At 40.9% G+C, this 57465-nt stretch carries 59 protein-coding genes and 1 pseudogene (1 of these 60 cut by a window edge); 32 read left to right on the top strand and 28 right to left on the bottom strand.

The window, feature by feature from the left end:
* From trmL to C4B60_RS03545, 3 genes are all read left to right on the top strand, one after another.
* Positions 1 to 154, top strand: the final stretch of a protein-coding gene (trmL, locus tag C4B60_RS03555; protein ID WP_104056613.1) for a tRNA (uridine(34)/cytosine(34)/5-carboxymethylaminomethyluridine(34)-2'-O)-methyltransferase TrmL. The gene continues 320 nt to the left of window position 1, outside the view; 154 of the gene's 474 nt are visible here — the last part of the coding sequence; its start codon lies off the left edge, out of view; its stop codon occupies positions 152 to 154.
* Between the two features lie 106 nt (positions 155 to 260).
* Complete coding sequence (gene nfsA, locus C4B60_RS03550; RefSeq protein ID WP_104056612.1) at positions 261 to 1010, top strand: oxygen-insensitive NADPH nitroreductase; 750 nt, start codon at positions 261 to 263, stop codon at positions 1008 to 1010.
* 588 nt (positions 1011 to 1598) lie between these two features.
* Positions 1599 to 3476, top strand: a complete 1878-nt coding sequence (locus C4B60_RS03545) for a PrkA family serine protein kinase (protein ID WP_425331149.1) — start codon at positions 1599 to 1601, stop codon at positions 3474 to 3476.
* A gap of 75 nt (positions 3477 to 3551) precedes the next feature.
* Here the strand turns inward: C4B60_RS03545 and C4B60_RS03535 are convergent.
* Positions 3552 to 3744 (bottom strand): annotated as a pseudogene (locus tag C4B60_RS03535) (heavy metal-binding domain-containing protein).
* Positions 3745 to 3852: 108 nt separating this feature from the next.
* Here C4B60_RS03535 and C4B60_RS03530 point away from each other — a divergent pair.
* Positions 3853 to 4161: a hypothetical protein gene (locus tag C4B60_RS03530; protein WP_104056608.1), complete on the top strand. Its 309-nt coding sequence runs from the start codon at positions 3853 to 3855 to the stop codon at positions 4159 to 4161.
* 201 nt (positions 4162 to 4362) lie between these two features.
* Positions 4363 to 5511 carry a sporulation protein YhbH gene (yhbH, locus tag C4B60_RS03525; RefSeq protein ID WP_104056607.1) on the top strand — a complete coding sequence of 383 codons (1149 nt, stop codon included), beginning with the start codon at positions 4363 to 4365 and terminating at the stop codon, positions 5509 to 5511.
* Positions 5512 to 5726: 215 nt separating this feature from the next.
* Here the strand turns inward: yhbH and C4B60_RS03520 are convergent, their stop codons facing one another.
* A complete protein-coding gene (locus C4B60_RS03520; protein ID WP_104056606.1) occupies positions 5727 to 7028 on the bottom strand; it encodes an NCS2 family permease in 1302 nt (433 codons plus the stop codon).
* A gap of 210 nt (positions 7029 to 7238) precedes the next feature.
* Here C4B60_RS03520 and C4B60_RS03515 point away from each other — a divergent pair, with 210 nt between their 5' ends.
* Positions 7239 to 8894: a M20/M25/M40 family metallo-hydrolase gene (locus C4B60_RS03515; RefSeq protein ID WP_104056605.1), complete on the top strand. Its 1656-nt coding sequence runs from the start codon at positions 7239 to 7241 to the stop codon at positions 8892 to 8894.
* A gap of 35 nt (positions 8895 to 8929) precedes the next feature.
* Here the strand turns inward: C4B60_RS03515 and C4B60_RS03510 are convergent, their stop codons facing one another.
* Together C4B60_RS03510 and C4B60_RS03505 are read right to left on the bottom strand one after the other, a co-directional pair.
* Positions 8930 to 9556, bottom strand: a complete 627-nt coding sequence (locus C4B60_RS03510; protein WP_104056604.1) for a nitroreductase family protein — start codon at positions 9554 to 9556, stop codon at positions 8930 to 8932.
* 263 nt (positions 9557 to 9819) lie between these two features.
* Positions 9820 to 10353, bottom strand: coding sequence for a flavodoxin family protein (locus C4B60_RS03505; RefSeq protein WP_104056603.1), 534 nt, complete (start codon positions 10351 to 10353; stop codon positions 9820 to 9822).
* Positions 10354 to 10571: 218 nt separating this feature from the next.
* Between C4B60_RS03505 and wrbA the strand changes: the two genes are divergently transcribed.
* Positions 10572 to 11183: an NAD(P)H:quinone oxidoreductase gene (wrbA, locus tag C4B60_RS03500; RefSeq protein WP_104056602.1), complete on the top strand. Its 612-nt coding sequence runs from the start codon at positions 10572 to 10574 to the stop codon at positions 11181 to 11183.
* Between the two features lie 50 nt (positions 11184 to 11233).
* Here wrbA and C4B60_RS03495 read toward each other — a convergent pair whose 3' ends face one another.
* The 3 genes from C4B60_RS03495 to C4B60_RS03485 all read right to left on the bottom strand — a co-directional run bounded on the left by C4B60_RS03495 (position 11234) and on the right by C4B60_RS03485 (position 13234).
* Entirely contained in the window at positions 11234 to 12130 is an 897-nt protein-coding gene (locus C4B60_RS03495) for an RluA family pseudouridine synthase (protein ID WP_104056601.1), read from the bottom strand.
* Positions 12131 to 12337: 207 nt separating this feature from the next.
* Positions 12338 to 12805: a thioredoxin family protein gene (locus tag C4B60_RS03490; protein ID WP_104056600.1), complete on the bottom strand. Its 468-nt coding sequence runs from the start codon at positions 12803 to 12805 to the stop codon at positions 12338 to 12340.
* Positions 12806 to 13234, bottom strand: coding sequence for a disulfide formation protein C (locus C4B60_RS03485; protein WP_104056599.1), 429 nt, complete (start codon positions 13232 to 13234; stop codon positions 12806 to 12808). It abuts the gene before it with no gap.
* A 332-nt stretch (positions 13235 to 13566) separates the two neighbouring features.
* Between C4B60_RS03485 and C4B60_RS03480 the strand changes: the two genes are divergently transcribed.
* The 4 genes from C4B60_RS03480 to C4B60_RS03465 all read left to right on the top strand — a co-directional run bounded on the left by C4B60_RS03480 (position 13567) and on the right by C4B60_RS03465 (position 18903).
* Complete coding sequence (locus C4B60_RS03480) at positions 13567 to 15108, top strand: carbon-nitrogen hydrolase family protein (RefSeq protein ID WP_104056598.1); 1542 nt, start codon at positions 13567 to 13569, stop codon at positions 15106 to 15108.
* 173 nt (positions 15109 to 15281) lie between these two features.
* Complete coding sequence (locus C4B60_RS03475; RefSeq protein WP_104056597.1) at positions 15282 to 17012, top strand: phospho-sugar mutase; 1731 nt, start codon at positions 15282 to 15284, stop codon at positions 17010 to 17012.
* Positions 17013 to 17131: 119 nt separating this feature from the next.
* Positions 17132 to 18250, top strand: coding sequence for a GAF domain-containing sensor histidine kinase (locus C4B60_RS03470; RefSeq protein WP_425331143.1), 1119 nt, complete (start codon positions 17132 to 17134; stop codon positions 18248 to 18250).
* A gap of 11 nt (positions 18251 to 18261) precedes the next feature.
* Complete coding sequence (locus C4B60_RS03465) at positions 18262 to 18903, top strand: response regulator (protein WP_104056596.1); 642 nt, start codon at positions 18262 to 18264, stop codon at positions 18901 to 18903.
* A gap of 182 nt (positions 18904 to 19085) precedes the next feature.
* Here C4B60_RS03465 and C4B60_RS03460 read toward each other — a convergent pair whose 3' ends face one another.
* Positions 19086 to 19322: a YhdB family protein gene (locus C4B60_RS03460; RefSeq protein WP_104056595.1), complete on the bottom strand. Its 237-nt coding sequence runs from the start codon at positions 19320 to 19322 to the stop codon at positions 19086 to 19088.
* 197 nt (positions 19323 to 19519) lie between these two features.
* On the opposite strand from C4B60_RS03460, the gene C4B60_RS03455 reads away from it, so the two are divergent.
* Entirely contained in the window at positions 19520 to 20926 is a 1407-nt protein-coding gene (locus C4B60_RS03455; RefSeq protein ID WP_104056594.1) for a SpoVR family protein, read from the top strand.
* 179 nt (positions 20927 to 21105) lie between these two features.
* Positions 21106 to 21318 carry a YhfM domain-containing protein gene (locus tag C4B60_RS21355; RefSeq protein ID WP_483413969.1) on the top strand — a complete coding sequence of 71 codons (213 nt, stop codon included), beginning with the start codon at positions 21106 to 21108 and terminating at the stop codon, positions 21316 to 21318.
* Here the strand turns inward: C4B60_RS21355 and C4B60_RS03450 are convergent, their stop codons facing one another.
* Complete coding sequence (locus C4B60_RS03450; protein WP_104056593.1) at positions 21319 to 21927, bottom strand: DedA family protein; 609 nt, start codon at positions 21925 to 21927, stop codon at positions 21319 to 21321. It lies immediately after the preceding gene.
* A gap of 141 nt (positions 21928 to 22068) precedes the next feature.
* On the opposite strand from C4B60_RS03450, the gene C4B60_RS03445 reads away from it, so the two are divergent.
* Complete coding sequence (locus C4B60_RS03445; protein ID WP_104056658.1) at positions 22069 to 22548, top strand: NUDIX hydrolase; 480 nt, start codon at positions 22069 to 22071, stop codon at positions 22546 to 22548.
* Between the two features lie 313 nt (positions 22549 to 22861).
* Here the strand turns inward: C4B60_RS03445 and C4B60_RS03440 are convergent, their stop codons facing one another.
* From C4B60_RS03440 to C4B60_RS03420, 6 genes are all read right to left on the bottom strand, one after another.
* The gene (locus C4B60_RS03440) at positions 22862 to 23731 is read right to left on the bottom strand and encodes a cation diffusion facilitator family transporter (protein WP_104056592.1); all 870 of its coding nucleotides are present in this window, start codon (positions 23729 to 23731) and stop codon (positions 22862 to 22864) included.
* 270 nt (positions 23732 to 24001) lie between these two features.
* A complete protein-coding gene (locus C4B60_RS03435; RefSeq protein ID WP_104056591.1) occupies positions 24002 to 25684 on the bottom strand; it encodes a glycoside hydrolase family 13 protein in 1683 nt (560 codons plus the stop codon).
* 279 nt (positions 25685 to 25963) lie between these two features.
* Complete coding sequence (locus C4B60_RS03430; RefSeq protein WP_104056590.1) at positions 25964 to 27328, bottom strand: hemolysin family protein; 1365 nt, start codon at positions 27326 to 27328, stop codon at positions 25964 to 25966.
* Positions 27329 to 27512: 184 nt separating this feature from the next.
* Positions 27513 to 27656 carry a hypothetical protein gene (locus C4B60_RS21350; protein WP_167578567.1) on the bottom strand — a complete coding sequence of 48 codons (144 nt, stop codon included), beginning with the start codon at positions 27654 to 27656 and terminating at the stop codon, positions 27513 to 27515.
* Positions 27657 to 27732: 76 nt separating this feature from the next.
* Positions 27733 to 28638, bottom strand: coding sequence for an aldo/keto reductase (locus tag C4B60_RS03425; protein ID WP_104056589.1), 906 nt, complete (start codon positions 28636 to 28638; stop codon positions 27733 to 27735).
* Positions 28639 to 28652: 14 nt separating this feature from the next.
* The gene (locus C4B60_RS03420) at positions 28653 to 28949 is read right to left on the bottom strand and encodes a hypothetical protein (protein ID WP_104056588.1); all 297 of its coding nucleotides are present in this window, start codon (positions 28947 to 28949) and stop codon (positions 28653 to 28655) included.
* A gap of 116 nt (positions 28950 to 29065) precedes the next feature.
* Here C4B60_RS03420 and kynU point away from each other — a divergent pair, with 116 nt between their 5' ends.
* Both kynU and kynB read left to right on the top strand, forming a co-directional pair.
* A complete protein-coding gene (gene kynU, locus C4B60_RS03415) occupies positions 29066 to 30343 on the top strand; it encodes a kynureninase (RefSeq protein WP_104056587.1) in 1278 nt (425 codons plus the stop codon).
* An 11-nt stretch (positions 30344 to 30354) separates the two neighbouring features.
* Complete coding sequence (kynB, locus tag C4B60_RS03410; RefSeq protein WP_245153853.1) at positions 30355 to 30981, top strand: arylformamidase; 627 nt, start codon at positions 30355 to 30357, stop codon at positions 30979 to 30981.
* A 30-nt stretch (positions 30982 to 31011) separates the two neighbouring features.
* Here kynB and C4B60_RS03405 read toward each other — a convergent pair whose 3' ends face one another.
* Positions 31012 to 31443, bottom strand: coding sequence for an arsenate-mycothiol transferase ArsC (locus tag C4B60_RS03405; RefSeq protein ID WP_104056586.1), 432 nt, complete (start codon positions 31441 to 31443; stop codon positions 31012 to 31014).
* A 177-nt stretch (positions 31444 to 31620) separates the two neighbouring features.
* Between C4B60_RS03405 and C4B60_RS03400 the strand changes: the two genes are divergently transcribed.
* Entirely contained in the window at positions 31621 to 32865 is a 1245-nt protein-coding gene (locus tag C4B60_RS03400; RefSeq protein WP_209020055.1) for a dicarboxylate/amino acid:cation symporter, read from the top strand.
* Between the two features lie 91 nt (positions 32866 to 32956).
* A complete protein-coding gene (locus C4B60_RS03395) occupies positions 32957 to 33121 on the top strand; it encodes a twin-arginine translocase TatA/TatE family subunit (RefSeq protein ID WP_104056584.1) in 165 nt (54 codons plus the stop codon).
* A gap of 289 nt (positions 33122 to 33410) precedes the next feature.
* On the opposite strand, the gene C4B60_RS03390 is transcribed toward C4B60_RS03395, so the two are convergent.
* Positions 33411 to 33986: a TetR/AcrR family transcriptional regulator gene (locus C4B60_RS03390; protein ID WP_167578566.1), complete on the bottom strand. Its 576-nt coding sequence runs from the start codon at positions 33984 to 33986 to the stop codon at positions 33411 to 33413.
* Between the two features lie 123 nt (positions 33987 to 34109).
* Positions 34110 to 34616, bottom strand: a complete 507-nt coding sequence (locus tag C4B60_RS03385; RefSeq protein WP_167578565.1) for a universal stress protein — start codon at positions 34614 to 34616, stop codon at positions 34110 to 34112.
* Between the two features lie 881 nt (positions 34617 to 35497).
* Between C4B60_RS03385 and C4B60_RS03375 the strand changes: the two genes are divergently transcribed.
* Entirely contained in the window at positions 35498 to 37255 is a 1758-nt protein-coding gene (locus tag C4B60_RS03375; RefSeq protein WP_104056580.1) for an ABC transporter ATP-binding protein, read from the top strand.
* The gene (locus C4B60_RS03370; RefSeq protein ID WP_104056579.1) at positions 37252 to 39264 is read left to right on the top strand and encodes an ABC transporter ATP-binding protein; all 2013 of its coding nucleotides are present in this window, start codon (positions 37252 to 37254) and stop codon (positions 39262 to 39264) included. The genes C4B60_RS03375 and C4B60_RS03370 overlap by 4 nt, the downstream gene beginning before the upstream one ends.
* A 287-nt stretch (positions 39265 to 39551) precedes the next feature.
* Here the strand turns inward: C4B60_RS03370 and C4B60_RS03365 are convergent, their stop codons facing one another.
* Positions 39552 to 40169, bottom strand: a complete 618-nt coding sequence (locus tag C4B60_RS03365; protein WP_104056578.1) for an NAD(P)-dependent oxidoreductase — start codon at positions 40167 to 40169, stop codon at positions 39552 to 39554.
* Positions 40170 to 40323: 154 nt separating this feature from the next.
* On the opposite strand from C4B60_RS03365, the gene fumC reads away from it, so the two are divergent.
* Complete coding sequence (fumC, locus tag C4B60_RS03360) at positions 40324 to 41718, top strand: class II fumarate hydratase (RefSeq protein WP_104056577.1); 1395 nt, start codon at positions 40324 to 40326, stop codon at positions 41716 to 41718.
* A 65-nt stretch (positions 41719 to 41783) separates the two neighbouring features.
* On the opposite strand, the gene C4B60_RS03355 is transcribed toward fumC, so the two are convergent.
* The 4 genes from C4B60_RS03355 to C4B60_RS03340 form a co-directional block, all read right to left on the bottom strand.
* Positions 41784 to 42881: an ABC transporter ATP-binding protein gene (locus tag C4B60_RS03355; protein WP_104056576.1), complete on the bottom strand. Its 1098-nt coding sequence runs from the start codon at positions 42879 to 42881 to the stop codon at positions 41784 to 41786.
* Between the two features lie 134 nt (positions 42882 to 43015).
* A complete protein-coding gene (locus tag C4B60_RS03350) occupies positions 43016 to 43921 on the bottom strand; it encodes a helix-turn-helix domain-containing protein (protein ID WP_167578564.1) in 906 nt (301 codons plus the stop codon).
* Between the two features lie 101 nt (positions 43922 to 44022).
* The gene (locus C4B60_RS03345) at positions 44023 to 44202 is read right to left on the bottom strand and encodes a hypothetical protein (RefSeq protein ID WP_104056574.1); all 180 of its coding nucleotides are present in this window, start codon (positions 44200 to 44202) and stop codon (positions 44023 to 44025) included.
* 73 nt (positions 44203 to 44275) lie between these two features.
* On the bottom strand, positions 44276 to 44491 hold the full coding sequence (locus C4B60_RS03340) for a YheE family protein (RefSeq protein WP_104056573.1): 216 nt from the start codon (positions 44489 to 44491) through the stop codon (positions 44276 to 44278).
* 232 nt (positions 44492 to 44723) lie between these two features.
* Here C4B60_RS03340 and C4B60_RS03335 point away from each other — a divergent pair, with 232 nt between their 5' ends.
* The 4 genes from C4B60_RS03335 to C4B60_RS03320 all read left to right on the top strand — a co-directional run bounded on the left by C4B60_RS03335 (position 44724) and on the right by C4B60_RS03320 (position 48844).
* Positions 44724 to 45860, top strand: coding sequence for a DUF445 domain-containing protein (locus C4B60_RS03335; RefSeq protein WP_104056572.1), 1137 nt, complete (start codon positions 44724 to 44726; stop codon positions 45858 to 45860).
* A gap of 80 nt (positions 45861 to 45940) precedes the next feature.
* Complete coding sequence (locus C4B60_RS03330) at positions 45941 to 46303, top strand: YlbF/YmcA family competence regulator (protein WP_104056571.1); 363 nt, start codon at positions 45941 to 45943, stop codon at positions 46301 to 46303.
* A gap of 124 nt (positions 46304 to 46427) precedes the next feature.
* Positions 46428 to 47945: a coproporphyrinogen III oxidase gene (locus C4B60_RS03325; protein WP_104056570.1), complete on the top strand. Its 1518-nt coding sequence runs from the start codon at positions 46428 to 46430 to the stop codon at positions 47943 to 47945.
* Between the two features lie 104 nt (positions 47946 to 48049).
* Positions 48050 to 48844, top strand: coding sequence for an enoyl-CoA hydratase (locus C4B60_RS03320; protein WP_104056569.1), 795 nt, complete (start codon positions 48050 to 48052; stop codon positions 48842 to 48844).
* A 46-nt stretch (positions 48845 to 48890) separates the two neighbouring features.
* Here the strand turns inward: C4B60_RS03320 and C4B60_RS03315 are convergent, their stop codons facing one another.
* Positions 48891 to 49076, bottom strand: a complete 186-nt coding sequence (locus C4B60_RS03315) for a YhzD family protein (protein WP_104056568.1) — start codon at positions 49074 to 49076, stop codon at positions 48891 to 48893.
* 144 nt (positions 49077 to 49220) lie between these two features.
* On the opposite strand from C4B60_RS03315, the gene C4B60_RS03310 reads away from it, so the two are divergent.
* The 5 genes from C4B60_RS03310 (at position 49221) to C4B60_RS03290 (ending at position 54020) form a co-directional block, all read left to right on the top strand.
* The gene (locus C4B60_RS03310) at positions 49221 to 50120 is read left to right on the top strand and encodes an ABC transporter ATP-binding protein (protein WP_104056567.1); all 900 of its coding nucleotides are present in this window, start codon (positions 49221 to 49223) and stop codon (positions 50118 to 50120) included.
* Complete coding sequence (locus C4B60_RS03305) at positions 50080 to 51381, top strand: ABC transporter permease (protein WP_245153852.1); 1302 nt, start codon at positions 50080 to 50082, stop codon at positions 51379 to 51381. The genes C4B60_RS03310 and C4B60_RS03305 overlap by 41 nt, the downstream gene beginning before the upstream one ends.
* Before the next feature lie 168 nt (positions 51382 to 51549).
* Positions 51550 to 52755, top strand: coding sequence for an MFS transporter (locus tag C4B60_RS03300; RefSeq protein ID WP_104056566.1), 1206 nt, complete (start codon positions 51550 to 51552; stop codon positions 52753 to 52755).
* Between the two features lie 36 nt (positions 52756 to 52791).
* The gene (yhaM, locus tag C4B60_RS03295) at positions 52792 to 53745 is read left to right on the top strand and encodes a 3'-5' exoribonuclease YhaM (protein WP_104056565.1); all 954 of its coding nucleotides are present in this window, start codon (positions 52792 to 52794) and stop codon (positions 53743 to 53745) included.
* 92 nt (positions 53746 to 53837) lie between these two features.
* Positions 53838 to 54020, top strand: a complete 183-nt coding sequence (locus C4B60_RS03290; protein WP_104056564.1) for a sporulation YhaL family protein — start codon at positions 53838 to 53840, stop codon at positions 54018 to 54020.
* Between the two features lie 84 nt (positions 54021 to 54104).
* Here C4B60_RS03290 and C4B60_RS03285 read toward each other — a convergent pair whose 3' ends face one another.
* Positions 54105 to 55031: a peptidylprolyl isomerase gene (locus C4B60_RS03285; protein WP_104056563.1), complete on the bottom strand. Its 927-nt coding sequence runs from the start codon at positions 55029 to 55031 to the stop codon at positions 54105 to 54107.
* Between the two features lie 223 nt (positions 55032 to 55254).
* Between C4B60_RS03285 and C4B60_RS03280 the strand changes: the two genes are divergently transcribed.
* Complete coding sequence (locus C4B60_RS03280) at positions 55255 to 55338, top strand: YjcZ family sporulation protein (protein ID WP_104056562.1); 84 nt, start codon at positions 55255 to 55257, stop codon at positions 55336 to 55338.
* Positions 55339 to 55370: 32 nt separating this feature from the next.
* On the top strand, positions 55371 to 55457 hold the full coding sequence (locus C4B60_RS03275; protein ID WP_104056561.1) for a YjcZ family sporulation protein: 87 nt from the start codon (positions 55371 to 55373) through the stop codon (positions 55455 to 55457).
* A 49-nt stretch (positions 55458 to 55506) separates the two neighbouring features.
* Here C4B60_RS03275 and C4B60_RS03270 read toward each other — a convergent pair whose 3' ends face one another.
* From C4B60_RS03270 to C4B60_RS03260, 3 genes are all read right to left on the bottom strand, one after another.
* Positions 55507 to 55695: a hypothetical protein gene (locus tag C4B60_RS03270; RefSeq protein WP_104056560.1), complete on the bottom strand. Its 189-nt coding sequence runs from the start codon at positions 55693 to 55695 to the stop codon at positions 55507 to 55509.
* 144 nt (positions 55696 to 55839) lie between these two features.
* Entirely contained in the window at positions 55840 to 56400 is a 561-nt protein-coding gene (locus C4B60_RS03265; RefSeq protein WP_104056559.1) for a DUF3267 domain-containing protein, read from the bottom strand.
* 361 nt (positions 56401 to 56761) lie between these two features.
* Positions 56762 to 57358, bottom strand: a complete 597-nt coding sequence (locus C4B60_RS03260; protein ID WP_104056558.1) for an HTH-type transcriptional regulator Hpr — start codon at positions 57356 to 57358, stop codon at positions 56762 to 56764.
* Positions 57359 to 57465: the final 107 nt, after the last annotated feature.

Here is a 57465-nt window from a genome sequence, read left to right as displayed (position 1 = left end):
TTCAGGGCTTCCTTCTGATGTTATTGAGAAAAATAAGGATAAGGCTATTCGTGTTCCGATGAACGATCATGTTCGCTCATTGAACCTTTCTAATACGGCTGCGATTCTGGTTTATGAAGCACTCCGCCAGCAAAGCTATCCCGGCTTAAAATAATTACACCGCGATTATCAGCTGATGATCGCGTTTTTTTTCGTCATGCTTTGATTTTTACCGATAGTTAGATAAACTAAACACTAACGAGTAATAAGGAGGCTTAGACATGAAGAAAACAATTGAGACCTTAATGAATCATAGATCAGTGCGTAAATTTAAGGATGTTGAATTAACGAAAAGTCAGATAAAAACCATAGTTAGTGCAGCCCAGATGGCATCCACTTCGAGCTTCATTCAAGCTTATACGATTATTGGTGTTACGGACAAAGAGAAGAAAAAAAAGCTTGCAGCGCTTGCCGGGGGACAGGAGTACGTTGCTGAGAGCGGTCATTTATTTATTTTTTGTGCAGATCTTTATCGTCACTCGCTTATTGGCGAATGGGAAAATGCAGATGTTACACCATCAATTGAAAGCACGGAAAAATTTATGGTAACATTGATTGACGCAGCGCTTGCCGCACAAAATGCAGCGATTGCAGCAGAATCCATGGGCCTTGGCATATGTTACATAGGCGGTATTCGGAATGAGCTGAATGAAGTAAATAAAATTATTGATGCGCCTGATTATGTCCTTCCGTTATTTGGACTGACAGTAGGAGTGCCTGATCAGCACACAGAGGTGAAACCGAGAATGCCATTTTCGATGGTTTACCACGAGAATACGTACCAAAAAGAGCCTGAGCTCTTAAAGCGAAACCTGGATGAGTATAATCAGCAGCTATCTGCCTATTATGATAAGCGGACTCAAGGGCTGAGAAACGATGGCTGGTCTGATCAGATGGCAAAAATGCTGCAGCGTAAAAGCCGAATGTATATGAAGGAATTTGTAGAGGGGAAAAAATTAAATCGCCATTAACACGAAAAGCTGCCACTTGGGCAGCTTTTTTGCGTTTAAATTAGTCTTTATGTGTTCCTGGCTTTGAGTCGTAGCCAGCTGCGAAAATTGCAGCAAGAAACGCCACACAAATACCTAAGATTAAAGCTGTACCCATTTGTACGACCTCCTTATAACGAGAAGTATGAATACTGTTAAAAGTATACCCTATATTAACGCAGAAGTGAATCATCCTAAGCCTTGTTTATGTGGATAAAAAATGAAACTTGAACTACTCATACTGACCCCAAAAAGGCCAGCCGCTTGAATGGGGAATTTTCTCGCAATTTAAGATAAAAGTTAATTAAAATTGTAATAATTAAATAAGAGACATATTATTTTCATTTTTTCTTAAAATAGTGAAACACAAGGATTTTGCTTTTTGTTTAATTGGCAGCACTTCAGATGAAAGCAGGACAAATTTAGAAGTCGGGACTATAACGAATAAATTTTATTACAGCCATGGTTGAAAGAGCCAATTTAAAAGAAGATTTCATGCGAGCTTGGGTTCCTGCATACCTTTTTACATAAGGCCATAAGGAGGCGACATAATTGGATATTTTAAGAAGGATGGCTGAATATAGAAGTCAGGAAGATACGTTAAAGTGGGAAGGAACCTTTTCAGAATACGTCGAGCTGGTAAAAGAGAGACCATGGATTGCTCAATCAGCTCATTCCCGCGTCTATAATATGATTAAAGAAGCGGGTGTAGAGGACCGGAACGGAAAACGGGATTATCTATTTTTTAAAAATCAGCTTTTTGGATTAGAAGAGCCTCTGGAAAAATTAGTGGAGGAGTACTTCCATCCAGCAGCCCGGAGACTTGATGTAAAAAAACGTATCCTGTTATTGATGGGCCCGGTCAGCGGCGGTAAATCTACGCTTGTAACCATGATGAAACGGGGGATGGAAAACTACTCCAGAACGGATAAGGGGGCTGTTTACGCCATTAAGGGCTGCCCGATGCATGAAGACCCTCTTCATTTAATCCCTCATGCATTGAGGGAGGATTTTTATAAAGAGTATGGAATCCGGATTGAAGGGAACCTGTCCCCGTTAAATCTCATGCGTCTTGAAAAGGAATTTGACGGACAGATTGAAAATGTCCCGGTCGAACGGATCTTTTTTTCTGAAGATAAGCGTGTAGGGATTGGAACCTTCAGTCCGTCAGATCCTAAATCCCAGGATATTGCTGATTTGACCGGAAGTCTTGATTTCTCAACTATCGCAGAATACGGTTCAGAATCAGATCCGCGGGCGTACCGTTTTGATGGAGAATTGAATAAAGCAAACCGTGGAATGATGGAGTTTCAGGAGATGTTGAAATGTGATGAGAAGTTCCTTTGGCATTTGCTTTCCCTGACTCAGGAGGGGAATTTTAAGGCAGGAAGATTTGCCCTTATTTCAGCTGATGAAATGATTGTGGCTCACACAAATGAAACAGAATACCGATCCTTTATTTCAAACCGCAAAAATGAAGCCCTGCATTCCCGTATTATCGTCATGCCGATTCCTTACAATCTTCAGGTAACTCAAGAAGAAAAAATTTATGAGAAGCTTATTTCAGAAAGTGATGTATCAGATGTTCATATCGCGCCTCATACACTTCGCATTGCTGCTATGTTTACCATTCTGACCAGATTGAAGGAACCAAAACGTAAGGATATTGACTTGATTAAGAAAATGCGCCTATATGATGGTGAACAGGTGGAGGGCTTTAATAGCGCTGATTTAGAGGAACTTAAGAGGGAGTACGAGGATGAAGGCATGACTGGAATTGATCCCCGTTACGTCATTAACCGGATTTCTTCAACCATTATTAGAAAAGAGGTTTCCTCCATTAATGCACTGGATGTATTGCGATCGCTTAAAGAAGGTCTTGATCAGCATGCATCCATTACAAAAGATGTAAAAGAGGCGTATCTCGGATTTATTTCTCTTGCCAGACGTGAGTTTGATGATATGGCGAAAAAAGAAGTACAAAAAGCATTTGTGTATTCGTACGAAGAATCAGCAAAAACGCTTATGGATAACTATTTGGATAATGTTGAAGCCTATTGTCATAAATCGAAGCTTCGCGATCCACTGACCGGTGAGGAAATGACACCTGACGAAAAACTGATGCGTTCAATTGAAGAGCAGATTGGCATCTCAGAGAATGCGAAAAAGGCTTTCCGGGAAGAAATACTTATTCGCATCTCAACGTATGCTAGAAAAGGCCAGCGATTTGAATACCAGTCTCATGATCGTTTGCGTGAAGCGATTCAGAAAAAGCTGTTTGCAGACTTAAAGGATGTAGTGAAAATTACGACGTCCTCCAAAACGCCTGATGAGCAGCAGCTTAAAAAGATGAATGAAGTCATTGCGCGGCTCATTGATGAGCATGGCTACAACACAACGAGTGCAAATGAACTTTTAAAATATGTTGGCAGTCTCCTGAACCGCTAACACCACATAGGTCCTATTAAGTACACTTTACAAAGACCGGATAATTCTGGTCTTTTTTCTTTTCTTTAAAAAGTATTACACTGTTCTGACTGCTGTCCCATTAGCAATAACCATCATCATTCCTTCGCGCAATGTTTCAAAATCAAGATCTACTCCTACTACTGCGTTTGCTCCAAGCTTTTGCACCTAAAATCGCTTCGCCAGTAACAATGCCATAGTACTCAATTATTTTTTTTCCTTCTAAAGAATGTGTAGTTGTCATCAGCATTTAAATGAAACCTCCCCGTTTTTCATTCGTATAGTATAGTAGAACTTATTCTGCTCATTCCAATTATAGCTGAAATAAAAGGGATAAAATAGAAAGGAAGGATAATAAATGAAAACTTCCACAACGTTAAAGTGGATTACCGGTGGTCTTGAAGCATTCTTTGCTATTCCGGTACTAGGCGGAATAGTAATTGTCTCCTTCTCGTGGACGCCATTATGGATCATGCTGGGTCTTCATATTGTGACACTTGTTTTTGCTGCCCGTGAATTTGAAGGGCGATCTGGAAGCATTTTAGGAATCGTCACTAGTGTTCTCGGATTTATACCTTTCTTAGGCTTTGCACTGCACGTTGCTACTTCAATTGTGTTATTACTGGATGCCGCAAGAACTACAGCAAGAGAAAAAGAATATTATTAATTTCTTAGAAAGTTTGTCTCAAGCGGGACAGGCTTTTTTCTTTTTCCTGGGTTCTAAAATAGAAAGCTTCCTGTGTCAGAAGAAATGCTCTTCTATTTTTAAAAATGATAGAAATAGAACCGCGTAAAGACTCTTTTATTAGTAAATTTTTTTCTATTTGCGCATACAATGAATTACGAATGGAAGAAGGGAGAGCAGACCATGACAATGGAAGAGCAGACGTCCACAATCCTATCGCAAGAAGATTGGTCCCTTCACCGACAAGGACAGGATGATCAAAAGCGGCATCAGGAAAAGGTTAATGAAGCGATTAAAGATCAATTGCCAGAGCTCATTACTGAAGAAAGTATTGTTATGTCAAATGGCAAGCAGGTTGTGAAGATACCGATTCGTTCACTTGATGAATACAAGATCAAATATAATTACGATAAAAAGAAGCATGTAGGCCAAGGCAACGGGGACAGCCAGGTAGGAGATTTAATTGCCAAGGGGAAACCGGAGCCGGGTCAGGGAGCAGGCGAAGGAGCCGGGGAGCAGGCTGGAGTTGATTATGTTGAAGCAGAGGTATCATTGTTAGAGGTAGAGGAAGCTTTATTTAAAGAGCTGGCGCTGCCGAACCTGAAGCAAAAAGAGGAAACCGAAGAAATTACGAAGGATATTGAATTCAATGATATCCGCAATAAAGGTTTGACCGGGAATATTGATAAGAAAAAGACGATGATGAGTGCTTTTAAACGAAATGCTATGGCCGGGACGCCTCAGTTTAATCCGATCCTGCCTGAAGATTTACGGTTCCGTACATGGAATGAATCAATTGAACGTGAAACAAAAGCGGTGGTACTAGCTATTATGGATACGAGCGGCTCGATGGGGGCATTTGAGAAGTATGTAGCAAGAAGCTTCTTCTTTTGGCTTACACGCTTCCTGCGCTTCAAATACGATCATGTTGAACTTCGGTTTATTGCGCATCATACTGAGGCGAAGGAGGTAGAGGAGGAGACGTTTTTCTCCAAAGGGGAAAGCGGTGGAACAATATGCTCTTCTGCCTACCGGAAAGCGCTTGAATTAATTCAAAATGATTACCCTACACAGCGGTATAATATCTATGCATTCCATTTTTCTGATGGGGATAACTTGACCTCAGATAATCAGCGATGCCTGCCTTTGATTGAAGAATTGGCCCGTGTATGTAATTTATTCGGCTACGGAGAGGTAAATCAGTACCAGCGCCAATCCTCGTTAATGTCCATTTATAAGAAAATCCCTGAAGAAGAATTACGGTATTTTATTTTGAGACGAAAATCAGATGTGTTTTTTGCACTAAAGCATTTTCTCAGAGAAGAAGAGTAAGGTAAGAAAAAACCACCGAAGAAGAAATTCTTCGGTGGTTTTATTTGTGTGCTTATGGTTGTCGGGCCTGAACGAGCGCCTTCCGCTTTTAATGGTATTCAGCTCCACCGGGCAGCTCCTCGGATCATAAGCCACTAAGCCATTCAGGCAAAAAGCGCCTGATTGGCTTAGCGTCTTATGTCTGTCGGAGCTAAACGCCCGCTTCCGCTTTTATGTTAATGCGGTAAAAATACGAGTTGGTAGGCGAATAGGACGGCGAAGATGTAGACGAGTATGTGTACTTCTTTCCATTTTCCTTTAAAGATTTTAAGGATTGGATAGGAGATGAAGCCGAGTGCTATTCCTGTTGCGATGCTTGATGTGAGCGGCATGCTTAATATAATGATGAAGGCCGGGAAGGCTTCGTCGATTTCATCCCAGTTAATTTTTGCAATAGTTCCCATCATCAGGCTTCCTACAATGATAAGCGCTGGTGCTGTGATGGCTGAGACACCGGAAACAGCTCCTACAAGCGGGCCAAAGAAGGCGGCAACGATGAACAAAAAAGCAACTGTAACCGTTGTTAACCCTGTACGGCCTCCTGCTGCTACGCCTGCGGAGGATTCAATGTAGGCGGTTGTTGGACTTGTTCCGACCATTGCGCCTGCTGTAGCAGCCACTGAGTCAGCCAGAAGCGCCTGTCTTGCACGCGGCATAGTTTTGCCCTTCATAAGTCCTGCCTGCTGAGCGACTCCAATCATTGTACCTGTCGTATCAAAGATGGTAACAAGTAAAAAAGAAAAAACGACAGCATATAATCCATATTGAATAACATCGCCTAATGCAGCAATAGGATTGGATACGATAAGTCCTTCAGGAAGATGCGGAAGTGCAACGATCCCATCAAATGTGAGCTGGTTTGTGAAATAAGCGATCGTCCCCGTGATAAGCATTCCAAGGAACAAGGCACCGTTGACACGCAGTACCATTAGTATTAGCGTGATAAACAGACCGGAAAATGCCAATATAACCTGTGGTGAATGAAGATCGCCCAGTGTTACCAGATTATCGGGATGGGCAACAATTATTCCGGTTAAACGCATTCCTATAAATGCAATGAATAACCCAATGCCTGCTGTGATTCCATGCTTCAGATTATCAGGAATCGCCTCAATTAATTTTTTTCTTAATGGAGTTAAGGAAAGCAGCGTAAAAATAATACCTGCAATAAATACAGCTGCAAAGGCCACTTCATACGTGATGTTGTTGGTTCCAACCACGGAAAAAGCAAAGTATGCATTTAAGCCCATACCAGGAGCAATTGCAATTGGATAGTTCGCAAATAAAGCCATCCACAGTGTTCCAATGACAGTAGCAATAATGGTTGCCAAAAATACTTGATCAAAAGGAACGCCAGCACTTGAAAGAATAATCGGGTTTACAACTACGATGTATACCATCGTCATAAAGGTGGTAAAGCCCGCTAAGATTTCTGTTTTTACCGTAGTTTGATTTTCTTTTAAATGAAATCGAAACATACATTTTCAACCCCTCATAAAAAATACGAACAATAAAAAATCACAAAACCTATAATATTCGTTTTTAATGATGGATTCAACCCTTTTGCAAAATAAAAAGTACTTTTTTATGAAAAATACTTTGTTTTAATCGTTGCAATTTTCTAATGATTAGATAAGATGAAAAGATGGGGCTTAAAAATAGACAATCGCTCTGAAAGCAGGTGGATTATGTATAAAGAATTAAAGAATAAATCAACCGCCGATCGGGTGGAACAATTCACACGTGAACTGGTAAAAAGGAAAAGCTATACCGGTACACCGGGTGAAGCTGGGAAAGCAGATTTCATCTTATCTATTATCAAATCATTTCCATATTTCGAACAAAACCCTGATGAGGTTTGGGCCCAAACGATCCCGAATGATCCACAGGGCCGGAAAAATATTTGGGCAAGACTTAAGGGAAGCCAGCCGAAGTCCGTCCTTTTTCACAGTCATATAGATACGGTGGGCACGGATGATTTTGGCGTACTTCAATCAATCGCCCACGACCCGGATGCTCTTCAGGCCTACTTTTCTTCATATGAAGGAGATGAGCGGGCAAGAGAGCAGGCGCTGTCGGGAGACTGGCTGTTTGGGCGGGGATCACTGGATATGCAAAGCGGCGCTGCCATTCATTTAGCGAATCTGCTTTATTTATCAGAACAAAACGAGCCCTTAAACGGCAATATGCTTTTTTTGTTTAACCCCGATGAAGAAAGTGAACACGCGGGGATGCTTGCGGCTCTTCATGAGCTTAAAAGGATGAAGGACGAGGGTTACCAGTTTGCGGCAGCGATTAATAATGATTTTATCGCTCCTATGCATGACACGGATGACGTTAAATATATTTATACAGGGGCAGCTGGGAAGGTATTGCCTTCTTTTTATATCTATGGACGCGAAGCACATGTTGGAGATGTGTTAACAGCGATCGATCCAACCCTGGTCGGTTCTGAGATCAACAGGAAAATAAATCAAAATTTAGACCTGGTTGAAAAGCTTGAAGGGGAATATGTACTGCCTCCTGCATGCTTATACTTTAAAGAAGATAAGCATGATTACAATGTGCAAACAGCAGTAAGTGCAAGGCTGTATTTTAATTACTTTGTTTTTGAACAAACCGCTAAGGATGTTATGGATAAGCTTCGGTCTATTACAAGGGAAACTGTGAACGAGCTAAAAACACTTAGCGAAAAGCGATACAGCGAATTCCGCATCAGTCATGGATTCCCACCAAGCAATTGGAGCTGGGATATGGATGTCTGCACCTATGAAGAGCTGCAAAATGAGCTAAGAGAAAAAGGCCTTCCGGTGGATGAGGTGCTGGATGAAGTGGCACAGAACTGGCTTGGAAAAGACCGGAGAGATGCCTCATTTGCCCTGGTGGAGGCACTTCAGCAGCTGGACCCTGATAAAAAGCCCAGAGTCATTATGTTTTTTGCTCCGCCATTTTTGCCTCATAACTATTTAAATGAGCAGTATGAATTTGGTGCTGAAATTCAGGAGAAGCTTTTTAAGCGTTTGGAAGTAGTTTCGAATGAAAGTGGAGAGGTTTTTGCGACGAAGCGATTTTTTCCTTATTTAGCAGATGGCAGTTATCTTTCACTTCATGAGTCAGAGGAAGAAGTGAATGTGTTAAAGAAAAATATGCCGAGGATGTCACAAATTTATCCACTGCGTATTGATTTAATTCGCAGCATTAATATTCCTTCTATCAATATCGGTGTTTACGGGCGGGACGGACATAAATGGACAGAACGGGTCTATAAGCCTTATACATTCCATGTTCTTCCCGGCTTAATAAGAAATTTCGCCTTGGATTTAATCGCCAAAAAAGATAAATAAAAAAGGAGAGCGCATTTTTGCGCTCTCTGTTTAAATTATACAAAGGATACTAAATTGTTAATATCGAGTCTGCCTGATGGGCGGGCTTCTTTTGCAGCCTTGCCTATCGTAATAAGCATAATCGGGACATATCTGTCCGACACTTCAAACTCTTCTACAAGCTGAGATGCATTAAAGCCGCCGATTGGGCATGAGTCCCATCCTTTTGCTTTAGCAGCAAGCATTAATTGCATTGCAGCAAGTGAAGCATTTGTAAAAGCGGCGTCACGGGCAAAGCGTTCATTCTCATAAGCCGCTTGAATCTGTCCGTTTAGTGCTTGTTTAATTTCCTCTGACATATGACCATTTAATACAGCAGGGTCAAACACAGGGTCTACGTTTTCGTTTGCCTGCAGATCACCAAGCACTGCAATAACAGCAGAAGCTTCTGTAATCTGCTGCTGGTTGTAAGCGATCGGCAGAAGGCGCTCCTGTGATTCTTTATTATGGAAGGCAAGGAAGTTCCAGTGCTGAAGATTCCAAGCAGAAGGCGCCTGCCCTGTAATTTCAAGAATCTCCATTAATTCGTCTCTGGAAATTTCGGCCGCCGGATCATATTGTTTAGTTGCTTTGCGATCTTTCATCACAGTAAGCACACTTTGTTCTAAAGTCGATGATGTCATAAAATTTCCTCCTTTACGTACATGTAAGTTAGTTACTTTTAGTTAGTAGTAAGCAGCTTTTAATATAGTATAGATAAATTAAGGCGTCAAGAAATTGAACTGATTTATAGGAAGGGATTTATTTCTTCTCAATATAAAAAGATGTTGAGACAAATGAGTGTCTCAACATCTTTCATCCGGTTCATTGTGCTTCAGGCGGACGCTTCCGCTTCATCTCGCAGGAGTCCCCATTTTTAAAATTAGTATGTCCCGGGAAAAGCTGCTTAGGAGAGAAAAGAAGAAATTCTTCTAAGCTGCTCTTTTTCATTATTCATATCTCCAGGTCTTTTTGCTTCCCCAATGAAATAATTTTTAAAATCCATCTCAACAAATTCACATATCAACTGAAATTGAAGAACGAGCGGAATGCCTTTTACATTTACCTTATCTCCTCCGCAGGTGATAAGATAAGCAGGTTTATTTTTGATCCGCTGTTTAAAATTAAGATCAGGGTCCCGTAAAGCCTGTGACCACCGGTCAACGAATGTTTTCATGTAACCGCTCATCCCGTACCAGTACACTGGTGTTGCAAATAGCACTTTATCTGCCTGAAGCATTTTTTCAATCAGCGAAGAATGATCGTCCTCTACAGGGGTGAACCCATTTTCTGAATGCCTCTCATCAACAATCTGATGGATTGTATGATTTCTTAAATAAATCCACTCAACATCCCCATCGTAGTTTTTGGCCGCTTCCTTCGCCAGAATTTCTGTATTCCCGTTTTCTCTGGAGCTTCCGCTTATAATCACCAAACTCATTTTAACCGCCTGCTTTCGTATAAAAATAAAAAAAAGCCTACATTGAATTATATACGTGAGAATAACTAAATTCATTCATTTAACACTGACTGAAAATAATTAGTCTGAAAATATGGAAACAGCAGAAGATTGGTTTGTTTAATTTTTAAATGTGGGGGGATTATAGTAAAGAATGTCTTAGTTCACAAGATCTATTTAATTAAAGGAGAGATGAGAAAATGGCAAATGCTAAATTGGCTATTATTTACTACAGCTCTACTGGAACTAATTACACAATGGCAAGATGGGCAGAGGAAGCAGCTAAAGAGGCAGGTGCTGAGGTTAAGGTCTTAAAAGCCCCTGAAACAGCCCCTCACGAAGCAATTTCTTCTAATCCGGCCTGGAAAAAACATTACGAGGAAACAAAGGATGTTCCAAATGTTACACTTCATGACTTAGAGTGGGCGGATGCCTTTATTTTCAGTACACCTACACGCTACGGAAGCATGCCGGCGCAAATGAGGCAGTTTTTAGATACGACAGGTGGTCTTTGGTTTAACGGTAAGTTAGTAAATAAAGTAGTAAGCGGAATGAGCTCCGCACAAAATCCTCATGGCGGACAGGAAGCGACGATCCTGAACCTTTACACAACGATGATGCATTGGGGAGCGATTATTGCATCACCCGGCTATACCGACCCTGTCACTTTTTCCTCAGGAGGAAATCCTTACGGAACAAGTGTTACAGTAGATCAGGACGGCAATATGCTTGAAGATATTGAAGAAGCTGTTAAACACCAGACAAGACGTACGCTTCAAATAACTGAATGGGTAAAACAGGGCTCTCAATAAACAATTAGTAGAACTATTGTCAGTATATAGAAAAAAGCTTGAGCCTTTGCTCAAGCTTTTTTTATGGAAAAGCGCGGAGGCAAAACCGGATCTGGTGCATCAGCAGCAATGAATTCTCCGCTAAGAGGATTTGTAAAAGATAAGCGGGCTGCATGGAGCGCCTGAATCGTCTGGCTGGCTATTTTTTTCCCGCCATATAGAGTATCTCCTGCTAAAGGATGCCCTATATGTGCCAGATGAACCCGGATCTGATGGGTCCGGCCAGTATCTAGATTCAGTTCAAGCCAAGTCTGATTCGTTTCAGGAGAAAAGCTGATTTTCTTGAAATGCGTAACGGCTGACTGACCTCCTTTAGAAACTCTTTTCCGCGTATTATGGTGACGATCATTTCCGATTGGTTCATTAATGGTGCCAGAGGATGGGGTAACATTCCCTTCCGCCAGTGCCCAATAAGTGCGCTTGATCATGCGCTGCTCTAAAAGACGGTCAAGAAGGGGCTTAATGGCCGAGTGCTTTGCAAATAAAATTGCACCTGTTGTATCGCGGTCAAGTCTGTGAATGGGCTGTGTATAGCCGGTTCCGCCTTTTTGCTGAAGGTAATAGACAACCGCGTTAACTAAGGTGCCAGAATCTGCTGGATCATTAGGGTGAGTATCCAGATAAGGAGGCTTATTTATAACAAGCAGATGCTCATCTTCATGTAAAATAGTTAAATTCATTTTTGCCGGAGTGTAGGTCTGCTGATCTTCCTTGTTTCGAATTGTCAGGCGGTCTCCTTGGGCTAAAACCGTTTTCCATTGGGCAAGCTCTCCATTTAAAGCAATTGCTTTTTCCATGCGCCACTCATGAATAAGCTTCTTCCCGAATTTCCATTCCTCTTTCAGCGCCTGCTCAATGGTTTTTCCTGCGATTTTATCAGTGATTTTGATCGAAAATTCATTCGTCATGATTATTTCTCCTTATGCAATGCTGTCCTTGACCCGGTTCGCTGCGCTTCAGGCGGACGCTTTCCGCGGGGCGGGGCTTGAGCTAACTTGCTAACGCAAGTGGATCTCAAGCTCCCGCTTCTTCCCGCAGGAGTCGCCACCTTCCGCTTCGTTCACCTCAGGTTTAAAAATTTAGTTATGTCCCAGACTGACATCATGAAAAAATAGTTAGTTTAAAACATTACGATTAAAGAAATCCTCATAATCGCTTTCACTTGCTGCTCCAACAATCCCATCTACTGCCTGTCCATCTTCGAAATGAACCAGTGTTGGAGTACTCTGGATATTATATTTAGCCCACTCATTAAATTCAATCAGGTTCAGCTGGACCATATCAACATCCATATCCTCGGCTAAAGGTGCTAGCATTGGAGTAGTGCGAAGACAATGCTCGCATTCCGGACTGAAGAAGTAAACCGTTGTCGGCTCCCCGCTCGCAATTCTTTCATCAAGCTCGTCAGGCGTTACCTGATTAGCGTAATTCGGGTTGTCAAGAAGGTCGATGGTTGACTGGCGAAGATCTTCTTTTCCGTAAGGGTTATCCTCAACCTTTGAAGCGTTTTGCATATTGGTTACGATGGCAATTGCCGCAAAAATAAGGACGATAATACCGCCAAAGATTAAAATCTTTTTCATTTATGATCGTTCTCCCTTCAGATCTTTCAAAATTGATAAGCTAAGTACAAAAATAATAATAAATGCGGTTAATGCTAAAAACGGGATCGTAATAAAACCGAGCCAGTTTATATATTGTCCTGTGCAGGGCACCAATCCGCAGGCAGGCGCACTGTCAGACAAAAAATCAAGCTTTTGAATGCTGTAGTGGTAAATGGAGACAAGCCCGCCCACACCGGATAGAACAGCTGAATACAAAGCTGCTTTTGCATCTTTTTTTACAATCGCTGCACCCAGTAAAAGAACGATTGGATACATAAAGATCCGCTGATACCAGCAAAGATCACAAGGGGTGTAACCTCTTATTTCCGAAAAATAAAGAGAGCCCATCGTTGCTAAAAAGGATGTTGCCCAGGCTGCGAATAGCTTATTTTCAATACGTTTTATCATCAAGTCGCCTCTTTCTTATTTAACTTACGTTAAACCATCAGTCATGAAAATTGTAAAAGGTTCTTACCTATAAAACAAGCAGACAACTCCTATTGCTGAAAATTTCTTTTGGGATATGTCGATAATTTGGCATTAACTTGTAGAATACACGTTTATTTTTTTCGTCCTACTCCTGAAATTTGGTGTGAATTCAGGACAAGATAGAGAGAGAGGAAAATTACAGGCTTAAACATTTTCAAGAAGGAATGCAGCCGCTATAATATAGAAGGGTTTAAATGCGTTTATTTCCTCTGAATAAAGGGGAAATGACTCGTTGTGAAGGAGTGAAGCAAATGTCAGAGAAATTAGATTTGTCTCAATTTGAAAAAAAGATGATCATCCGTGCGATGATTCATCCGGATATAGAAAAAATTATTGCCATGCAGCGCCTGTGTTTTCCAGGTATGGAGCCGTGGAAGGTAGAGCAGCTTGAAAGCCATCTTGATATTTTCCCGGATGGCCAGCTTGTAGCAGAGCTTGATGGAGAAATTATCGGCTCCTGTTCAAGCTTAATCATCAACTTTGATGAGTACGATGACCGCCATACATGGGATGATGTAACCGATGAAGGATATATCACGAACCATAACCCTGACGGCTACAATTTGTATGGAATTGAAGTGATGGTTCACCCGGACTACCGCCGAATGAAGGTCGGACACCGGCTTTATGAAGCAAGACGGGAATTAGCCCGCGAGTATAACTTAAAGAGCATTATTATCGGCGGCAGAATTCCAAATTATCATAAGCATTCAGATGATATGACACCAAGGGATTATGTAGATGCTGTAAGAATGCATAAAGTGTATGACCCGGTTCTTTCATTTCAGCTTTTAAACGGATTTACGCTTATGAGAATCAACCCTAACTATCTTCCTGATGATAAGCAGTCCAATAAATATGCGACCCTGATGGAATGGAATAATGTCGATTACAGACCAAATTCCAAGCGCCACTTTAAAACAAGCCACCCAGTGCGCATTTGTGTGGTGCAATATATGATGCGCCAAATTGATTCATTTACGGATTTTGCAAATCAAGTTGAATATTTCACAGATGTTGCCTCTGATGCGCATTCTGATTTTGTTGTGTTCCCAGAAATCTTTACCACACAGCTAATGTCCTTTTTAAATGAGAAGTCACCAAGCATGGCTGTGCGGAAATTAACTGACTATACTGAGGATTACATCGAGCTATTTACTGATCTAGCTGTACGCTATAATGTCAACATTATTGGCGGATCTCATTTTGTAAAAGAAGACGACGATGAGATTTATAATATCGCATATTTATTCCGCAGAGACGGCACAATCGAAAAGCAGTACAAGATTCACATTACTCCAAATGAACGAAAATGGTGGGGAATCAGCGCAGGCGATGAAGTGCGTGTATTTGATACGGACTGCGGCAAAATTGCGATCCAGATCTGCTATGACATTGAATTTCCTGAGCTTGCGCGAATTGCTACTGACAAGGGAGCAAAAATTATCTTTACTCCTTTCTGTACAGAAGATCGTCAGGGCTACCTGCGCGTTCGTTACTGCTCACAGGCGCGTGCGGTTGAAAACCAGATTTACACCGTCATATCAGGAACAGTAGGAAATCTTCCTGAAACGGAAAATATGGATATTCAATATGCTCAGTCAGGGATTTTTGCTCCATCTGATTTTGAATTTGCACGTGATGGGATTGTTGGGGAAACCGATCCAAACCTTGAAATGGTGATGATCGGTGATGTTGATTTAGAAATTCTCCGCCGTCAGCGCCAAAGCGGCACCGTGCGTCAGCTTAAAGACAGAAGACACGATATTTACGACATAAATTATAAAAAATAATTGCAGGACAGGCTCATCGTCATCTGTGCGAAAGCATGGGACAATGAGCCTTACATATTTCTTTTTAATTTTAAAAAAATGTAAGGTTTGAAAGTTCTCAATAAACTCTTAATTGGGATCATGTTACAATAGAGTTAAGGCATGTCCTTAGTCAATCCATGGGAGGGAACAGTATGAGCTATCAGGTATCGTATGAAAAGTGGTTTTCTTTTGACCAGTTGGATGAAGAGGTTTTTTCTGAGCTTCAGCAAATGAAAGACAATGAGAAAGGGAAAGAAGATGCCTTTTATAAAAATTTGGAGTTTGGTACTGGAGGCATGCGCGGGGAAATTGGCGCAGGAACGAACCGCATGAATCTTTATACCGTAAGAAAAGCTGCTGAAGGACTTGGCCGTTATATTGTAAAAAATGGAGAAGATGCTGTTTCACGCGGTGTCGTACTGGCTTATGACTGCAGAAGAAAATCTCCTGAATTTGCAATGGAAATTGCGCGGACACTAGCCTCACATGGCATTCAAACTTATGTGTTTGAATCACTCAGGTCTACACCTGAATTATCATTTGCAGTCCGATCGTTACATACGTTTATGGGAGGAATGATTACTGCCAGTCATAATCCGCCTGAGTACAATGGATTTAAAGTATACGGAGAAGACGGTGCCCAGCTTAATCTTGAAGATGCTGACGCTGTTATTGAAGAAATAAATGCGATTGATAATGAGCTTGATATTCAGGTTGGCTCTGTTGAGGAATACAAAGAGTCAGGCTTAATTCAAATGATATCCGATAAAGTGGATGATTCGTATGTGGAGCATCTCATTACAGTTTCTGAAAAGCCGCAGCTGGCAAAGGAAACGGATCTTAAAGTTGTTTTTTCTCCACTTCATGGCGCTTCAAATGAAATGGTTCAAAGAGGCCTTAAAGCATTAGGCTATGAAAATATTCATATCGTAAAAGAACAGGAGCAGCCTGATTCCGAGTTTCCTACAGTCGCATCGCCAAACCCTGAAGAGCCTGGTGCCTTTGAATATGCGATCCGTGATGGAAAAGAAATTGGTGCAGACCTCCTGATTACAGCTGACCCAGATGGTGACCGTTTAGGACTTGCGGTAAAAGGACCTGATGATGAGTATGTTTTATTAACAGGTAACCAGACAGGCGCTATCTTACTTGACTATCTTCTCGGAAGAAAGAAGGAAAAGGGCAGCATTCCAGAAAACGGAAGAGTATTTAAGACAATCGTTACGTCAGAGATTGGCCGTAAAATTGCCGAGCATTACGGAGCTACAACAGAGGACGTTCTGACCGGCTTTAAATTTATCGGTGAAAAAATTAAAAACTATGAAGCTACCGGCGAGCATACATTTTTATTTGGCTACGAGGAAAGCTATGGCTATTTAATTAAAGACTTTGCCCGCGATAAAGATGCTGTACAGGCTGCATTGCTGGCTGTTGAAGCAGCAGCATTCCACAAGCAGCAGGGGAAAACCTTATACCAGGTATTAATTGATTTATTTGATCAGCATGGGTATTACCGTGAAGGGCTTGAGTCTCTAACGCTCAAAGGAAAAGACGGAGCTGATAAAATCCAGTCCATCCTGACAGCCTTCCGCGAGCATCCGATCCGTGAAGTGGCCGGGCTCTCGGTTTACTCGCAGGAGGATTACGGAACGTCCAAGCGCCTGCTTACGGATAAAGGAGTAGAAGAGGATATCCATCTGCCTGCATCAAATGTTTTGAAATACTTCTTAGAGGATGGCTCCTGGGTATGTGTTCGGCCAAGCGGCACTGAGCCAAAGGTTAAATTTTATTTCAGTGTCATCGGTAAAAGTCTTGAGGATAGTGAAAAGAAGCTATCTGACATTAAACAGGCATTTATGGATAAAGTTCATACTGTTATGTAAAACTCAGCACAGCCCGCTTTCAGGGCTGTGTTTTTTCATGCAAAAGTCGTAGATCCCACTCCATCAATAGGAGAATGCAAAGCGGAGTCTGATCGAGTATACTGAGAATGGGATAAGGGGTGAACAGGTTGAACAGTTCGTCAGACGTACTGATTTTAAAACAAATTGCTGAATTTTTAAATGAAGAAACAGAACTGGAATCCATGCTGCAGGGTGCTTTGTCCCAGCTTTTAAAAGGGACCGACTTTCAAACCGGCTGGATTTTCTTTATTGGTGAAAACGGCAGGCATGCTCTGCTCGCACAGAGCAATCTGCCAAAAGCCCTGAATGAAGATGACTGTCATGCCATGAGAGCAGGGGGCTGCTGGTGTGTAAATAAGTATAAAAGAGGAGAGCTTGAAAAAGCTTCCAATATATTAGAGTGTAAGCGAATTGTAAATGCGATTGATAAAAAGCATGAAGGTACAGATGGGATTACGCATCATGCAACGGTTACGCTGCAGTCAGGTACTGAGCGTTTTGGCCTTCTTAATGTAGCAACACCAGGCAGAAAGAAATTCACTGAACAGGAGCTTATATTGTTAGAATCAGCTGCCTTTCAAATCGGCTCTGCGATTAAACGGATACAGCTTACAAAAAAAGAACAGGAAGTAGCTCTTATCCAGGAGCGGAACAGACTTGCAAGGGACTTACATGACTCAGTGAATCAGCTTCTCTTTTCCATTACCCTTACAGCAAGGGGAGGAGCGGAAATGACCGATCAGCAGGAAGTAAAGGAAACCTTCCACGGCCTCCAGTCACTTGCTCAGGAGGCCTTGACAGAAATGAGAGCGCTAATCTGGCAGCTACGGCCAAAGGGGCTTGAAGGCGGGATTAAAGAAGCCGTAAATGGCTACGGCGAGATACTGGGGCTTAAAATAAACTTTAATCAAAATGGCGTCGCAGCCCTTCCATCCAAAGTGGAAGAAACGATCTTCAGGGTTGCCCAGGAAGCGCTGACAAATTGCAAAAGACATGCCGCCGCAGACGAAGTTACAATTAGTATCTCAACAGCATCAGACCGGATATCAATGAGCATTGAGGATAAAGGCTGCGGATTTAACACAAAGCATTTAAAGGCTCTCCCCTCTGTTGGAGTAAAGAGCATGCGGGAGCGGGTAGAATTAGCCGGAGGAGAATTTATGATTAAAAGCAGCCCCGGAAAAGGAACCGTAATTAAAGCAGAAATTCCATTTTAGGAGGAGCGGATATGAGTATACGTCTCTTAATTGCTGACGATCATCATGTAGTCAGAAGAGGGCTGATCTTCTTTTTAAAAACGCAAGAGGATATCGAGATTGTCGGGGAGGCTAAAAACGGGCTTGAGGCGGTCACATTAGTAAAAGAGCTTCAGCCGGATGTTGTCCTGATGGATCTTATTATGCCTGTAATGGACGGCATTCAGGCAACACGTGAAATTAAGCAGTGTCTTCCAAAAACAGAAATTATGATGCTGACGAGCTTTTCAGACCAGGATCATGTGATTCCAGCAATTGAAGCAGGGGCAGCGGGCTATCAGCTGAAGGATATTGAACCTGACGAGCTGGTGCTCTCGATCAGAAGGCTGATCAAAGGGGAGAACACACTTCACCCTAAAGCTACGAGCCATCTGCTTACACGCATTAATAAAAGCGATCCATTTCCACATGAAGTACATAAGCTGACAAGACGTGAAAAAGACGTACTGATCGAGCTGACAAAAGGGAAGAGCAATAAAGAAATTGCAGGTGCTCTATATATTACAGAAAAAACCGTTAAAACACATATTTCAAACATTTTTACCAAGCTTGAAGTAGCAGATCGTACACAGGCTGCACTTTACGCAGTAAAACATCAACTATTTGGCCGTTAAGCTGCTTTCAAAGTGCAATTAATCACGTTCTAATATGTATCCATGTATACAAATAATAAATGCGACGACACTAAAATAGTCAATACGTTTAAAAATAAACACCAGCTTCAGATTGTCAAAATACTCCTCCAATCGTCTACTCAAATACGTCTGTATTGAATCTTAGAGTGGAGGAGAGCTGTTTATAATATTTTCACGTTAGATGCACGGAATAGGGAAGCGCAGTGTTCGGCGTACCTGAATAACTCTGTGTAGTGATAAGCAGTGGTTTCTTGTGTTTGAGGGTAATGAATCCCTTTTAATAATGATTTAATTTTTTTGGACAAAAGATCGTCCTTTGACCGTACCATGAGAATCAGCATATCATCCCAGGAGTGGCGGTAAAGATAAAGCAGGGTACGCTCGTAATCATTATACATGCGCTAATACATCCTCCTTTCAGAGAAGATACTATTAGTATGTGCTGAAATGAAGGAATTTGTTCTGTAAAAAAAAGTGAAAAAAATGGTGTGATTGGACAGGAACTTTAGCATTTGATTTGGACCAAACGCTTTGTTGTATTCATGAACCTGTACTTCCTACATATAATTTTTATGAGGGAAGGGACGTGATACAAATGAGTGATAAAGAGCTTATTAAAGCAATTGATGAAATTACTGAAATCGCTAAGGGGTTTGGTTTAGACTTTTTTCCAATGAGGTACGAGATATGCCCGGCCTCTATCCTATACACATTTGGGGCATATGGGATGCCCACCCGGTTTTCTCATTGGAGCTTTGGAAAGCAATATCACCGGATGAAGCTTCAATACGATCTTGGTCTTAGTAAAATTTATGAGCTCGTAATAAATTCGGATCCATGCTACGCTTTTTTACTGGATACGAATTCATTAATTCAAAATAAGCTGATTGTTGCCCATGTACTGGCACATTGTGATTTCTTTAAAAATAATATCCGCTTCAGCCAGACAAAACGCGATATGGTAAACAGCATGACGGCTACAGCTGAACGGATCAGAGCATATGAAATTGAATTCGGCAAGCATGAGGTGGAAGAATTTCTCGATGCCGTTTTAGCCATTGAAGAGCATGTGGATCCTTCATTCTCGAGGTCTTCTTTTGATTGGAAAGTTGATGATTGGGAAGTTGAGGAGAGGGAAGTAAAGAAATCCCCATATGATGATCTCTGGAATATAGAATCTGCCCCTAAGCTTGAAAGAAGACCGCGTGCGCGCAAAAAGAAATTTCCTCCTGAGCCCGAAAAGGATTTAATGCTGTTTTTACAGCAATATAGCCGTGAGCTTGAACATTGGCAGCGGGATATTATGACAATGATGCGCGAGGAAATGCTTTATTTCTGGCCGCAGCTTGAAACAAAAATTATGAATGAGGGATGGGCCTCCTACTGGCATCAGAAAATAATCAGAGAAATGGATTTAACTACCTCAGAAGCAATTGAATTCGCAAAGCTGAATGCAAATGTGGTCCAGCCTTCTAAAACCCAGATAAATCCTTATTATTTAGGAATTAAGCTTTTTGAACATATCGAGGACCGCTGGAATAACCCTGATGAAGAAGCAATTAAGCGCGGCGTTAAGCCAAACAGCGGGCGCGAAAAGATATTTGAAGTAAGAGAAATCGAGTCGGATCAATCATTTATAAGAAATTATTTAACAAAGGAATTTGTCGAGCAGGAGGATATGTTCTTATTCCAGCGATCAGGCAGAGATTACCGGGTCGTTGATAAAGAATGGGAGTCTATTCGGGACGAATTGGTTTCCTCAAGAGTCAATGGAGGTTTCCCGTATATTGTTGTTGAAGATGGCGACTACCTGAAAAACGGAGAGCTTTACCTCATGCACAAATATGAAGGTACAGAGCTTGAGCTGGATTACCTGGAAAAGGTACTTCCTCATATCGTCCGTTTATGGGGGAGAACGGTTCATTTAGAAACGGTTGTAGATGGAAAAAGCATTTGCTTTGTTCATAACGGGAGAAATGTTCAGAGAAAATATCTTCAGTAACTTTTATAAAAACTCAAAAAGGAGCATCTGTCTCAATTGGAGACAGATGCTTTTTAGTGATTATAAATAAATTTGAGAGACAGATATCACTTGAATCCGTGAAAATGTAAAAATTAAAGTGAATCTTTATTTGGATTAAATTGTTTAATTAAGTAGTAGGGGTGTCCCAATGAGAAAAACTGTTTTGGTATTCTAAAAAAGAGCCAGGGGTAGTCGAAATGATTGACCCTGAATATCATGTTGAATTCGGACAGGAATCTTATTATTTATGGATAAGCAAAGAACATGGAACGATCATGAATCAAGACGATTCACATACCACTTATAGCCTCTCACATGATTCAGCAGAAAAGATTTACGAATTAGTCGTATGGAACGAACAGCATCATTAATTAATGATGCTGTTTTCTTTTTACATACCAATAAACAAGTGCTGCACCACCTAAAATTAGACCGCCGTAAACAATATAAGAGTAAACATCCATAAAGCTGCTGATCTTCTCCCATTGCTCACCAAGCTTAGCCCCTACTATAATTAAAATAGTGTTCCAAATAATGGTTCCAAGTGTGGTGAAAAGTAAAAATAAGACGAACGGCATATTGGACATTCCTGCAGGGATTGAAATCAAGCTCCTGACAAGAGGCACCATTCTGCAGAAAAAAACTGTCCAGATTCCGTACCGGTCAAACCATGCATCCGCTTTGTGTAAATCCTTCTTTTTAAGTCTCAAATATTTTCCGTACCGGTCAATGATCGTCTCCAATCTTTTAACATCCAATAGCCTGCCGACACCGTACAAAATAATTGCACCAGCTGCAGAACCTGCAGTAGATGCCGCGATCACACCTGTAATAGTGAGCTCTGTATTCGTTGTCATAAAACCGCCAAAGGGTAAAATGACTTCAGATGGAATAGGAGGGAAAAGATTTTCGAGTGCAATTACTAAAAAGATCCCTGCATAGCCATACTGCTCCATAAAAGACATGATCCATTCCTGCATTATCTTCACCAGCTCCCTGATAGATCAAAACACCAATATAATCTCCAATAGTTTATCATTTTTCACCTTGTTATACTTCATTTATACTGTTTATAAGGTGAATAAATGCTGAAAATCCAGCGACAGGAAGGAAGTGCGGAAATGTCTTATATTGAGGATTTGCGAAAAAAAATCGGGCATGACCCTGTTAATTTAGTAGGGGTAACCGTTGTTGTCTTTAACCATAGTGGAAATATCCTGCTGCAGAAACGAATGGATGGTATGTGGGGGCTGCCAGGAGGATTAATTGAACTCGGTGAATCAACAGAGGACGCAGGAAGACGAGAGGTTAAAGAAGAAACAGGGGTTGAAATCGGCAGACTAAACTTAATAGGTGTTTTATCAGGAAAAGAATATTTTGTTGAGCTTCCGAATAAAGATCAATTTTATGCAGTTACCGTAGTGTATTATTCAAGAGAAATCCTCGGTGGAGAGCTACAGGCAGACGGAATAGAGGGGACAGACGCCCAGTTCTTCCCGCCCAATGACCTTCCAGAGGGAATAAGTCCCCGGGTTAAAACCATGCTCAGAGCCTCAGCAGATGAATTGGGACGAATGCAAAAAGAGGATGAAGGATCTTGAAAAAATGGGGTATGGTAAAAAAATAAGATATGGATGGATAAAGGAAAACTAAGTAATTAGGTGGTATGAAAAGGCATTTATCCATAACCCACTAAATTTAGTCCGCAAAAAAAAATAAAAACTAGCTGATTGAAGCGGAAGTCGGGGACTCCGGAGAGATGAAGCGGGAGCTTGAGATTCACTTGCGTAGCAAATTAGCTCAAGTCCCTCGGTAAGCGCCCCTGCAGCGTCAATCAGTCAGGCTATTATAAACAAAACTCCTAACATTCAACGGTAGAAATACTTTATCTCCTAATCAGGCTATTGATTCCCTCTACAAATCAGGCTCTACATGCACATGAATGTAAGTATGGGGACGACTATTCTGGAGAGACAGTTCAATCTCCTCTGCAATATCATGGCTTTCTACAACTGTAAGCCCAGGATCCACTTTAATCGTCAGATCAATAAACGAAATATTTCCATGTGCCCGCCCCTTAAAATCCGTAACAGACCGGACACCGGGGATCTTTTCGGCATACAGCTTAATCCCCTTAATTTCATCTTCATCAAATCCGTCGGTCAAAGTATGAACCGCATCCTTAAAAATATGAAAAGCAGTTTTTAAAATAATGAGCCCTACAATAAAAGCAGCAAGCGGGTCAAGCCATGCAAATCCAACTACACTTCCGATAATGCCAACAGCAGCCCCTATACTCACCAGAGCATCTGAACGATTATCCTGGGCAGCAGCATAGAGAGAGGAGCTTTTCACTTCTTTTGAAAGCTTTAAATTATAACGATAAACCAAAAGCATCACACCGGCACTCCCTATGGCAACCCATGCGGCAAGCATGCTAGGGGGTTCGTCTGCCCCTCCTTGAAACAGGATGACACCAGCTTGTCTTAAAACTTCAAATGCTACAGCCGCCATAATAAAGGCAGCAACTAAAGAAGCGATCGCCTCTGCGCGGAAATGGCCATATTGGTGGTTTTGATCAGGCGGCTTTCTCGATACCCGCAACCCAATTAACACAGCTACAGAAAGGATAACATCAGTTGTGTTATTTAATCCGTCAGCCTTCAGGGCCTCTGAACCTGTTGAGTACCCAACAGCAAGCTTTATCGCAGTTAAAACAAGGTAGGCAGTAATACTGATCCACGCGCCTTTTTCTCCTCGTTGTAAATTATCATATAATTCCATAATGTAGCCTCCGCTTACAATTCATTCTTTCATTATTTCCCTAAATTAAGATTATCAGACGTCAACCCAGTGGGTCTAGAGCAACGTTGTAAGCTGCAATCACGGTTATTGTAAGGAGAAACATATATTGTATGGAGGCAATAGATATTGTAGAAAAATGCGGGAAATAATTAGTATTAAAATGATGAAAAGGTAAGAAGTACTTTTCTTAGAAAAAAAGAGCTGTAAGAAGATCAGCAGTTACTGATATTCTTACAGCTCCTAAGATGGTTAACTTAGTTTATAAACCCGTGCTTCATAAGGCTTTAAAACAAGCGTGGAAATTTCCTTATGCTCTTCAACCGGTAAATTAGAGAGAAGAATGTTATCGCTTGAAAGGTTAAATGGTAAATCCTCTAAAATAGCATCTTTCTTAGATAAATTGGTTAAAATAAGTGCTTTTTCATCGGCAAGTGACCGGGTGTAAGCATAAACCTGATGATGATCGGGAAGCAGCAGATGATAAGTGCCGTAAGTAAACAGATCATCGCTCTTTTTTAAACGGATCATTCTTTTATAAAAAGAAAGGATAGAATCCTTGTCATTTAATTGATCTTCTACATTAATTTCAGGGTAATTAGGATTTACCTTTATCCAAGGGCTGCCCGTTGTAAATCCAGCATTTAAGTTGTTGGACCACTGCATTGGTGTACGGCTGTTATCGCGGGATGAAGCCCATAATATCCTCATAATATCACCGTGAGGCACACCTTCTTCTCTGCGGATTGCGTACATATTTTTAGCAGATACATCATCATAATCATCGATGGACTCAAATTGAACGTTTGTCATACCAATTTCCTGTCCCTGATAAATAAAAGGTGTACCTTTCATCAAAAAATACATCGCGGCCATAGAGGTGGCGCTTTCGTACCAGAAATCATGGTCATCTCCCCAGGTGGAGACGACCCGCGGCTTGTCATGATTTTCAATAAAAAGGGCATTCCATCCGTCCTTTTCCAGACCATCCTGCCAGCGGGAAAGCACTTCCTTCAGCTCTACGATATCAAGCTCCAAGTTGGATTCTGCATCCCAGAGACCAAGGTGTTCAAACTGAAAAATCATATCCATTTTCCCGTTTTCTTCGCCTACCCAGAGGTCTGCTTCGTCAATTGAGACGCCATTTGCTTCCCCGACAGTCATAACGTCATGATTACCGTAAGTCTTTTCTTTAAACTCCTTTAAAAAGGGCTGAATGCCTTCCTGGTTCATATGCATGTCAAAGGATGAAACATACTTTTTGTCTTGAGGATTTGGCATATCAGGAAATCCGCTGCGCTTTTTAATATGACTTACAGCATCAATTCTGAAGCCATCAATTCCTTTATTAAGCCACCAATTTACTGCATCATAAACCGCTTCTCTTGTTTCAGGGTTTTCCCAATTAAGATCCGGCTGCTTCGTTGAAAAAACATGAAGGTAATACTGATCCGTTTTCTCGTCATATTCCCAGGCAGAGCCGCCAAAAATACTTTCCCAATTGTTTGGCTCAGAAGTGGTTTCACCTTTGCTGTTTCGTTTACCGTCACGCCATATATACCAGTCGCGCTTAGTACTCTCCACATCGGAGCGAGATTCAATAAACCATTTATGCTCATCACTGGTGTGGTTCGGAACGAAATCAATAATTAGTTTCATACCGCGCATATGGACTTCTTTTAAAAGCTGATCAAAATCCTCCATCGTCCCAAAGTCATCCATGATATCTTGGTAATCGGAAATATCATAGCCATTATCGTCGTTCGGGGATTTGTACATAGGACAGATCCAAATTACGTCAGCGCCAAGATCCTTTACATAGTCAAGCCTTTGAATGATCCCCTGAAGATCGCCAATTCCATCTCCATTAGAATCCTGAAAGCTTCTCGGGTAAATTTGATATCCGACAGCTTCCTTCCACCAAATCTTTTTCATAAAATAAACCTCCATATAGAAGTGCAATCGTTTGCACAAATTGTAGTAAAAAAAAGGATTAACATATCCAATATAAATCAGCTTAGTTCTTAAAAACCACTCGGTAATTATACCTTTTTCTATAGTCGATCGCAATGACTTTTTTTCAGGAAGACAGGATATAAAAATACTATAAATAGTGTATGAGTGCTCTTGCAGTTTAAGTACAAAAAAAACGATTTCGGGGTAAATTATTCATAAAAAAAAGCTGAATTCAATAATTGAATTCAGCTTCATCCATTAAGCTTCTCTGGGCTGGATAGAGGACTTTCCGGCTCGTGCACTGTCCCGGACTGTTAACTCCTCTTCAGACATTTTCCAGACCTCTAGGTACAGAATGTGATAGCCATCTACATCGTTGACTTTAAATACATAGCCTTGCTCGTAAATCTCATCACCGACTTCAACATCAAAGTTTCGCGTCATGAACCAGCCGCCAATTGTATCAACATCTTCATCATCAATCGTGATCCCTAACAGCTCATTCGCGTTTTGGACGAGAACCTTAGAATCAAGGATATAATGATTTTCATTTAATTGCTGAACTTCAGGAATTTCATCGGCATCAAACTCATCCTGAATTTCCCCAACAATCTCTTCTATAATATCCTCCATTGTAACAAGACCAGAAGTTCCGCCGTATTCATCCAAGAGGATACCCATATGCATGCGTTCCTTTTGAAACTTATGAAGCAGCTCATTGATCGGTATACTGTCAATGACCTGGATAATAGAGTGTGTGTAATCCGCTACAAGCCGATCACCATTATCCTGGTTCTCAATAAAGGAAGTCATTAATTCCTTCATATTGATCGTGCCGACAATATTGTCTTTATCCCCATTTTCCACTACTGGATAACGGGTGTATTGTTCTTCTTTCATTACCTTAAAAACTTCACGCAGGGTAAGGCCGCTGTCCACACTGACAATTTCAGTACGTGGAACCATGATTTCTTTGGCAACACGTTCATCAAATTCGAATATTTTGTTCACGTAGCTGTATTCAGATTGGTTTATTTCTCCGCTTTTTAAGCTTTCCGACAAAATGATTCTCAGTTCTTCCTCTGAGTGAGCGAGCTCGTGCTCAGAAGCTGGCTTTAAGCCAAAGAAGCTGGTAAACAGTCTTGCTGAACCGTTTAAAAACCAGATAAAAGGATACATAATCCGGTAAAATAAAATAAGCGGCTTAGCTAGAAGCAGTGTTACAGCTTCCGCTTTTTGAATCGCTAAAATTTTTGGGGCAAGCTCTCCAATCACTACATGTAAAAATGTAATAAAAGAAAAAGCGATCGCAAAGGAAATGATATGGGTAAGCGGCACAGAAACACCTAAGTCCCCAATAACAGGCTCAAGCACACCTGCAACAGTTGTTTCCCCAATCCAGCCCAGGGCAAGAGCAGTAACCGTAATCCCAAGCTGACAAGCTGATAAATACTCATCGAGATTGGTTGTTACTTTTTTCGCAGCAAGAGCCCTGGCATTTCCTTCTGCAATAAGCTGATCCAATCGTGAACTTCGAATCTTAACAATGGCAAATTCTGAAGCGACAAAAAATGCCGTTAGTGCTAAAAGAACAGCGACCATAATTAAATTGACTATTTCCAATGATTCGAGACAATCCCATAAAGTTTTTCGTGTTTAGCACGAAGTCTTTGGCGTGGGGATGCCTCTCACACCTCCTGTTATGTTGAAATGTACTGCCCGGCAGCTCTTACCATAAGTAAATGGTAAGAGGCGGATTGACAGGCTTCAACTGGAGAGTCATCATGACATCGTACTAGCATTACTTTTAATTAAAGTAAGAGCCATTTAACGAATGGTACGATTGGTTTAGATGACCTGCCAAATCGGCACTAAATTCAATCCGGATATCTGTATTGCTAATTCGTTTATTCAGCTTCCCATTTGTAAGCATCATAACCCCATCGAACATTCCTCCGTTTCATTTTTAATGGTTTAATTCTACCATAAAACAAAATTAGAATGACTAAAAATTTCTTAGTGAATAATTATGGAACATCATGGCCAAGAGAAGCCTGATAGACAGCATACCATTGATGGGGAGTCAGTCTCTCAAAAGCAGCAGCACGAATTGCAGCCTGAACCCGCTCCATTTTACCGGAACCGACAATCGGCATTATTTTGGCAGGGTGAGACATGAGCCATACATAAATCGCCTCATCAATACTGCCGGCCCCAATTTCTTCCGCTGTTATTTCAAGTGCCCTGCTGATTCTTTTAGCTTTTTCTGTCTCCTTAGAAAATAGTAATCCGCCTGCAAGGGGTGACCACGCCATAGGAGGCGCCTGCATTTCAAGAGAAAGGTCAAGGGTCCCGTCCTCAAAGTTTTCCAAGTTATACGGATTAAGTTCAATCTGATTAGACAGCAGCGGCTGGGAAACATACGATTCAAGCATCTTCAGCTGAGGCCGTTTAAAATTTGAGACCCCAAAGCTGCGAACCTTGCCTTCATTTTGAAGCTGATCGAACGCCTCCGCCACTTCCTCAGGATTCATATAAGGGTCGGGGCGGTGGATCAGCAGTAAATCAATGTAATCAGTTTGAAGGTTCTTCAATGAATGATGTACTGACTCAAGTATATGCTGTTTGGTTGTATTATAATGATGGCTTTTATGTTCCGGTCTGTTTGGAGATTCTAATACGATGCCGCATTTTGTAATAATCTCCATTTTACTTCTAAGCGAGGGCTTTAACGAAATGGCTTCGCCAAACAACTCCTCACATTGGTATTTTCCGTAAATGTCAGCATGATCAAAAGTCGTGATGCCCTGATCCAGAAGCTCCTCTATAAATAGAAGTCTTTCTTCTTTTGATAAATTCCATTCAGACAGCCGCATCATTCCATGAATAATTCTTGAAAAGCGCAGCTCCTCACTTACTGCAATTCGTTCCATTACAATTCCTCCTACTAAATAGTATCAATCGAACAACTATAAAAAGAAAACACGAGTCCAAGCACCAGAATCGAAGTCATTACGGTCCCCTCACTTAAAATTCCCAGAAGATACAAGGAGGTGATCAATATGTAGGCATTCATTTTCCCTCCAGCAGTACTGCTGTTCTTCATTTCTGCTATAAAAGCGAGCAAAATAAATAGGGGGATAGAATAAATAATGACTTTGGAAATGAAAGGCTCAAGCACAAGAAAAGGAAGAAGCAGGAACAAAAAAGTGGTTTTAGTTATTATTCCTTTTCGCCTGAGCATATAACAAGCCTCCCAATCCTATTATGTATCCTGTAAACATTTACGATTTGATGATACCATAGATAAAACGGGGATGAATAAATTTAGGCACTAGCAAAGAGGAAGGGGAAAGGCTGATGAAGGGCCGAATTAAGAAAGAAGCAGCAATCCAGCTCGATCGGCAGGATGAGCTGAGAAAATTCAGAGAGGAGTTTTATGTACAGGAAAGTCAAATTTACCTGGACGGAAACTCACTTGGTCTGCTCTCTAAAAGAGCAGAAAAAGCAACACTGGATTTGCTTTCAAGCTGGAAGAATTACGGAATAGACGGATGGACTGAAGGGGAGCATCCGTGGTTCACTTTTTCTGAAGCATTAGGGGAGAAAACAGCACCGCTTATTGGTGCAGCAAAAGAAGAGGTTATTGTGACAGGTTCAATCACTTCGAACCTTCATCAAATGATAGCAAGTTTTTACAAGCCGGATAAAACCAAAAATAAAATTCTGGCAGATGAACTCAATTTTCCTTCTGACATCTATGCGATTCAAAGCCAGCTTGAGCTGAAGGGATATGATCCTGCAAGCCATCTTAAAAAAATCCCATCTCTAAACGGCCAGACCCTTGATTTAGACCAAATTAAAAAAAGTATTACGGATGATACAGCGATGATTCTGCTGCCATCTGTCCTATACAGAAGCGGCCAGTTGCTGCCTATTAAGGAAATAGTAGAATACGCTCATACAAAATCCGTTATTGTTGGATTTGACCTTGCACATTCAATTGGTGCAGTGCCTCATCAGCTTCATGAGTGGGGAGTCGATTTTGCTGTTTGGTGCAATTACAAGTATATGAATAGCGGACCTGGGGGAACCGGAGGGCTGTTTGTGCATAAAAAGCACCATGGGAAAATCCCTGGATTGAAAGGATGGTTTGGTTCTCAAAAAGAAAAGCAATTTGATATGGAGCACACTTTTTCACCAGCTGACGATGCGGGAGCCTATCAGATTGGTACACCTCATATTCTTTCCAGTGCACCATTGCTTGGCAGCCTATCACTTTTTGAAGAAGCAGGAATGAATGGTTTAAGAGAAAAGTCGTTAAAGCAGACTGATTTTATGCTCCAGCTTATTGAAGATTATTTGTTGCCATATGGTTTCAAGGTTGTAACACCGCTTGTCCATTCAGAGCGGGGAGGTCATATTGCACTTGAGCATCCTGAAGCTGCAAGCATCTGCAAGGCATTGAAAAATCAAAGAGTTATTCCGGATTTTAGAGCACCGAACCTGATCCGCTTTGCACCGGCTCCTTTTTATACGAGTTATGAAGAGCTGTTTGATGCCATTCACATTCTTCAGGAGGTTATGGAGAAGAAGTTGTATCAATTGTATAAAAATACAAGAAATGTTATTGCTTAGGGGGTCTTGTTGTGCGAGAGATTAAAGATATTTCGATGACTCTTTCAGCTGATACTGCAAGCTGGCCAGGAGATACACCTTTTCATTACGAGATTTCCTGGAGTATGGAGGAAAGCGGCTCGGTAAACGTTGGGAAAATAGAAACAAGCACCCATATCGGTACGCATATTGATGCTCCTTATCACTATGATGCAGGAGGAAAGAAGGTCGAAGAATTATCCCTGGAGCGTTATGTTTCCAGAGCGATTGTGATTGACTGTTCAAATAAGGAAAAAATTGAAGTGGAGGATATTCTTCCATCGCTAAAAACTCCAGCGGTACAAACCGTTTTGTTAAAAACGGATTACTGGAGGGATAGAAATACGTTTCCTGAATCCATTCCAACAATGGATGAAAAAGTTCCAAAAGAACTTAAGAAAAAAGGCATTAAGCTCATAGGCGTTGATCTGCCCTCTGTCGATTCAATAGACAGTAAAGATTTGCCCATCCATCGTACACTGCTTGAAAACGATATTTGGATACTGGAAGGCATCGTACTAAAAGATATAGCCGAAGGGGAATATGAATTAATTGCTCTGCCTCTAAAGCTTAAAGATGCAGACGGCAGCCCGGTTCGTGCAATTTTGCGGGAAATATAAAAAAAACTCATCCGGCCTTTGCGGGATGAGCTATACAGGCGATGAAAGCGTTTGGCCGAGATCCTTAATACGATCAGCGATATCGTCACAAATTTCCTGGAACAAAAGCCATTTTTCGGTTGGGTCAGCTGAGCGTTTTTCGGGATTAATGATATTCCAGGTTACAATTTTTTTAGCTGATGAAGGTGTTAAATGAATCTTATCATCTCTGTCAAAGTCCTGGATTAATACGATCATATCTGCCTGGTCAAGCTCTTCAAGGTCGATTTGATGGGGTTTAAAGCTGGATAGGTCTATCGAGATTTCTTTCATCGCTTCTATAGAAAATGGATTGGTTTTAGCATCAAACCAACCTGCGCTTCTGAACGTAATGTTCTCAGCTTTTAATCTGGAAGCCCAACCCTCAGCAATGAGACTGCGTTCGTGGTGAGAGGAAATAAAGTAAATCGTTTGATTATCCATAAGCGCAGATCCTTTCTGAAGATGTTATAGTTCACTATACCCATTTCTTAATTGATTTATGCATTTTTTATTATTATGTGTTATTTATTGATAATCTATAAGATACGTATTAAATTTGGTAGATAGAATTATGAGCATTGCATGATTCTTAAGATCGGAGGAGCCTTTATGAAAAAAATGAATTTAACAGCAAAGATTTTGATAGCCCTGGTGATTGGAATTATAACCGGTCTGTCCCTTAATGTATTTGCCCCGGATTTATTTAATGTACTGGATACATATCTTTTTACACCATTGGGTCAAATATTTCTTAGCTTAATTAATATGCTGGTCGTCCCAATTGTATTCTTCTCCCTGGTTCTTGGAGTAGCGGGGCTTGGAGACACAAAAAAGCTTGGGAGGATTGGGGTAAAGGCGATTGTTACTTTTATGGTTACTACTGCTATTGCCATAACAATCGGCTTAACGCTTGCTTCTGTTATCCAGCCGGGTGAAAATTCTCCTTTTTCAGCGGAAGAAAGGGAAGCTGCTTCTTTCGAAGAAGAAGAGACACCTTCTGTAGGAGAAACACTGCTCGACATTATTCCAACAAACCCTGTTTCAGCATTGGCTGAAGGGAATATGCTTCAGATCATCGCATTTGCAATCTTTATCGGCTTTGCATTAACTGTGCTAAAGGAAAAAACAAAGGGTGTCTTGAATTTGTTTGAGCAGGGTAATGACATCATGATGTATTTGGTAGGGGTGGTTATGAAATTTGCCCCTTATGGCACATTCGGTCTAATTGCATCAGCTTTAGGGGAAGCAGGATTTGAGTCGCTGCAAAGCATTATGATGTATGTACTCGTAGTCCTTCTGGCTTTAGTCGTTCATGCGATCGTCACGTATGGAAGTATCATTATGTTCCTTGCAAAGAAAAGCCCGATCTGGTTTTATAAGAATTTTTTCCCGGCCATGACGGTCGGTTTTAGTACCTCAAGCAGTAATGCAACACTTCCTATTTCAATGGAGGTGGGGCAGCGGGATTTAAAGATTTCTAAATCCTCAAGCTCCTTTGTGCAGCCGCTTGGGGCGACCATCAATATGGATGGCACCGCAATTATGCAGGGGGTAGCGACCATATTCATTGCCCAGGTTTTTGATGTGGAGCTTACCTTTGTGCAGCTTCTAACAGTGGTGATGACAGCAGTACTTGCCAGTATTGGAACGGCAGGAGTACCAGGGGTAGGATTGATATTATTAGCCATGGTTTTAAACTCTGTTGGGCTTCCGGTTGCCGGGATCGGTCTGATCCTTGGAATTGACCGTCTTCTGGATATGTGCAGAACCGCTATTAATATTTCAGGTGATGCTGCGGTGGCATTATTCGTTTCTGAGTCTGAAAAAAAGAGGAAGATTAAAGAACAAAGAGGAGAAGCATAAAAATTGTTCACCAGGCGATCACGATTAAACTTCTCTTTTCTAAAGTAAATCCGGTATACTGAATTCATAAATATGAAAAGGGGCAACGAGAATGAGCCTGGGATTTGGCGAAATCGTGATAATTCTTTTTGCTGCACTGATTGTTTTTGGACCTAAAAAGCTTCCTGAGCTTGGACGGACAGCCGGATTAACCTTACGGGAATTTAAAAAAGCATTAAATTCCGAAAGTGACAAAGATCGAACGAATCATAAATAATAAAGAGGGTCCCGAATACATGCGGGACCCTCTTTTTATATGGACGGAATTTCTTATACTGATCAAAAGTATAAAATAAAAAAGGGTCGGGGCTAAGGACAAATATGTATCAACCTCTAAACCCGGTTCACTGCGCTTCAGGCGGACGCTTTCCGCGGGGCGGGGCTTGAGCTAACTTGCTTTCAGCAAGTGGATCTCAAGCTCCCGCTTCCTCCCGCAGGAGTCGCCACCTTCCGCTCCGTTCACCTCACGTTTCGAATATGATTGTTATGTCCCAAACTCATCCTTTTTATTTTTTTGAAGAAATTCCGTGTTCAATTAAACTGAAGATCATTTCCGACCACTGGGCAGGAGGGATTTTTTCATGATTGGGAATTAGAACAGTATTAAAAAATATTCCTGCTACGAGGGACGTAGAAAGATCTTCGCGAATAGATCCCTCTGCCTTTGCTCTTTCGATATGGACGCTCAGCAGCTTGAAGAGTTCCTGTGAAGAACAATCCAAATCCTGAAGGTTCTTTATAACAGCAGGGGAGCCGGACTGGTTTAGAGATGGCCGCATTTTAATCATGTCATACACCTGAGAGTATTCCATAAATAAATTCAGAAGCTCTTTTAGCATCTGAAAGGAAGAGGGCCGTTCCTTAATCGCTTTAATTCTGCCCATTACCTCCATCATAAGAAGCCTCATGTAATCGGTAATCAGCTCATCCTTATTGCTGTAGTATTCATATATCGTGCTTCTGGCCACATCAAGTTTTTCAGAAAGCGCTTTGAAATGAAAGCCTTCATAGCCTTTTTCAAGCAGAAGCTCTTCTGTTGCTTTTAAAAGATCCTCTATTATGATCTTACGTTGTCTAGCCATATACATCATCCTTTTAACCCGCCGTACTATTCTTATTATAACTGAAAAAACATATAAAAGTTGTTCAAGACGCAAAAAGGAAAAAAGGAACCAGAGAATTAAGGGGTTCCTTTTTTATTTCGGTTATTTAACTACAAGAACATTACAAGGGCTTTCCTGCATGATCTTTTCGCTTACACTGCCTAAAAACCATTTTTGGAAATTGTTTTTTTCAGTTCTTCCCACGATGACCAGGTCCACATTGTTTCCGGTAGCATATTCACAAATAGCCTCAGCGGGAGATCCGCTAAGAGGATAAAAGTTTGCCTGTATTCCCCTTGAGTCTAAATTGTGTTTAACCGACGAAAGAGCCTCATCAAGTTCATCATTAAGGTGGTGAGCCACCGTTTTATCCTCCTGCGGAAGCGGAGGCATGTACGGAGGATTTTGTTTGTCAAGGCCTGGTGTCATTATTGGTGCTGCACTTCTTGTTCTGTCATAGATGTTTGTATTCATGGAGTTTTTTTCGGTGGATACATGGGTAATGGTCAGCTCTGCTTCTTTTTCCAATGCAAGGAGGCCAACAGCTGCTTCGAGTGCTTTTTCGCTGCTTTTTGTATGATCAAAAGCCAAGAGAATATGTTTATACATCGCATTCATCTCCTTCGTTGATTATTTTATTATTTACCCTTGTTCTGTAGTGGATAACCAGAATAAAAGGAGAATTTACGCAAAAATAAAAACCCCGGATGAGCCGGGGCTTACAGTTACGGATTATAAACGATATAATTCCAAAAGCGATAAAATAGGTATATTGATTAATTTTCGGGGAAGTACATGTTGACCTTCCCATAAGCGATTATTAACCGATTAGATTAATTAAGAAAAAGATAACAACGATAGCTCCAATGATCATTAAAACGGTTCTTAGCATATGTTTCACCCCTTTTGAATAAATATAAGCACAACTATATCTGCTGCCTACCTTTACCTTACCCTTGATTAATGCCCTCAAACGCCCATTTTAAAATATCCTTCTTAATCTCAAGCGGTTTCATTTTTCGGAAAAATACAAAAAAAGATTGACACTATTTTCTTGGTAAGATAATCTAAGAATGTCCCAAGCGGGAAAATTACTTAGGAAGGGAGTTGCGTGAACATGAAAAAGCTTATTTTAACTGCACTTGATCGTTTTTCACAACTTAATATCACGCAGCATAAAACTCTCTCCTAACCAGACGTATATCTTTTTCAATGGATAAAAGTGTCATGACAGAGGCAGAGGCTGCGTATCGTAGTCTGTGCCTATTTTAATGGAAGCATACCTTGCCCATTCCAGGCAGGTATGCTTTTTTGTTTTTGTATTTGGAATATTTTTGAATGTGTTGTTAACAGGCATAGCCTGTTTTCATATAAATTTTCGCTATAAGGAGGAAGTTAACATGAGAGTAGACAAAGAAAAGTACACAAAAACGGTGGAGCTGGAAAGTGGGTAGCTCGCCAATATCGGATGACTTTGGAGGTGAGTGTTAATGTTCGATATCTTTTTTAAGCTTGGATGGTTTTTTAAGGAGCATTGGAAGCGGTATACAGTAGCGGTTGTTCTGCTGTTAATCGCCAACGTGTTTGAAGTAATCCCTCCGCTTTTGGTGGGACTTGCAATTGATGATATTTTCAGAGGGGAATTAACACAAGCTACTCTTATTAATTATATTTTAATACTGCTTGGAATTGCTGTGGTTTCTTATGTTCTTAACTATGTCTGGCAGTATTTATTATTTGGAGGAGCAAATGAGATTGAAAGACGTCTCCGCTCGCGATTCATGGGGCATTTATTAAAAATGGCGCCTGCATTCTATGAAAGAAACAGAACGGGCGACCTAATGGCAAGAAGTACGAATGATCTAAGGTCAGTCAGTGTCACAGCCGGCTTCGGAGTGCTGACGCTTATTGATTCTACTGCCTATATGTTAACGATTCTGATCACTATGGGAGTTGTAGTGTCGTGGGAATTAACGCTGGCTGCTGTACTGCCGCTGCCAATACTTGCGGTTGTTATGCAGCTTCTCGGTAAAAGAATACACGAACGCTACACAAGTGCTCAGGATGCTTTTGGGGACCTAAACGACCGGGTTCTGGAATCTGTTGCAGGAGTAAGGGTTATCCGGGCATACGTACAGGAAAGAGCGGATGAAAAGAAGTTTCTTGATGAAACAGAGGATGTTTATAAAAAGAATATGAAGGTTGCCTTCATCGATGCGCTGTTTAATCCGCTAACAAAAATTTTGACCGGAATCAGCTATATGATTGGACTTGGATATGGAGCATTCCTAGTGTTCAGCCAAACCATTACACTTGGTGAGCTGGTCGCATTTAATGTTTACCTTGGGATGCTGATCTGGCCAATGTTTGCAATTGGCGAGCTGATCAACATCATGCAGCGTGGAAATGCATCAATGGACAGAGTAAATGAAACCTTAAATTATCAGGAGGATGTACCTGATGCAGATAGTCCTGTTAATCCAAAAGAGATGAAGGGTGTCTCTTTTAAACACGCAGGATTTCAATACCCTTCATCCTCAGTGAAAAATTTGGACGAAATTAATCTGGATTTAAAAAAGGGGCAGACACTCGGTATCGTTGGAAAAACCGGGAGCGGAAAAACAACCCTGATCAAACAGCTCTTGAAGGAATATCCAATGGGTGCTGGGGAGGTTGTTCTTGGGGAAGCAAGAATTGATCAGCAGACCAAGGACCATGTCCGCTCCTGGATCGGCTATGTGCCACAGGATCATGTCCTGTTTTCAAGAAGTGTAAGAGAGAATATCCTCTTTGGCGCAGATGATGCTGATGAGGGGAAAATTTTTGATGCGATTAAAATGGCGCATTTTGAAAAAGATTTAGAGATGCTTCCTGAAGGACTTGAAACGATGGTTGGCGAAAAAGGGGTAGCTCTATCAGGAGGTCAAAAGCAGCGTATATCCATCGCAAGAGCGGTTATAAAAGATCCGGATATTTTGATTCTTGATGACTCTTTGTCAGCTGTAGATGCAAAAACAGAGATGAGCATCCTGGCAAATATACGAAATGAACGAAGGAATAAAACAACAATTATTACCACTCACCGGCTGTCAGCGGTTGAGCATGCTGACTGGATTATCGTGCTTGAAGAAGGCCGGATTGCTGAAGAAGGAACTCATGATCAATTGATCGCTCAAAAAGGCTGGTATTTAAAGCAATTTGCGCGTCAGCAGGTAGAAGAGTCGCTTCTTGAGGAGGTGAGCTCATGAGTGTAGGAAAACGACTTTATAAGTATGCATTGCTTTTTAAGAAAACGATCATCATTGCTCTATTAATGCTCACGGTTTCAGTTGGAGCAGAGCTTGTAGGGCCATTTATAGCAAAAAAAATGATTGACGATCATGTGTTAGGCATTGAAGAGGCATGGTTTGAATCGGGGAATGTGGAGGATGCTGTTGCGTTCAACAACACCTACTACAAAAGAGAAAGCTATCTCGGTGAAGGTGAGGAAAAAGGAGAGCAGGCCCATATTTTTCAATTGGGCTTAAGATTCTTCTTTGTAGAAGAGCCGGTAGCTGGGGAAGGGGAAAGATCCTTTAGCGGCGGTCAATTAACCTTTGAAAATGAAAATGGGAGACAGTCATTTGACGCTGTTGAACTGAGTAAATCAGAGGTCTTAGCTTTTTATGGACCGGAAATACCAAGAATTATTCAATTGGTTGTTTTGTATTTTGCGTTAACGATTGTTGCAGCGATTTTCCATTTTGGCCAGGATTACCAGCTGCAGCGTTCAGCTAATCGCATTATTCAGAAGATGAGAACAGATGTGTTTGGCCATATTCAGCGGCTGCCAATCAACTATTTTGATACCCTGCCAGCCGGTAAGGTTGTGGCAAGGATTACTAATGATACAGAAGCGATAAGAGAGCTGTATGTTCAAGTCCTGTCTCAATTTTTTTACAGTGCAATTTATATAACAGGAATTTTTGTCGCTTTATTCATTCTTGATCCTACGCTTGCAGCTATATGTCTTATCTTACTGCCTATTTTATATGTCTGGATGGCATTCTACCGGAAATATGCATCAAAATATAATCAGGTAGTTCGTTCAAAAGTAAGTGAGATTAATGCTTCGATTAATGAATCAATACAAGGAATGCCAATCATCCAGGCATTCAGGCGGGAAAAAGCCACAAAAAATGAATTTGAGAAAATGAATGATACTCATTTTAAATTTCAAAATAAGCTATTAATTTTAAACTCGTTAATGTCTCATAATCTCGTATCGATCCTTCGGAATATTACATTCGTGACATTTATCTGGTACTTCGGAAGCGGAGTACTTGATGGTTCTTCAATTGTTACTGTAGGTGTTCTGTATGCTTTTGTTGATTATATCACCCGATTATTCCAGCCTGTAACAGGGATTGTAAATCAGTTGGCTAATCTTGAATTGGCGCTGGTTGCCGGAGAGCGTGTATTTAAGCTTCTCGATGAGGACGGGGAAGATGTCAAGGATGATAAAACAGAACGCTATAAAGGACATGTAGAGTTTGATGAAGTTTCCTTTGCCTATAAGGAAGAGGAGTATGTACTAAAAAAATTATCATTTGAAGCCAAGCCGGGTGAAACAATTGGTCTGGTAGGACATACAGGTTCGGGAAAAAGCTCCATTATGAATCTGCTGTTCCGCTTCTATGATTGTCAAAAAGGGGAGATTCGAATTGATGGAAAAAACATCAAAGAATTACCTCGACAGGCCATTCGCGATCACATGGGAATTGTTCTCCAGGACCCATATCTCTTTACAGGTACAATTGCGTCCAATGTCTCTCTCAATGATCCTCGAGTATCACGAGAGCAAGTAGAAAGTGCGCTCCGTTCAGTTGGGGCAGATCGTGTGTTAAAACATCTTGAAAACGGTTTTGATGAACCGGTAATAGAAAAGGGAAGTACGCTTTCATCAGGGCAGCGTCAGCTTATTTCCTTTGCCAGGGCATTAGCATTCGATCCGGCAATCTTAATTTTGGATGAAGCTACCTCAAGCGTAGATACAGAAACGGAATCCATTATTCAGGAAGCGATGGAAACATTAAAAGAAGGCCGAACGACATTTATTATCGCTCACAGGCTTTCTACCATTAAAAATGCTGATCAGATTGTAGTTCTAGATCGCGGGGAAATCGTTGAAAAAGGCTCTCATGATGAGTTGATGGCTCTAAGAGGTAAATATTATCAAATGTATAAATTACAGCAAGGAACGAAGCAGGCGGGTTAAGCCTGTACATGGGGACAGCTCAGTCAGATTTAGCGGACTGAACTGTCTCTTTTTAATAGTTAAATTTGTTAAGGGTAAATGTATCTAGTTATTGGAATGTCTAACTATCCTGTGGTCAAAACTTCATTATCAACTGTTTTGGAAAATAGTGAAGGAATTATGGGGATGGGATTAGAACAGTACTACCCGTAAATCCAACTATGTCATCGAGCTTTACTACGATATAACTATAGGCTGGCTCTAAAACGCTCAAGAGAACTCTAAAAGAACGTTTCACAGTATTAATGTTAATAAGTAATACCAACCCGGCTCTTTAAAAACTTTTCTGATTGGAGTAAAGAATAAGCAAAGTCTCCTGTATCGTAAATGGAAATGCTTGAGGGATTATTCGGCAGGGTATTGCGCTCTATTCTGTATTCCCCGACTCTTTCACCATCAGGCAGGTAGGTGGGACACACAATAGTCCACTTAACCCCTGACTGCTTTAGCATAAGAAAGGCGCGGTAATGATCCTCTGCAGCAGTCGTAAGCCTTCTTTTAGCTTCTGAAGAATGAAAGCGAAGCTTCCCGGGCTCTTCCTTGGAATCCAAAATTCCAGCAGTTCCGATGGTAATAATTTTTTTAATGGACTCCTCCCGCATCGCAGGAAGAATATGGAGCATTGATCTGCTCAGCATATCTTTTTTGTCTGTTCCAAGAGCACAGATCACTGCGCTGCAGCCTTTAATCGTGTTATATACATCAGAGCGGGAGGAAGCATCCCCTTTTATTACTGAGAGGTATTTATGTTTAGTTAATTTAGCGGAATCTCTGACAAGTGCCTGAACTTCATGTCCGTCCATAAGTGCATGCTCAAGCATGACACTGCCAACACGGCCTGTTGAGCCAAAAAAGGCTATTTTCATTTTGTTTCCTCCATTCATCGAATCCTTCATTCCTTCTATAGTGTATCGGAATAACTGATGCAGGAAAAGAAATCTACACGGGGCTTAACGCGTGAGCTTATTTTTGGAAAATGATACAATAAAAATGAAAACGTTTGTAAGGAGGAGAAGGATAATGGATTATCGAATTGAAAAAGATACATTAGGTGAAATTCAAGTTCCTGCAAGCAGCTATTGGGGGGCGCAAACTCAGCGCAGTAAAGAAAACTTTCCTATTGGAATAGAAAAAATGCCAATCGAAATGACATACGCTTTTGCCGAACTGAAAAAAGCGGCCGCGATGGTTAATTACGATTTGGGAAAGCTTTCCTTACATAAAAGAGATGCCATTTGTAAAGCATGTAATGAAATAATTGATGGCCATTTAGATGCACACTTCCCGCTTGTTGTCTGGCAGACAGGAAGTGGAACTCAATCGAATATGAATGTAAATGAAGTTGTAGCCTTCAGGGCGAACCAGCTGCTTAAAGAGCAGTCAATTGATGAAAAGGTTCATCCGAATGATGATGTGAATATGTCACAAAGCTCTAACGACACGTTTCCTACTGCGATGCACATTGCAGGATACAAGGCGCTCTGCCAGGATTTAATGCAGAATCTAAAGACGCTTACAGAAACCCTTTATGAAAAAGAAGAAGCATTTAAGGAAATTATAAAAATCGGAAGAACGCATCTTCAGGATGCAACGCCTCTAACTCTTGGCCAGGAGATAAGCGGCTGGAGAGCGATGCTTCAAAAATCACGCAGTATGATCCAGGAAGCCAGCAAGCATATTTTAAGCCTGGCGATCGGAGGAACAGCTGTTGGAACCGGCATTAATGCCCATCCGGAATTTGGGGAAAGAGTGGCAAAGCAGCTCGTCCTTCAGACAGGCTTTCCATTCTATTCCTCAGATAACAAATTCCATGCGCTGACCAGCCACGATGATATGGTGCATGTTCATGGAGCTTTAAAAGCGCTGGCTGCTGATCTGATGAAAATTGCCAATGATATTAGATGGCTTGCAAGCGGCCCAAGGAGCGGGATTGGGGAGATCACCATTCCTGCAAACGAGCCTGGCAGTTCGATCATGCCTGGTAAGGTTAATCCAACTCAAAGTGAGGCCTTAACCATGATTGCAGCTCAAGTAATGGGAAATGATGCGACGATTGGTTTTGCTGCGAGCCAGGGGAATTTTGAGCTTAACGTATTTAAACCGGTCATTATTTATAACTTCCTGCAGTCAGTACGGCTTCTAGGGGATGGAATGAAGGCTTTTAATGATAAATGTGCTGTTGGCATTGAGCCAAATACAGATGTTATTGAAGGACATGTAGAGCGATCCCTGATGCTTGTCACGGCGCTGAATCCGCATATCGGTTATGAAAAGGCGGCAAAAATTGCAAAGCTTGCCTTTGAAAAAGAGCTTACACTTAAAGAAGCGGCGATTGAAACCGGTTTTTTGACCGCTGAGCAATATGAAGAATGGATTAAACCAATTGATATGGTGAATCTGGATCGGCAGTTTTAACTACAACAAGGCTGACTCTGTAGGAGTCAGCCTTGTTTTTATGGTTATAGGGGGTAACCAACAAATTAACGGATGCGCTGTTCATTCTCCGCATCAAAGAAATGGCATTTATTCATATCAAAAGCAAGCTCAATTTTTTGTCCTGCTTTAATATCTGATCGTGCATCAACACGGGCAACAAAATCCTGATCTCCCACTCGTGAGTAAAGCATAAGCTCAGCACCCGTTAATTCAGAAACCTCAATATCTGCCAGGAAGTTAGCTCCAGTAGCAGCTTCAATGAATACAGGCTCATCGTGAATATCCTCAGGACGCACGCCTAAAATGATATCTTTACCTACATAGCCTTCTGCACGCAATTTTTTCATTTTGCCTTCAGGTACAGAAAGCATTTGCCCTTTAACTTCAAAGCCCTTTTCAGTAAGCGTTCCGCTAAAGAAGTTCATCGCAGGTGATCCGATAAATCCGCCTACAAACACATTTTCAGGATTATCATATACTTCTTTTGGAGAACCAACCTGCTGGATAACTCCATCTTTCATAACAACAATTCGTGTCGCCATTGTCATAGCTTCTGTCTGATCGTGCGTTACATAGATAGTCGTTGTCTGAAGACGCTGGTGAAGCTTGGCAATTTCTGCACGCATTTGAACACGAAGCTTTGCATCCAGGTTGGATAAAGGCTCATCCATCAGGAATACTTTTGCATCACGTACAATGGCACGGCCAAGTGCTACACGCTGACGCTGACCACCGGAAAGAGCTTTTGGCTTACGATCAAGAAGTGCTTCAAGACCAAGGATTTTAGCAGCGTTTTTAACTCGTTTTTCAATTTCAGCTTTGTCGAATTTACGAAGCTTCAGTCCAAAAGCCATGTTGTCATAAACACTCATATGAGGATAAAGAGCGTAGTTTTGGAATACCATCGCGATGTCGCGGTCTTTTGGTGCTTTATCATTTACACGCTCTTCATCGATGTAGAAATCGCCTTTTGAAATTTCTTCAAGACCGGCGATCATTCGAAGAGTAGTCGACTTACCGCAGCCTGACGGGCCAACGAAAACGATAAATTCCTTGTCTTTAATATGAAGATTAAAATCCTGTACTGCCGTTACGTCTTTTTCGTATATTTTATAAATATTGTCCAATTTAAGCTCTGCCATTTTGATTCCTCCAATATGTAATAGTTGATCTGAGATTCATTCTACACATGAATGTAAGCCTTTCCAATAGTAATAGTGCACAAAAAAAGAGAATGCCTTCCGTCAACTTGACGAAAAGCACCCTCAAAAGACAATTATCGATTTCTGATCCATTCATTCCACTTAATGCCTGCAAGATATGCAGTCTGGATTCCATGAAACGACTTCAGGTCCACTCCTGTTTTCTCCGTAAACCTGTCAAGACGGTACTGAAGGCTATTGCGATGCAAATAAAGTTTTTTTGCTGTGCTGCTGACATTTGCCAGGTTCTCTGCAAGAGTTCGAATAATCACCGGCAGCTCAGGATCCGCTTCAAAAGCTTTAAAAATAACTTCAAATTGAGCATTTAATTCAAATTCAGTAAAGCGGTCAATGATCAGATACGGAAAAATGGAGTGGGTAGACACAACGGGCTGCCGTTTTTCCAGCCGGGCCGTTTCATTAAACCAGTCAAGCTCCAGTAAGAGCACCTCTTTAATCTCGCGATGAACCTCATGGAAAGAGCCGACAAAAAAATGGATGTTAACACCTAAGTCTGTTTCAAGTGCCTGAGAAGCAGAAGAAACTTCTTCAAAGGATAGAGTGTTTTGAGTCTGCAGCTCCACAACATATCCGTTTAACTCATCACGCGGTACAATGACGGATTCCTCAGAAAAAACAAATTTTAAAGGATGCTCACCCTCTGCGTATTCCGGCACCTTATCAAATGAGAAAAAGATCACCCGAAAAGGAGTGCCAATGGGAAGGGGGCATACCGGTTCTGTTCCAAACAAAAAACGATTCCATTGATGGTTTTGCAGACTGCGGTTGGGAGCTGCGGCTGGGACAAGCATCATTTTGATTAATTCAATTTCATTTTTCGACAGGTCCTTCTTAGGCAAAGCGATTAAGTCACTGGCAGAATCGTTAAACCATATAAAATGCTCATATTCCTCCGGGGACACAGATTCTTTTTTTCTTGCGCCAGGATATTGTTTTATTAATTTTTCGATAAGTGACATGGCCATCATCCTCATATGTACTAGCTCTATTGTAATAAAGAAAGGAATAATTGAAAAGGGACAAACAAAACGACTGCTTATGCAGTCGCTTCGTTTGTGGATCAAGATCCATTCGGCGGTGTTTCCTGTTCAAGATCTCTTGCTTCTTCAATGTTGGCTGAGTGGTGGAAGCGATGAACTGTACCTCCGGCTAAACCTTCATTAATAATGCGATCGATGTCAATGCAGGCACGATCCCGGCCTTCATTACATGAATCAGGCAAAAAAGATGAATCCTTCATCCAAGCACCCCCTTACGCTTACTATGCGTAAGCTTTTAGGAACTATGCATATCCATGGGGAGAATTTCGGATCTCAATCATAGACATGGTACAGCATTAACTCATGAAGCATTTGTTTAACTTTTTCTTCTGATTCTTGATCGCTGAATGGAAGAACGGAAGTCCACTCAATTTCTCCCGCTTTATGATAAATTCCCGAGACGCGATGTCCGTTCCATAAAAATGAAAAGGTCCACCCGGGAAGATCCCTGTTCTCATACATCGGCTTGTATTGAAAGTGCTGGATCATATAAATACCCCCATTGCTTATAATATCTTTAGTATAGCATTTTAGGTGACATATGCAGTCCGGTTTAATCATACGCTGTGACAGTGCCAATGAAGGAAAAGAGGAGGGGGTCGGATCAGCGCAAAAGTATTTCTCGCAGGACTCAGCTGTTTAAAGCCGCCAATAAAGAACCTATCTGCTATACTGTATCTGAAACTTTTAAAAACTGATGCATAGCGGAAGGTGACGTTTTATGAATACATTTGTACTTTTACTTATCATGATTGTAATTGGCGCAGCAATCGGCGGAGTTACAAATTCCTTAGCAATAAAGATGCTTTTCAGGCCATATAAAGCCATCTATATAAAAGGGTGGCGCGTGCCATTTACTCCGGGACTGATTCCAAAGAGGAGAGAAGAGCTGGCAAGGCAGCTTGGCCTTATGGTCGTTACTCACCTCCTTACAGCTGAGAGCCTTAAAGCACGATTTTTAAATGACACACAGGAAAGAGCGATAACAGGCTGGCTTCAAAAGAAAAGTGACCGTTTCTTCAAATCAGAAGAGCCGGTCAATGTATGGTTATCACGGTTTGATATTGATTCTCCTGTTCCGTACGTTGAAAATACAATGGATCGTTGGATTCAAAGTCAATATGAAACAGCTAAGGAGCAGTACAAAAACCAGACAATCCGTGAGACATTACCGGAACGCTGGCTGATAAGGTTAGATGGGAAGGTGGAAGTGGTCACAGATTACATTCTTGAAAAGGGTGTTGACTACTTCGCATCAAAGGAAGGAAAAGAACGGATCCGCGTTATGATTGAAGACTTTTTTAAGACAAGAGGTACACTCGGCAGCATGATCCAGATGATCATGGGGAATGCATCGCTCGTTGATAAAGTCCAGCCTGAAATTATAAAGTTTTTGAAACATAAAGGTACTCATGATATACTCGAACAGGTTTTGCGCAGAGAGTGGGAAAGCGTAAAGGACTGGCAATGGGAGCGTGCTTTTTCAATCGTAACAGACAGGGATCTTCTCGTGCGTCTTCAGAGTGTGATTAAAGAGAGAGTCGACTTAAACAGCTGGCTCGAACGTCCGCTTGGCGAAGCAGTTGCACCGCTCGAGGAAGAAGTTGTTCAGCGTCTGATTCCTAAAGGTGTTGAGATGACAAAAGAAATACTGGCTGATAAGACTGAGGAGCTGCTGGCTAAGATGAATCTTCAGGAAATCGTCAGAGAACAGGTAAACTCTTTTGAGGTTTCCCGAATTGAGGATTTAATCCTTGGTATTTCCCGTCGTGAATTTAAGATGATTACTTACTTAGGCGCATTATTGGGAGGAATCATTGGTCTCTTCCAGGGGATCATCGCTTTATTTATTACCTGAAGCAATCTGATTAAGGAATCACGTTTAACTCTCTGTTATTAAGGGAAGAGGTTATATGTGAAAAAAAGGAGGTTTTTTGATTGTCAGTAAATCTGTACGATCATGCAAATGAATTAGAAAGAGCAATCCGACAAAGCGAAGAATTCACTCAGCTGCAATCGATGTACGATGCGGTAAACAGTGACGAATCGGCTAGAGGAATCTTCGAAAACTTCAGAGACATTCAATTGGGACTTCAGCAAAAACAAATGAATGGTGAAGAAATTACCGAAGCTGAAATTGAACAGGCACAGAAAACAGCCCAGCTGGTTCAGCAGCATGAGCTTATCTCAAAGCTTATGGAGTCAGAGCAGCGCATGAGTTTATTAATTCAGGAGCTGAACAAAGTAATCATGAAGCCATTGGAAGAGCTATATGGCTCAATGGAAGGTCCGACTCAATAGTAAGAATTGCCCGTCCTCATTTATGAGGCGGGCTTTTTTATGCGAAATTTAACCCCGCTTTTGTTGACCTGGCTAAAAAAGGTTTGTACACTAAAACAAGCGAAAGCCCAGAAAGGTGAGGGAAATGAATATATTAATCAAAGGCCTCAATGATAAGCGGTATGAACGAAACCTGCAGCTTATTGCGGATTTATTTTTTGAGGATTCAACACTTAAAGTCAGCGAAGAGGCTGACCTTAATTCGGACGCACTTGAGATTGACATAACTGTTCAAATTAATCAGGATCGTATAATTGCTTTTGCAGAAGCTAAAGAGCACAGTTTGACTGCTGAACGAAAAACCAACTATATAGTAAAAGAAACCGAAAAAGAAAGCTTTAAGCAAAATAAAAATGTTGTTTCACATGTATTTCTTTCTATTCTTCAGCAGCTGACCGGAATGACTCAAAAGTGGGGCGTCCTAACGGGAATACGCCCAACAAAGCTGATGCATAAACAGCGTATGAAGGATGCTCCGCTTTCTGAGACTAGAAGGCATCTTAAGGAACAGTATTTAATTACGGATGAGAAAATTGATTTAATGGAGCAGATCGTTGAAAGACAGCTGAAGATGATACCCGACCTTTACGAGCTGCAGGATGGGGTCAGCATCTATATCGGTATTCCATTTTGTCCAACTAAATGTGCGTATTGTACATTCCCTGCCTTTGCAATTCAAGGGAAGCTCGGGAAGGTTTCATCTTTTCTCGCAGGCCTTCACTATGAAATTCAGGAGACCGGCCGCTGGCTAAAGGAGAATGGAGTCAAAATTACAACGATTTATTTTGGCGGCGGAACCCCTACGGCAATTTCTGCTGAAGAAATGGATGCACTATATGAAGAAATGTACCGCTCATTTCCTGATGTGAAAAATGTAAGAGAAGTCACGGTTGAAGCGGGGCGTCCTGATACCATTTTTCCTGACAAGCTTGAGGTGCTTAAAAAATGGAATATCGACAGAATATCAATTAACCCCCAATCCTATACTGACGAAACGCTAAAAGCGATAGGCCGCCATCATACAGTGCAGGAAACGATTGATAAATTCCACCTCTCCAGAAAGCATGGAATGAATAATATCAATATGGATCTAATTATCGGTCTGCCAAATGAAGGTGTTGCGGAGCTTGAGCACTCACTAAATGAAACTGAAAAATTAATGCCTGAATCTGTAACCGTTCATACCCTATCATTTAAGCGCGCATCAGAAATGACCTTAAACAGGGAAAAATATAAGGTAGCAGACCGTACAGAGGTTGAAAATATGATGGATCTCGCTCAAAAGTGGAATAAAGATAATGGGTATGTTCCTTATTATTTATATCGCCAAAAGAATATTCTTGGTAATCTTGAAAACGTTGGGTACGCAAAGCCAGGTGAAGAAAGTCTGTACAACATTATCATTATGGAAGAAGTTCAAACGATTGTGGGGCTTGGCTGTGGAGCGGCAAGCAAGTTCATTGATCCTGCTACAGGTAAAATCACACATTTTGCCAACCCGAAGGATCCTAAATCCTATAATGAAGGTTTTATTGACTACACTCAGAAAAAATTAGCTCATCTTGAAGCAATCTTTAACCGTAAGGCTGAAGCAGGCGTTTGACGAACAGGGACATAATACAATAAGAATTAAAAATAATTAGAGGAATTTGTATAGGCCATCTCGAATTAATGAATAACGATTCATTTATAAAGGAGGATGGAAAGATGACAGTTCGAACTGATTATAATTCAATTAATGTATCCATAGAGGGTTCGGTGGCAAAAATTCTGCTTAACCGGCCTGAGAGCCTGAATGCTTTACAAAAGGAAATGATGGAAGAGCTGATTGGTGTTTTAAAAGAACTAAACAGGGATTCAGAAATTCAGCTGGTTGTATTACAGGGGGAAGGCAGAGGGTTTTCCTCCGGTGGAGACATTAAAGCGATGCTGACCATAGACGGGCATGAGCAATTTGAGGAATTCATGATATTGATTTCTGAGCTTTCCTCCACCCTATTTGGTATGAATAAGATCACGATTTGTTCAATCCATGGAGCAGCGGCAGGGCTTGGGCTAAGTATAGCTCTCGCATGTGACTATATTGTTGCTGAGGAAGAGAGCAAGATTGCCATGAATTTCATCGGGATAGGTCTTGTACCGGATGGAGGAGGACATTTCTTCTTGAAGGAGCGAATCGGGTCCCAAAAAGCGATGCAGCTGATCTGGAAGGGCGAGGTAATGAACGGTCAGGAAGCCTATGGTCTTGGATTGATTGACAAAGTAGTTGCCGAAGGAAGAGGAGCTGAAGAAGTAAATAAACTGGTTTCTTCTTTTTTAAGCAGTCCGTTAAAAGCGATGCTTGAAACAAAACAGATTCTTCGCGCAAGCCAGCTGCAGGAATTAAAAGCAGTACTTGAAAAAGAGCAGGAATCTCAGTGGAGAATGCGTCAAACCGAAGATCATCAAGAAGGAATTAAGGCTTTTTCAGAAAAAAGAAAACCAGAATTTAAAGGTAAATAAGAAAAGCTGGCGAGAGATTCTCGTCAGCTTTTTCTTGAGCCGCTGGTTAGGAATGAAAGAGCAGCAGCTTTCCTCTTGGTGAAACTAAGCGGTGAGTTTGGTCTAATAAACCATGTTCCTCAAGTTTTTGTTTGCCAATTTCCTTTGCTTCTTCATCTTTTGCTGCGCTGAATGAGTCTTCAAAAAGTAATTGTCCCTGTTGGTCAAAAGCCGTTATTTTATAAATATCCATCTCTGAAGCCCCCTTTGTAATACCTGCATTCATAGCTATTTTTGCATAGTTTCATTCTTTAAGTAAAGAAAAAATTTGGAAACAAAAAACAGAAACATTTTCACTCTCCATTCGTATAGAATAAAGAGTAAAGGAGTGGAAGGGATGAGCTTAGAGATAAAGAATGTAACAAAAAAATTTGGTGAGCAGCGGGCTGTCAACGATCTTTCACTTACAATTCCTGAAAACACCATGTTTGGCTTTCTAGGTGCGAATGGGGCAGGAAAAACAACTACATTTCGCATGATGCTCGGTTTAATTGATGCATCAGCTGGTGTTATCACATGGAATAACCAGCCTATTGGCTATGAAAGCAGTCAACAGGTCGGCTACCTGCCGGAAGAGCGCGGGCTTTATCCGAAAATGAAGGTAAAAGATCAAATCGTCTATTTAGCCAGATTAAGAGGAATGGGTAAAAAAGAAGCAGAAAAAGAACTTGTTTACTGGCTGGAGCGTTTTAAGGTGCCGGACTATAAAAACAAACGTGTGGAAGAGCTCTCTAAAGGAAATCAGCAAAAAATTCAATTTATAGCATCAATAGTACATAAACCTTCACTTATTATATTGGACGAGCCCTTCAGTGGACTTGATCCGGTTAATGTAGAGCTTTTAAAAGAAGCAGTTCATGACATACACCAAAAAGGTGCTACTATTATTTTTTCAAGCCACCGTATGGAGCATGTGGAAGAGCTTTGTGAGAATGTATGCATCATCCATAAAGGTAGCCCTGTTTTGCATGGTGAAATCCGTAACATTAAAAGGTCCTTCGGCAAAAAGAATCTGCTAATTGATTCCGATCAGGATCTAACCTATCTTTCTGATTTCCCAGGCGTCGTGAAGCTGAAAAAGCGGTTGGATGGTGTAAAGCTCCAGATTGAAAATGAAGAGGTTTCCCAGTTTATTTTAAAGGAAATCTACGGAAAAGGATTTATTCGGCAATTCTCCTTAGAGGAACCGGCATTAAATGATATTTTCATCGAGAAAGTTGGTGCTTCCTTTGAATAAATTCAGTTTAATGCTGGCAAAAACGTATAAGGAAAAACTTAAATCTAAATCCTTTATCATTACGACATTATTATTCTCATTAGCCATTATTCTTGGAACGAACTTTCAAGCCATTTCAAGCTTTGCCGGATCAGCATTTGGAGGAAACCAAAATCAGGAGTGGACAATTGCTGTTTATGATGAAGAGGGAAGCATTGCTCAGGCTCTTGAGCGCCAGATTGGCTTCGTGAATGAGGATATTACCATTGTTCAAAGTGATGCAGATCTTTCAGAGCTTGAGGAGCAGGCTGCAGATGGAAGCTATGATGCACTGCTAACCCTCTCCTTGCGCGAGAGCGGGAAAATTGATGCTAATTATCTTTCCGATTCTCTTATCCAAAGTGATTTGTCTTCGGATCTGCAGACGACACTGCAAACCATTCAATCAAATCTTGCAGCCTCCAGACTGAATTTAAGTGCCGATGAGCTTGCTACTTTAAACATGCCTGTTGCCTTTGAACACTCCTCTTTTTCCGAGAGTTCAAAATCACAGGAAGATCTTAATGAAGCAAGAGGACTTGTTTATATCATGATTTTTGTCATCTACATGTCCGTTCTTATTTACTCCATGATGATTGCAACAGAAGTCGCAACTGAAAAATCATCCAGGGTAATGGAAATATTAATTTCAAGCGTACCTCCATTTCAACAGATTTTTGCAAAGATACTTGGTGTTGGTCTGCTTGGACTTACCCAACTGTTGTTATGGGCGCTTGTTGCCTTTGCATCTATTAATATAAGCGGTGAAACCCAGAACAGCGGAATTTATCAATTTTTTTCGTTTTCAACAGGGAGTATCCAAACACTTATCTTTGGAATTGTCTTTTTCCTGTTGGGATACTTTCTTTATGCGACAATGGCAGCGTTTCTCGGTTCATTAGTAAGCCGTTCTGAGGATGTACAGCAAATGATCATGCCATTGAATTTACTTATTGTAGCAGCTGCAATGCTCGCTTTTTATGGGCTTGCTAACCCGGAAGGAAGCTTAATTACCTTTACATCGTTTATTCCTTTCTTTAGCCCGTTAGTTATGTTCACACGGGTAGGAATGCTTAATGTGCCTCTATGGGAGCCGTTAACTGCCATTTTTCTCACGCTGGCAGCGATTATTATCATTGGGTGGTTTGGGGCAAAGGTGTACCGTGGGGGAGTACTAATGTATGGGAATGCCTCCTCGTTTAAAGATTTAAAAAAAGCGTTAATGCTATCTAAGAAAAGGTAAAAAATCAACCTTAGTGGTTGATTTTTTTACGAAAGCAGACCAGCTTCTGGTACAATTGAAACGGAACGCATGTTCCTTTGACGTTGAAGGTTTTTACTTGTAGCATTTTCAGGAAGACTGAAATCGTCTGGCTGCTTAATCGGCAGGTAAGTAGAAAGGATTGGAAATATGAAAACTGAATATAAAGGCCAAAAAAATAGAGGGCCTCTATTTCTTTTAAGCTTTAATTTATTTATCGTTATGGTAGGAATCGGTTTGGTGATTCCTATTTTGCCATTTTACGTAGAAATGTTTAATGCGGATGCTCAGACATTGGGCTTTTTAGTAGCGGTATTTGCTCTTATGCAATTTTTGTTTGCACCGGTTTGGGGCAGGCTTTCTGATAAAATCGGCCGCAAGCCTCTAATCACAATAGGATTAGCGGGTTTTGCTGCTGCAGAATTTATTTTTGCTTTTGCGACCGGTCTTTGGATGCTTTTTATCTCAAGGATACTTGCAGGGATTTTCGGTTCGGCATTAATGCCGACTGCCATGGCTTATGTATCAGATGTAACCGACGAAAAAAGCAGAGGGCAGGGGATGGGTATTCTTGGAGCGGCTATGGGCTTAGGCATTGTCGTGGGCCCTGGCATTGGAGGCTGGCTTGCAGAATACAATCTATCTTATCCTTTCATAATGGCGGGTATTGCGGCATCAGTGGCAGCTATCGTATCTGTATTCGTTTTGCCGGAATCCTTGCCGAAGGAAAAAAGAGCACTCATAGAGGATGGACCAAAGCAAACGCAGTATAGCAGAATAAAAGAGGCTCTTGTAAGTCCGGTTGGTTTTCTGTTAATTTTAGTGTTTATTATGAGCTTTGGCCTGGCTAATTTTCAGGCTATTTTTGGCTACTATGCGCTTGAGCGTTATGGATACGGACCACAGCAGGTGGGAATCATCATTCTGTGTGTCGGAATTGTCGGAACGCTTGTACAGGGTGTTGGCGTAGGAAGGATGACGAGGAGGTTTGGCGAAGAAAAGGTTGTAACGATTTCATTAATTATCAGTGCAGCTGGCTTTATTCTTATGACACTGGCCGAAACATTTAGTATGATTATTATAACAACCGGAGTTTTCTTTATCGGAAATTCGTTATTAAGACCATCGTTAAATTCATTAATTTCAAAGCTTGCCGGACCAAGACAGGGAATGATCATGGGATTAAATAATTCCTTTTTAAGCCTGGGAAATGTGGCTGGGCCGATTCTAGCCGGCTTCTTATTTAATGTAAATATTCATATTCCATATTTGTTTGGGGCTTTTATTATGATTATTGGCCTAATTTCTACAAAGTTATGGATACAACAAAAGAAAAAAAGAGCTGAAGCAGCTTAATGAATAGAAGGAATATTTGAAGGGAGCTGGAAGCAAATGAAAGGAATTACTTTTTTAAAAGCGGGGGACCCCGTAGAGCAATATCTATTAATTAAACAATCGACAAAAGGGGTCACAACGACCGGAAAGCCTTTTTTAACATTGATTTTTCAGGATCGAAGCGGTGATATTGAAGCTAAGCTTTGGGATGCAGGAGATGAGGATGAAAAAAAATATCAGGCTCAATCGATTGTAAAAGTAGCCGGAGAAATTCATAACTATAGAGGGAAAAACCAACTGAGACTTAGACAGATAAGACCTGCAACTCCTGCAGACGGCGTATCGATCGGTGAGTTTTTAGAGACAGCGCCAGTACCGAAGGAAGAAATGATGGATCAGTTAACCCAGTATATTTTTGAAATGAAAAACCCAACAATTCAACGCCTTACACGACATCTTGTGAAGAAGCACCAAAAGGAATTTTTGGAATTTCCGGCCGCAACTAAAAACCACCATGAGTTTGTTTCGGGACTTGCATTTCATGTTTTATCAATGCTTCATATAGCAAAATCGCTGACAGCGTTATATCCTTCATTAAATAAAGATCTTTTATATGCAGGGATCATTCTTCACGACATGGGGAAAGTAGAAGAGCTTTCAGGAGCGGTTTCTGCTTCGTATACGCTTGAAGGGAATCTTTTGGGACATATTTCCTTAATGGTGAATGAAATCGGTCAGGCTGCAAAAGAGCTTGAAATTGAAGGGGAAGAGGTGCTTATGCTTCAGCATATGGTCTTATCACACCACGGCAAAGCTGAGTGGGGCTCTCCAAAACCTCCGATGCTTAGAGAAGCTGAAATTTTACATTATATTGATAATCTCGATGCAAAAATGAATATGATGGACCGTGTGATTAATCGTACAAAACCGGGTGAATTTACAGAGCGGGTATTCGCACTTGAAAACCGTTCATTCTATAAGCCTCAAATGTATGAGGAAGAAAATGAATAATCTCACTCATTTTTTCAAAGCTGCCTGCATAGGCTGTCCATAACCACTTAAACAATTGACTTAGATTCAGTTGTTGAATAGGAGGAAGAGTAATGTTCCCATTATGGATTGATCTTACAATTGGTGGAATTGCCATAAGTGCAGTAATGGCAATTCGGGCAGCTTATGTTGAACGGAAAGTGGAAAAAGAGTGGATTGAAGAGCATGGAAAAACGTATATTAACAGGATGATAAAAGAAAAACAAAAAAGATTGGCTTTCCGGGAGGAAGATTAATTTTTTAGCTTATGAAAAAAGGCTGTACTGTAAAATGACATGTGTCATAAGCAGTACAGCCTTTTTAATTTAGATCAAGTTCTTTTATTCTTCATCTGTTTCCTGTTCTTCTTCAACAGGTGTTTCTTCTATAGGCATTTCCTGTGGCTCTGCGAGCAATGCATCGAAGCTTGAAGATAAATCTTCATCCTTGATATCAATATCAGCGTCGCGAAGAAGCTCCTGAATAATACCGGTAAGTTGGGCTTGGTCAGCTTTGCTTAGTTTTATCTCGTGCTCAATTTGATCACGCATTTCATCAAGGCTGCCTGTTTCGACTTCCTGGGTTTCAAGTACTTCTATAATATGAAAGCCAAAGCTTGATTCTACAGGGTCGCTGATTTCATTTTCTTCCAGGCTAAACGCTGCCTCTTCAAACGCAGGATCCATTTGGCCAGGACCAAAGAATCCAAGGTCTCCACCCGATTCCTGTGCAGCCGGCTCAATAGAATACTCTTTGGCAAGCTCCCCAAAATCTCCGCCGTCCTCGAGCAGTTGTTTGACCTCTAAGGCTGTCGCTTCATCTTCAACTAAAATATGACGGGCATTTACTTCTTTTTTTCTTTGGTCATATTCTGCCTGAACTTCTTCTTCAGTTACTTCAACATCTGCTACAAGTGCATTTTCCTGCAATCTGTTTAAAACAAGTGTTTCCCGGAAGGATTCTTCTGAATATCCTTGCTGCGCGATGATTGCATTAAATTGCTCTTCTCCACCGTACTGTTCTTTCATGCTTTCGATTTCTTCATCTATTTCTTCCTCAGATACAGGATATTCCTCCTGAAGAACTTGCTTTAGCACCATCATTTGCAGTGCCTGCTCACCCACACTGCTTTTCATTTCCTGATAAAATTCATCTTTTGTTATGTCACCGGCGGAGGTTGATGCAATTACCTCATCAGAATCATTATTGCATGCTGCTAATACTGAAATTCCAGCGACCAGTGAAACCGTTGCTACCCACTTCTTCATTTCATTTTCCTCTCCTTACCATTATCTCGGCGATTCTTCAAAGCATACTATACCATACTTACCATAAATCGGTGAATACGTTCTGAATTTTCTTTTATCAAAGATACTATCTGATGCTGCTTTCTTCATTCATTTTTCACAATTATTTAAGATTCCATTCGAGCGCCCATTCCAAACCTTCAGTAACTGAATAGCATAAATAATAAAGAGAGGAGGGGTTAAGATGGGTTACGGCTATGGTGGAGGCTTCGCGTTGATCGTGGTGCTTTTTATTCTGTTAGTGATTGTAGGAGCAGCTTGGTTCTAAAATAAATTTTTATAAAAAAAGGAGGAACTAACATGTCAGGTGGAGGATACTACGGAGGTTTTGCTTTAGTAGTTGTATTGTTTATCCTATTGGTTATCATTGGTTCTGCTTGGTTCTAAAATTGAACCGAGAAAGTATTTAAAAAACGGACCTCATCAGGTCCGTTTTTTACGTATATAATACTTCTACATAGGATGAAATCAATAAAATTAATATCAGGATATTGATCGTACGAAATACCTTTGGCTGTTTTTCATCAGGTATCTCTTTTTGAACACACAATTTATTCGTCATGCGATTAATAGAATATAAAATAAAAATAGTAAATAAGATAAATAACGATACAACGGAGACCATTGCCAACCCCCTCCTATTCTCTAGTTACTACAATAACAAAATATGAACAGAAAAAACAGACATAGCTACTATTCTTTTAATTTTTATAAGAAAAAATCCCCCTGCCGTTTCAATTAAGTCCGGGCCACTGAGGGATTTGTTAAATTAGATCTGGTTATATCCGGTATCTTTTACAGGAATTAATATTTCATACCCTTCATCATACTCTTCAATATATGCGTCTTTTGGTGATTTAAATAAACATTTAGCATATAAAAAGTCAACCAGGCAAATCCCTGTGTGATAAGCAGTCAGCATCGTAAAGTAATGAGAATAATTTGGGTAAGCACTGGCTCCCATAAGTAACACGCCATTAATAAAAATAAACGGAAAAACCAAAGCCAAAATAAAAGCGGTTTTAGGTATAGGCTTTTTCACACGCACTGACATGACAGGCACAAAGTAAAACTGAAACCTTGTTTTCAACTTAATCTGGCTCAGGTAACTAATCAAAGGCAGTACATGAAACAATTTATGTGCCGGGTAGATAATAAATACCCCAATTATAAATAATGAAAAATATTGATCGTACAGCGGTGATTGACTCATAATTTGAAAGAGTACGTGTAAAAAAGAAAAGACAGCCAGGACCAGGATCATTGATAACAAAAAGATCCGATAAAATCCGTACTGTTTTTTAACATTTATTGATTTCCAGCAATGCATAAGCAAAATCGCCTCCTTAACCCGACGACAAAAGATATTTAAGACCTGAGAGCTACTTTACTCCCCTTAAAACCAAAAATCAATACTAAAAGTAAAAATAAATGAAATTAAGAGCGGAAGGCGCTCGTTCAGCTCCGACAAGCATAAGACGACCTGTACAAGTAGGCGCTTTTTGCCTACTGGGCAGGGTGGCTTATGACTCGAGGAGCTAGCGTATGGAGCTGGATAAAATTAAAAGCGGAAGCGGCTCGTTCAGGCCCGGCAAGCACAAGGGAGAAAGGGAGCAGATCTGGTACGCAGCAAAAAAACCACTCCATAGAGTGGTTTTTAGGATTATACAATAGTGGGATAAGAGCAAATATCAGGTAGAGGACGCGATTCCCTTCACAGAAGAAAAGGAGGAAGGATTCTTCTTCTTGATCTTGCCTTCTTCTTCTGTAAATTCTGTTTCAATATTATGAAAGGATTTTTCGAATATTTTCATGAAATCATCACCGTAAATATTTTTCACAATGGCCATCATTTCCATCATTTCAGGAAACTTCCCATAGATTTCTCTCAATGGAGCTGCTCCCTGAAAAACAGAATTCTTTTCAGGAGAATAGTTTTCCATCAGCTCCAATAAAAGATTGTCTCCTTTTTCTGTTAGCTTGATGTACGTATTTCTTTTATCATTTTCTCTTTTCGAGAACTGAAGATAACCCCGCTCCTCGAGCTTTTTTGAGAAGTTAAAGGCAGTCGAAACATGCATAACACCAAACTTGGCTACATCTGAAATCGAAGCCCCTTTTAAATGATAGGAAATCCATAAAATATGATGCTCATTAATATTTAAATCATACGGCTTAATCCAATTTTGCCAGTCTTTCTCGATCGCTTTCCAAAGCGCTTTACTCAATTGAGCCATGCGCTGACTGAATAACATGGCTTCTTTCATGGAATATGGTTGTTCGTCCAAAGAGCTCACCTACTTTAACTGAATTGGTCATTACCGAGCAAAAAAACCCGAATAGGATATGTTTTTAATATTATAGCAATAAAGTAAAAATAAAAAAAGGTATGAAT

Source organism: Jeotgalibacillus proteolyticus (genome assembly GCF_002926065.1).
Lineage (GTDB): Bacteria > Bacillota > Bacilli > Bacillales > Jeotgalibacillaceae > Jeotgalibacillus > Jeotgalibacillus proteolyticus.
The sequence above is the reverse complement of the archived record's forward strand: the minus strand, read 5'-3'. Positions and strand labels throughout refer to the sequence as shown.

Coding starts and splice junctions, on each gene's coding strand:
- C4B60_RS03490 (WP_104056600.1), bottom strand. CDS start 12,805: ATGAAAAAGATTTTAATCTTTGGCGGTATTATCGTCCTTATTTTTGCG.
- C4B60_RS03335 (WP_104056572.1), top strand. CDS start 44,724: ATGAATACATTTGTACTTTTACTTATCATGATTGTAATTGGCGCAGCA.
- C4B60_RS03275 (WP_104056561.1), top strand. CDS start 55,371: ATGTCAGGTGGAGGATACTACGGAGGTTTTGCTTTAGTAGTTGTATTG.
- C4B60_RS03510 (WP_104056604.1), bottom strand. CDS start 9,556: ATGACATCATCGACTTTAGAACAAAGTGTGCTTACTGTGATGAAAGAT.
- C4B60_RS03455 (WP_104056594.1), top strand. CDS start 19,520: ATGAGTGATAAAGAGCTTATTAAAGCAATTGATGAAATTACTGAAATC.
- C4B60_RS03345 (WP_104056574.1), bottom strand. CDS start 44,202: ATGAAGGATTCATCTTTTTTGCCTGATTCATGTAATGAAGGCCGGGAT.
- yhbH (WP_104056607.1), top strand. CDS start 4,363: ATGACAATGGAAGAGCAGACGTCCACAATCCTATCGCAAGAAGATTGG.
- C4B60_RS03485 (WP_104056599.1), bottom strand. CDS start 13,234: ATGATAAAACGTATTGAAAATAAGCTATTCGCAGCCTGGGCAACATCC.
- C4B60_RS03350 (WP_167578564.1), bottom strand. CDS start 43,921: ATGTCACTTATCGAAAAATTAATAAAACAATATCCTGGCGCAAGAAAA.
- C4B60_RS21350 (WP_167578567.1), bottom strand. CDS start 27,656: ATGTTCGATGGGGTTATGATGCTTACAAATGGGAAGCTGAATAAACGA.
- C4B60_RS03300 (WP_104056566.1), top strand. CDS start 51,550: ATGAAAACTGAATATAAAGGCCAAAAAAATAGAGGGCCTCTATTTCTT.
- C4B60_RS03305 (WP_245153852.1), top strand. CDS start 50,080: ATGATATTTTCATCGAGAAAGTTGGTGCTTCCTTTGAATAAATTCAGT.
- C4B60_RS03425 (WP_104056589.1), bottom strand. CDS start 28,638: ATGGAACGAATTGCAGTAAGTGAGGAGCTGCGCTTTTCAAGAATTATT.
- C4B60_RS03465 (WP_104056596.1), top strand. CDS start 18,262: ATGAGTATACGTCTCTTAATTGCTGACGATCATCATGTAGTCAGAAGA.
- C4B60_RS03290 (WP_104056564.1), top strand. CDS start 53,838: ATGTTCCCATTATGGATTGATCTTACAATTGGTGGAATTGCCATAAGT.
- C4B60_RS03445 (WP_104056658.1), top strand. CDS start 22,069: ATGTCTTATATTGAGGATTTGCGAAAAAAAATCGGGCATGACCCTGTT.
- C4B60_RS03515 (WP_104056605.1), top strand. CDS start 7,239: ATGTATAAAGAATTAAAGAATAAATCAACCGCCGATCGGGTGGAACAA.
- fumC (WP_104056577.1), top strand. CDS start 40,324: ATGGATTATCGAATTGAAAAAGATACATTAGGTGAAATTCAAGTTCCT.
- nfsA (WP_104056612.1), top strand. CDS start 261: ATGAAGAAAACAATTGAGACCTTAATGAATCATAGATCAGTGCGTAAA.
- C4B60_RS03390 (WP_167578566.1), bottom strand. CDS start 33,986: ATGGCTAGACAACGTAAGATCATAATAGAGGATCTTTTAAAAGCAACA.
- yhaM (WP_104056565.1), top strand. CDS start 52,792: ATGAAAGGAATTACTTTTTTAAAAGCGGGGGACCCCGTAGAGCAATAT.
- C4B60_RS03265 (WP_104056559.1), bottom strand. CDS start 56,400: ATGCATTGCTGGAAATCAATAAATGTTAAAAAACAGTACGGATTTTAT.
- C4B60_RS03320 (WP_104056569.1), top strand. CDS start 48,050: ATGACAGTTCGAACTGATTATAATTCAATTAATGTATCCATAGAGGGT.
- C4B60_RS03400 (WP_209020055.1), top strand. CDS start 31,621: ATGAATTTAACAGCAAAGATTTTGATAGCCCTGGTGATTGGAATTATA.
- C4B60_RS03460 (WP_104056595.1), bottom strand. CDS start 19,322: ATGTATAATGATTACGAGCGTACCCTGCTTTATCTTTACCGCCACTCC.
- C4B60_RS03355 (WP_104056576.1), bottom strand. CDS start 42,881: ATGGCAGAGCTTAAATTGGACAATATTTATAAAATATACGAAAAAGAC.
- C4B60_RS03340 (WP_104056573.1), bottom strand. CDS start 44,491: ATGATCCAGCACTTTCAATACAAGCCGATGTATGAGAACAGGGATCTT.
- C4B60_RS03270 (WP_104056560.1), bottom strand. CDS start 55,695: ATGGTCTCCGTTGTATCGTTATTTATCTTATTTACTATTTTTATTTTA.
- C4B60_RS03505 (WP_104056603.1), bottom strand. CDS start 10,353: ATGAGTTTGGTGATTATAAGCGGAAGCTCCAGAGAAAACGGGAATACA.
- C4B60_RS03545 (WP_425331149.1), top strand. CDS start 1,599: ATGGCTGAATATAGAAGTCAGGAAGATACGTTAAAGTGGGAAGGAACC.
- C4B60_RS03395 (WP_104056584.1), top strand. CDS start 32,957: ATGAGCCTGGGATTTGGCGAAATCGTGATAATTCTTTTTGCTGCACTG.
- C4B60_RS03405 (WP_104056586.1), bottom strand. CDS start 31,443: ATGGATAATCAAACGATTTACTTTATTTCCTCTCACCACGAACGCAGT.
- C4B60_RS03375 (WP_104056580.1), top strand. CDS start 35,498: ATGTTCGATATCTTTTTTAAGCTTGGATGGTTTTTTAAGGAGCATTGG.
- C4B60_RS03495 (WP_104056601.1), bottom strand. CDS start 12,130: ATGACGAATGAATTTTCGATCAAAATCACTGATAAAATCGCAGGAAAA.
- C4B60_RS03285 (WP_104056563.1), bottom strand. CDS start 55,031: ATGAAGAAGTGGGTAGCAACGGTTTCACTGGTCGCTGGAATTTCAGTA.
- C4B60_RS03310 (WP_104056567.1), top strand. CDS start 49,221: ATGAGCTTAGAGATAAAGAATGTAACAAAAAAATTTGGTGAGCAGCGG.
- C4B60_RS03435 (WP_104056591.1), bottom strand. CDS start 25,684: ATGAAAAAGATTTGGTGGAAGGAAGCTGTCGGATATCAAATTTACCCG.
- C4B60_RS03520 (WP_104056606.1), bottom strand. CDS start 7,028: ATGTTTCGATTTCATTTAAAAGAAAATCAAACTACGGTAAAAACAGAA.
- C4B60_RS03325 (WP_104056570.1), top strand. CDS start 46,428: ATGAATATATTAATCAAAGGCCTCAATGATAAGCGGTATGAACGAAAC.
- C4B60_RS03280 (WP_104056562.1), top strand. CDS start 55,255: ATGGGTTACGGCTATGGTGGAGGCTTCGCGTTGATCGTGGTGCTTTTT.
- C4B60_RS03480 (WP_104056598.1), top strand. CDS start 13,567: ATGTCAGAGAAATTAGATTTGTCTCAATTTGAAAAAAAGATGATCATC.
- C4B60_RS03440 (WP_104056592.1), bottom strand. CDS start 23,731: ATGGAATTATATGATAATTTACAACGAGGAGAAAAAGGCGCGTGGATC.
- C4B60_RS03475 (WP_104056597.1), top strand. CDS start 15,282: ATGAGCTATCAGGTATCGTATGAAAAGTGGTTTTCTTTTGACCAGTTG.
- C4B60_RS03370 (WP_104056579.1), top strand. CDS start 37,252: ATGAGTGTAGGAAAACGACTTTATAAGTATGCATTGCTTTTTAAGAAA.
- C4B60_RS03450 (WP_104056593.1), bottom strand. CDS start 21,927: ATGCAGGAATGGATCATGTCTTTTATGGAGCAGTATGGCTATGCAGGG.
- C4B60_RS03420 (WP_104056588.1), bottom strand. CDS start 28,949: ATGCTCAGGCGAAAAGGAATAATAACTAAAACCACTTTTTTGTTCCTG.
- C4B60_RS03315 (WP_104056568.1), bottom strand. CDS start 49,076: ATGGATATTTATAAAATAACGGCTTTTGACCAACAGGGACAATTACTT.
- C4B60_RS03385 (WP_167578565.1), bottom strand. CDS start 34,616: ATGTATAAACATATTCTCTTGGCTTTTGATCATACAAAAAGCAGCGAA.
- kynU (WP_104056587.1), top strand. CDS start 29,066: ATGAAGGGCCGAATTAAGAAAGAAGCAGCAATCCAGCTCGATCGGCAG.
- C4B60_RS03365 (WP_104056578.1), bottom strand. CDS start 40,169: ATGAAAATAGCCTTTTTTGGCTCAACAGGCCGTGTTGGCAGTGTCATG.
- wrbA (WP_104056602.1), top strand. CDS start 10,572: ATGGCAAATGCTAAATTGGCTATTATTTACTACAGCTCTACTGGAACT.
- C4B60_RS03530 (WP_104056608.1), top strand. CDS start 3,853: ATGAAAACTTCCACAACGTTAAAGTGGATTACCGGTGGTCTTGAAGCA.